The sequence below is a fragment of the Microbacterium oleivorans genome, from assembly GCF_023715745.1.
Classification (GTDB): Bacteria; Actinomycetota; Actinomycetes; order Actinomycetales; family Microbacteriaceae; genus Microbacterium; species Microbacterium oleivorans_D.
Window position 1 is genome coordinate 1 of sequence record NZ_JAMBOV010000006.1, and the last position, 57,671, is coordinate 57,671.

47 protein-coding genes and 1 rRNA gene (1 of these 48 running past the window's edge) are annotated in these 57,671 nt (G+C 70.1%); 39 read left to right on the forward strand and 9 right to left on the reverse strand.

Going from position 1 to position 57,671, the window contains the following annotated elements:
• Positions 1–7: 7 nt before the first annotated feature.
• From rrf to M3190_RS13680, 7 genes are all read left to right on the forward strand, one after another.
• Positions 8–124: ribosomal RNA gene (rrf, locus tag M3190_RS13650) — 5S ribosomal RNA — on the forward strand.
• 126 nt (positions 125–250) lie between these two features.
• Positions 251–1,939: an ABC-F family ATP-binding cassette domain-containing protein gene (locus tag M3190_RS13655; protein WP_251582753.1), complete on the forward strand. Its 1,689-nt coding sequence runs from the start codon at positions 251–253 to the stop codon at positions 1,937–1,939.
• A gap of 48 nt (positions 1,940–1,987) precedes the next feature.
• Positions 1,988–3,109, forward strand: coding sequence for a GuaB3 family IMP dehydrogenase-related protein (locus M3190_RS13660; protein WP_251583230.1), 1,122 nt, complete (start codon positions 1,988–1,990; stop codon positions 3,107–3,109).
• Positions 3,109–3,966: an SURF1 family protein gene (locus M3190_RS13665; protein ID WP_251582755.1), complete on the forward strand. Its 858-nt coding sequence runs from the start codon at positions 3,109–3,111 to the stop codon at positions 3,964–3,966. Before M3190_RS13660 ends, M3190_RS13665 begins: the two co-directional genes overlap by 1 nt.
• A gap of 10 nt (positions 3,967–3,976) precedes the next feature.
• Positions 3,977–4,495 carry a DUF3817 domain-containing protein gene (locus M3190_RS13670; protein WP_251582757.1) on the forward strand — a complete coding sequence of 173 codons (519 nt, stop codon included), beginning with the start codon at positions 3,977–3,979 and terminating at the stop codon, positions 4,493–4,495.
• A complete protein-coding gene (guaA, locus tag M3190_RS13675) occupies positions 4,492–6,072 on the forward strand; it encodes a glutamine-hydrolyzing GMP synthase (RefSeq protein ID WP_251582766.1) in 1,581 nt (526 codons plus the stop codon). The genes M3190_RS13670 and guaA overlap by 4 nt, the downstream gene beginning before the upstream one ends.
• Positions 6,073–6,196: 124 nt before the next feature.
• The gene (locus M3190_RS13680; protein WP_251582768.1) at positions 6,197–7,789 is read left to right on the forward strand and encodes a sensor histidine kinase; all 1,593 of its coding nucleotides are present in this window, start codon (positions 6,197–6,199) and stop codon (positions 7,787–7,789) included.
• A gap of 64 nt (positions 7,790–7,853) precedes the next feature.
• On the opposite strand, the gene M3190_RS13685 is transcribed toward M3190_RS13680, so the two are convergent.
• Complete coding sequence (locus M3190_RS13685; RefSeq protein WP_251583232.1) at positions 7,854–8,762, reverse strand: Bax inhibitor-1/YccA family protein; 909 nt, start codon at positions 8,760–8,762, stop codon at positions 7,854–7,856.
• 151 nt (positions 8,763–8,913) lie between these two features.
• Between M3190_RS13685 and M3190_RS13690 the strand changes: the two genes are divergently transcribed.
• From M3190_RS13690 to M3190_RS13710, 5 genes are all read left to right on the forward strand, one after another.
• Entirely contained in the window at positions 8,914–9,906 is a 993-nt protein-coding gene (locus tag M3190_RS13690) for a glycerophosphodiester phosphodiesterase family protein (RefSeq protein ID WP_251582770.1), read from the forward strand.
• A gap of 93 nt (positions 9,907–9,999) precedes the next feature.
• Positions 10,000–11,271: an MFS transporter gene (locus tag M3190_RS13695; RefSeq protein WP_251582772.1), complete on the forward strand. Its 1,272-nt coding sequence runs from the start codon at positions 10,000–10,002 to the stop codon at positions 11,269–11,271.
• Positions 11,272–11,281: 10 nt separating this feature from the next.
• Entirely contained in the window at positions 11,282–12,214 is a 933-nt protein-coding gene (locus M3190_RS13700) for an ABC transporter ATP-binding protein (RefSeq protein ID WP_251582774.1), read from the forward strand.
• On the forward strand, positions 12,211–13,284 hold the full coding sequence (locus M3190_RS13705) for an ABC transporter permease (protein ID WP_251582776.1): 1,074 nt from the start codon (positions 12,211–12,213) through the stop codon (positions 13,282–13,284). Before M3190_RS13700 ends, M3190_RS13705 begins: the two co-directional genes overlap by 4 nt.
• Positions 13,285–13,436: 152 nt before the next feature.
• Entirely contained in the window at positions 13,437–16,550 is a 3,114-nt protein-coding gene (locus M3190_RS13710) for a S8 family peptidase (RefSeq protein WP_251582778.1), read from the forward strand.
• Between the two features lie 91 nt (positions 16,551–16,641).
• Here M3190_RS13710 and M3190_RS13715 read toward each other — a convergent pair whose 3' ends face one another.
• Positions 16,642–16,857 (reverse strand): hypothetical protein, encoded by a 216-nt coding sequence (locus M3190_RS13715; protein ID WP_251582780.1) that lies wholly within the window; start codon positions 16,855–16,857, stop codon positions 16,642–16,644.
• A gap of 277 nt (positions 16,858–17,134) precedes the next feature.
• Between M3190_RS13715 and M3190_RS13720 the strand changes: the two genes are divergently transcribed.
• Complete coding sequence (locus M3190_RS13720) at positions 17,135–17,764, forward strand: DUF1684 domain-containing protein (protein WP_251582783.1); 630 nt, start codon at positions 17,135–17,137, stop codon at positions 17,762–17,764.
• Positions 17,765–17,913: 149 nt separating this feature from the next.
• Complete coding sequence (locus M3190_RS13725; protein WP_308222258.1) at positions 17,914–18,864, forward strand: aldo/keto reductase; 951 nt, start codon at positions 17,914–17,916, stop codon at positions 18,862–18,864.
• Between the two features lie 169 nt (positions 18,865–19,033).
• Here M3190_RS13725 and M3190_RS13730 read toward each other — a convergent pair whose 3' ends face one another.
• Positions 19,034–20,545: a serine/threonine-protein kinase gene (locus M3190_RS13730; RefSeq protein WP_251582792.1), complete on the reverse strand. Its 1,512-nt coding sequence runs from the start codon at positions 20,543–20,545 to the stop codon at positions 19,034–19,036.
• Positions 20,546–21,031: 486 nt separating this feature from the next.
• Here M3190_RS13730 and M3190_RS13735 point away from each other — a divergent pair, with 486 nt between their 5' ends.
• From M3190_RS13735 to ligD, 9 genes are all read left to right on the forward strand, one after another.
• On the forward strand, positions 21,032–22,573 hold the full coding sequence (locus M3190_RS13735; protein ID WP_251582793.1) for a glycosyltransferase family 2 protein: 1,542 nt from the start codon (positions 21,032–21,034) through the stop codon (positions 22,571–22,573).
• A gap of 71 nt (positions 22,574–22,644) precedes the next feature.
• Positions 22,645–23,748 (forward strand): FUSC family protein, encoded by a 1,104-nt coding sequence (locus tag M3190_RS13740; protein ID WP_251582794.1) that lies wholly within the window; start codon positions 22,645–22,647, stop codon positions 23,746–23,748.
• Between the two features lie 42 nt (positions 23,749–23,790).
• Positions 23,791–24,966, forward strand: coding sequence for a PP2C family protein-serine/threonine phosphatase (locus M3190_RS13745; RefSeq protein ID WP_251582795.1), 1,176 nt, complete (start codon positions 23,791–23,793; stop codon positions 24,964–24,966).
• Positions 24,963–26,960 carry a glycosyltransferase family 2 protein gene (locus M3190_RS13750; protein WP_251582796.1) on the forward strand — a complete coding sequence of 666 codons (1,998 nt, stop codon included), beginning with the start codon at positions 24,963–24,965 and terminating at the stop codon, positions 26,958–26,960. The genes M3190_RS13745 and M3190_RS13750 overlap by 4 nt, the downstream gene beginning before the upstream one ends.
• On the forward strand, positions 26,945–27,277 hold the full coding sequence (locus tag M3190_RS13755) for an STAS domain-containing protein (RefSeq protein ID WP_251582798.1): 333 nt from the start codon (positions 26,945–26,947) through the stop codon (positions 27,275–27,277). The genes M3190_RS13750 and M3190_RS13755 overlap by 16 nt, the downstream gene beginning before the upstream one ends.
• Positions 27,267–27,692, forward strand: a complete 426-nt coding sequence (locus M3190_RS13760) for an ATP-binding protein (RefSeq protein ID WP_251582800.1) — start codon at positions 27,267–27,269, stop codon at positions 27,690–27,692. Before M3190_RS13755 ends, M3190_RS13760 begins: the two co-directional genes overlap by 11 nt.
• 41 nt (positions 27,693–27,733) lie before the next feature.
• Positions 27,734–30,178, forward strand: a complete 2,445-nt coding sequence (locus M3190_RS13765; RefSeq protein WP_251582802.1) for an ATP-dependent helicase — start codon at positions 27,734–27,736, stop codon at positions 30,176–30,178.
• A gap of 40 nt (positions 30,179–30,218) precedes the next feature.
• Complete coding sequence (locus tag M3190_RS13770) at positions 30,219–31,295, forward strand: SseB family protein (RefSeq protein WP_251582804.1); 1,077 nt, start codon at positions 30,219–30,221, stop codon at positions 31,293–31,295.
• Positions 31,296–31,338: 43 nt separating this feature from the next.
• The gene (ligD, locus tag M3190_RS13775; protein WP_251582806.1) at positions 31,339–32,352 is read left to right on the forward strand and encodes a non-homologous end-joining DNA ligase; all 1,014 of its coding nucleotides are present in this window, start codon (positions 31,339–31,341) and stop codon (positions 32,350–32,352) included.
• A 3-nt stretch (positions 32,353–32,355) separates the two neighbouring features.
• On the opposite strand, the gene M3190_RS13780 is transcribed toward ligD, so the two are convergent.
• The 4 genes from M3190_RS13780 to M3190_RS13795 all read right to left on the reverse strand — a co-directional run bounded on the left by M3190_RS13780 (position 32,356) and on the right by M3190_RS13795 (position 36,634).
• Positions 32,356–33,552 carry an AI-2E family transporter gene (locus M3190_RS13780; RefSeq protein ID WP_251582808.1) on the reverse strand — a complete coding sequence of 399 codons (1,197 nt, stop codon included), beginning with the start codon at positions 33,550–33,552 and terminating at the stop codon, positions 32,356–32,358.
• 44 nt (positions 33,553–33,596) lie between these two features.
• On the reverse strand, positions 33,597–34,637 hold the full coding sequence (locus M3190_RS13785) for an ATP-dependent DNA ligase (RefSeq protein WP_251582816.1): 1,041 nt from the start codon (positions 34,635–34,637) through the stop codon (positions 33,597–33,599).
• Positions 34,638–34,676: 39 nt separating this feature from the next.
• Complete coding sequence (locus M3190_RS13790; RefSeq protein WP_251582826.1) at positions 34,677–35,903, reverse strand: acyl-CoA dehydrogenase family protein; 1,227 nt, start codon at positions 35,901–35,903, stop codon at positions 34,677–34,679.
• Positions 35,904–35,971: 68 nt separating this feature from the next.
• Positions 35,972–36,634, reverse strand: a complete 663-nt coding sequence (locus M3190_RS13795) for a TetR/AcrR family transcriptional regulator (RefSeq protein ID WP_251582828.1) — start codon at positions 36,632–36,634, stop codon at positions 35,972–35,974.
• 73 nt (positions 36,635–36,707) lie between these two features.
• On the opposite strand from M3190_RS13795, the gene M3190_RS13800 reads away from it, so the two are divergent.
• Entirely contained in the window at positions 36,708–38,222 is a 1,515-nt protein-coding gene (locus M3190_RS13800; protein WP_251582830.1) for an FAD-dependent oxidoreductase, read from the forward strand.
• A 1-nt stretch (position 38,223) separates the two neighbouring features.
• On the opposite strand, the gene M3190_RS13805 is transcribed toward M3190_RS13800, so the two are convergent.
• Positions 38,224–38,724: a small multidrug efflux protein gene (locus M3190_RS13805; protein ID WP_251582832.1), complete on the reverse strand. Its 501-nt coding sequence runs from the start codon at positions 38,722–38,724 to the stop codon at positions 38,224–38,226.
• Positions 38,725–38,876: 152 nt separating this feature from the next.
• Here M3190_RS13805 and M3190_RS15555 point away from each other — a divergent pair, with 152 nt between their 5' ends.
• The 5 genes from M3190_RS15555 (at position 38,877) to sucD (ending at position 43,668) form a co-directional block, all read left to right on the forward strand.
• Positions 38,877–40,073, forward strand: a complete 1,197-nt coding sequence (locus M3190_RS15555; protein ID WP_251582834.1) for a sensor histidine kinase — start codon at positions 38,877–38,879, stop codon at positions 40,071–40,073.
• A complete protein-coding gene (locus tag M3190_RS13815) occupies positions 40,070–40,672 on the forward strand; it encodes a response regulator transcription factor (RefSeq protein WP_217531577.1) in 603 nt (200 codons plus the stop codon). The genes M3190_RS15555 and M3190_RS13815 overlap by 4 nt, the downstream gene beginning before the upstream one ends.
• Positions 40,673–40,675: 3 nt before the next feature.
• Entirely contained in the window at positions 40,676–41,428 is a 753-nt protein-coding gene (locus tag M3190_RS13820; protein WP_251582836.1) for a phosphotransferase, read from the forward strand.
• Between the two features lie 133 nt (positions 41,429–41,561).
• Positions 41,562–42,728 carry an ADP-forming succinate--CoA ligase subunit beta gene (gene sucC, locus M3190_RS13825; RefSeq protein ID WP_251582838.1) on the forward strand — a complete coding sequence of 389 codons (1,167 nt, stop codon included), beginning with the start codon at positions 41,562–41,564 and terminating at the stop codon, positions 42,726–42,728.
• A gap of 37 nt (positions 42,729–42,765) precedes the next feature.
• Entirely contained in the window at positions 42,766–43,668 is a 903-nt protein-coding gene (gene sucD / locus M3190_RS13830; protein ID WP_251582840.1) for a succinate--CoA ligase subunit alpha, read from the forward strand.
• A 54-nt stretch (positions 43,669–43,722) separates the two neighbouring features.
• On the opposite strand, the gene M3190_RS13835 is transcribed toward sucD, so the two are convergent.
• Entirely contained in the window at positions 43,723–45,138 is a 1,416-nt protein-coding gene (locus M3190_RS13835; protein WP_251582842.1) for an NCS2 family permease, read from the reverse strand.
• Between the two features lie 100 nt (positions 45,139–45,238).
• Here M3190_RS13835 and M3190_RS13840 point away from each other — a divergent pair, with 100 nt between their 5' ends.
• The 10 genes from M3190_RS13840 to M3190_RS13885 form a co-directional block, all read left to right on the forward strand.
• A complete protein-coding gene (locus tag M3190_RS13840; protein WP_251582878.1) occupies positions 45,239–46,564 on the forward strand; it encodes a cell division protein PerM in 1,326 nt (441 codons plus the stop codon).
• Positions 46,565–46,568: 4 nt separating this feature from the next.
• Positions 46,569–47,150, forward strand: coding sequence for a phosphoribosylglycinamide formyltransferase (purN, locus tag M3190_RS13845; protein ID WP_251582888.1), 582 nt, complete (start codon positions 46,569–46,571; stop codon positions 47,148–47,150).
• A gap of 37 nt (positions 47,151–47,187) precedes the next feature.
• Positions 47,188–48,795, forward strand: a complete 1,608-nt coding sequence (gene purH, locus M3190_RS13850; protein ID WP_251582896.1) for a bifunctional phosphoribosylaminoimidazolecarboxamide formyltransferase/IMP cyclohydrolase — start codon at positions 47,188–47,190, stop codon at positions 48,793–48,795.
• A gap of 129 nt (positions 48,796–48,924) precedes the next feature.
• Positions 48,925–50,244, forward strand: coding sequence for an RDD family protein (locus tag M3190_RS15560; RefSeq protein WP_251582898.1), 1,320 nt, complete (start codon positions 48,925–48,927; stop codon positions 50,242–50,244).
• A 24-nt stretch (positions 50,245–50,268) separates the two neighbouring features.
• Positions 50,269–54,798: an FtsK/SpoIIIE domain-containing protein gene (locus M3190_RS13860; protein ID WP_251582906.1), complete on the forward strand. Its 4,530-nt coding sequence runs from the start codon at positions 50,269–50,271 to the stop codon at positions 54,796–54,798.
• A gap of 128 nt (positions 54,799–54,926) precedes the next feature.
• Complete coding sequence (locus tag M3190_RS13865; protein ID WP_251582908.1) at positions 54,927–55,214, forward strand: WXG100 family type VII secretion target; 288 nt, start codon at positions 54,927–54,929, stop codon at positions 55,212–55,214.
• 83 nt (positions 55,215–55,297) lie between these two features.
• Positions 55,298–55,606, forward strand: a complete 309-nt coding sequence (locus tag M3190_RS13870) for a hypothetical protein (RefSeq protein ID WP_251582910.1) — start codon at positions 55,298–55,300, stop codon at positions 55,604–55,606.
• 2 nt (positions 55,607–55,608) lie between these two features.
• Positions 55,609–56,835 carry a hypothetical protein gene (locus tag M3190_RS13875; RefSeq protein WP_251582925.1) on the forward strand — a complete coding sequence of 409 codons (1,227 nt, stop codon included), beginning with the start codon at positions 55,609–55,611 and terminating at the stop codon, positions 56,833–56,835.
• A 28-nt stretch (positions 56,836–56,863) separates the two neighbouring features.
• Entirely contained in the window at positions 56,864–57,481 is a 618-nt protein-coding gene (locus M3190_RS13880) for a hypothetical protein (RefSeq protein ID WP_251582927.1), read from the forward strand.
• A gap of 5 nt (positions 57,482–57,486) precedes the next feature.
• A protein-coding gene (locus tag M3190_RS13885; RefSeq protein WP_251582929.1) for a hypothetical protein crosses the window boundary here: on the forward strand, positions 57,487–57,671 show its 5' end (the start). Its footprint extends 421 nt past the window's final position; 185 of the gene's 606 nt are visible here — the first part of the coding sequence; its start codon is at positions 57,487–57,489; the stop codon falls past the right edge of the window.

Here is a 57,671-nt window from a genome sequence, read left to right on the forward strand (position 1 = left end):
ATAGTGTTTCGGCGGCCATAGCGTGAGGGAAACGCCCGGTCACATTCCGAACCCGGAAGCTAAGCCTCACAGCGCCGATGGTACTGCAGGGGGGACCCTGTGGGAGAGTAGGACACCGCCGGACTTCCTTCGATCGAAAGCCCCGACCAATGCTGGTCGGGGCTTTCGTGGTTTATGCGCGCGATCGTCGATCCCGGCCTTCTCCGATAGACTGGTCGGCTCCGCTCTCGGAGCGGAAGGACCGGTCATCGTGGCCCACCCCGACGTGCAGAGCGTCTCTTTCACGCTCCCTGACGGGAGCCCCCTTCTCGACGAGGTCGGGTTCCGTGTCTTATCGGGATCGACGACCGCACTCATCGGGCAGAACGGCGCCGGCAAGACGACCCTGCTCCGCATCATTCGCAGCGAGTTGCGCCCGCGCAGCGGGGCGGTGACGATCGACGGGTCGCTCGGTGTGATGGATCAGTTCGTCGGGCACGGTGAGCCGGGCCGGACCGTGCACGACCTCCTCATCAGCGTCGCACCGCGGCGAATCAGCGGCGCAGCACGAGAGCTCGAGGATGCCGAGAACGCCCTCATCGAGGCGGATGACCTCGATGCTCAGATGCGGTACACGTCGGCGATCGCTGATTACGCGGATGCCGGCGGCTACGAATACGAGACCGTGTGGGACACCTGCACGGTCCAGGCCCTCGGCATCCCCTTCGAACGTGCTCGATACCGGGAGCTGATCACCCTGTCCGGCGGTGAGCAGAAGCGGCTCGCCCTCGAAGCGCTGCTGCGCGGGACGGACGACGTCCTGCTGCTCGACGAGCCCGACAACTATCTCGACGTCCCCGGAAAGCGATGGCTCGAGGCGCGACTGCAAGAGACTGCGAAGACCGTGCTGCTCATCTCGCACGATCGCGAGCTTCTGGCACGCGCAGCCGATCGCATCGTGACCCTCGAGGCCGGCGCCGCCGGCAGCACCGCGTGGGTCCATGGCGGCGGGTTCGCGACCTATCACCGAGCGCGCGAAGACCGGATGTCCCGCCTGGACGAGCTCCGCCGACGGTGGGACGAGGAGCACGTGAAGCTGAAGAAGTTCGTCGCCGACATGAAGGCGAAGGCGGCGGCCAGCGACGAGTTCGCGTCGCGATACCGCGCCGCGCAAACCCGACTCCGTCGGTTCGAGGAAGCGGGTCCGCCGGAGGAGCGTCCCGCCGAACAGAAGCTCGACCTGCGGTTGCGGGGCACGCGAACCGGAAAGCGGGCCGTCGTCGCCGACGCACTCGAGCTGGCGGGGCTCATGCGGCCCTTCGACCTCGAGGTCTGGTTCGGTGACCGCGTCGCCGTCCTCGGTTCGAACGGCTCGGGCAAGTCGCACTTCCTGCGCCTGCTCGCTGCGGGCGGTTCGGATCCTGACGCGCTTCTCGGTCACGTGACCTCCGCAGGTGCGGCGCTCGAGCATGTCGCGCACGCCGGCGTCGTCACTCTCGGGGCGCGCGTGGTGCCCGGGTGGTTCGCGCAGACCCATCAGCACCCGGAGTTCGCCGGACGCTCACTGCTCGACATCCTGCACCGTGGTGATGACAGGCGTCACGGGATGCCGCGGGATGCCGCCAGTTCGGCGCTCGACCGCTACGGACTCGTCGGCCAGGCCGAGCAGGACTTCGGGAGTCTTTCCGGAGGTCAGCAGGCCCGGTTCCAGATCCTGCTGCTGGAGCTCTCGGGCGCCACCCTGTTGCTGCTCGACGAGCCGACCGACAACCTCGACCTCGTCTCGGCGGAGGCACTCGAGAGGGCACTGGCAGCGTTCTCCGGGACGGTCCTCGCCGTCACGCACGATCGTTGGTTCGCGCGATCTCTCGACCGCTTCCTCGTGTTCGGCGAGGACGGGAACGTTCACGAGTCCGATGACCCCGTGTGGGATGAGCAGCGTGTCGTCCGCACCCGGTGAGCAGGCGGGGCAGTGATCAGGCCCCGACGGTAGGCTGGGACGGTGACCATGGAAATCGAGCTCGGCCGCGCCAAGCGCGCACGCCGGGCGTACGCCTTCGACGACATCGCCGTCGTGCCCTCGCGGCGCACGCGCAACCCGGAGGACGTCTCGACCGCCTGGTCAATCGATGCCTACAGCTTCGGCATCCCCGTCCTCGGCGCGCCGATGGACTCCGTCATGAGCCCGCGCACGGCGATCATGCTCGGCCAGCTGGGCGGCCTCGGCGTCCTCGACCTCGAAGGCCTGTGGACCCGCTACGACGACCCCGAGCCGCTACTCGCCGAGATCGCCGCGCTCCCCTCCGACGGGGCCACGCGTCGCATGCAGGAGCTGTACTCCGCGCCCATCAAGCCCGAGCTCGTGCGCGATCGGCTCGCCGAGATCCGCGCGGCGGGTGTCACCGTTGCCGGAGCCCTCACGCCGCAGCGCACGCAGGACCTGTACGAGACCGTCGTCGCCGCCGGCGTCGACCTGTTCGTCATCCGCGGCACGACCGTCTCGGCCGAGCACGTGTCGAGCGTCGACGAGCCGCTGAACCTCAAGAAGTTCATCTACGACCTCGATGTCCCCGTCATCGTCGGGGGCGCGGCGACCTACACGGCCGCCCTCCACCTCATGCGCACGGGGGCTGCCGGCGTCCTCGTCGGTTTCGGCGGGGGTGCAGCCTCCACCACCCGTGCCACGCTCGGTCTCCACGCACCGATGGCGACCGCCGTCGCCGACGTCGCCGGCGCCCGCCGCGACTACCTCGACGAGTCGGGCGGCCGCTACGTCCACGTCATCGCCGACGGCGGCGTCGGCACGTCGGGCGACATCGTCAAGGCGCTCGCGATGGGTGCCGACGCCGTCATGCTCGGCGTCGCGCTCGCCCGGGCGACCGACGCCCCCGGGCGAGGCTTCCACTGGGGTCCCGAGGCGCACCACGCCAAGCTGCCGCGCGGCACCCGCGTCGAGGTGGGCCAGGTCTCGCCGCTCGAGGAGATCCTCTACGGTCCCGCGCCTGTCGCCGACGGTACAGCGAACCTCATCGGCGCGCTGCGCAAGTCCATGGCTACCACCGGGTACTCGGATCTCAAGGAGTTCCAGCGCGTCGAGGTCGTCGTCGCGCCCTACGCCTCGTCGCACTGATGACCTCCACCCCCGCCGTCGACGACCTCCCCGACGTCTTCCCGCCGACGCTGCGGGAGGTCATGACGCGCCCCTTCTGGATCGGGATGCTGGGCCTCGCCCTGCTGGTGGCGGGGGTCTTCGCCTGGCTCGGCCAGTGGCAGCTGGGAAACGCGATCGACACCGACCCGCCGCCCGCCGGGATGACGGAAGAGGTGCGCCCGCTGGGTGATGTCGTGGCACCGGGCGCCTATCTCGCCGAACCGCTCGTCGGCCAGCGCGTCGACGTGAGCGGCTCCTTCGTGGCGGGGGACTTCCGTGTCGTCACCTCCCGCTACGACGACGGCACCCCCGGATACTGGGTCGCCGGGCAGTTCCGCGTCGACCCGACGACCACCGGGGTCGACGGCCCGACCTCGCTCGCGGTGGCCGTCGGGTTCACGCCGGATCGGGATGCGGCGGATGCCGCGGCATCCGCGCTGAGCGACGCACCACCCGAGGATGTGACGCTCACCGGTCGCCTCATCTCCGACGAGGGTGCGAAGGAACCGCCCCGCGATGCCGACCCGTTCGAGATCGCCGCCATGTCGCCCGCGGCGCTCCTCTCGCAGTGGAGCGACATCGAGGGGCTCGACGTCTACCGCTCGTACCTCGTCTCCGCCGACCCGTTCGGCGGCCTGCAGCGGATCCACGCACCCGCGCCCACCGAGCTCTCCTCGGTCAACTGGCTCAACATCTTCTACGCCATCGAGTGGGCGGTGTTCGCGGGCTTCGCCTTCTACATGTGGTACCGACTCGCGCGGGACGCGTGGGAGAAGGAAGTCGAGGCCCTCACCGAGGACCCCGACGGCGCAGAACAGCCCCCGGCGCGCCCGTAGACTGGAAGCCATGCCCGTTCAGCCCAAACTCGCCTCTTTCCCGGCGATCCGCGGCGCCCTGCGGTTCTACCAGATCGCGTCGATCATCACGGGTGTCGGCCTGCTCCTGCTGGTCGCCGAGATGGTCCTGAAGTACACGCCCCTCCACGTCGAGCTCTTCGCCGGTGGGTCCGGCGGGCTGCTCTGGTTCGCGACCGCGATCCCGAGCCCCGACTGCCAGTGGTATTCGCTGTTCGTTCCGATGACCAACGAGTGCGACATCGTGTCGACCGGCGACGGCGTCAACATCTCACTGGCGATCCTCGTCGTGCACGGCTGGTTCTACGTCGTGTACCTCTTCGCATGCTTCCGCGTCTGGAGCCTCATGCGCTGGCGCTTCCCGCGTTTCATCGTGCTGGCCCTCGGCGGCATCGTGCCCCTCCTGTCCTTCTTCATGGAGGCGAAGGTCGCTCACGAGGTCAGGCAGTACCTGGCCGCGCGAGAGGCCGCCGCATCCGCCCCCCTCGAAACCCCCTCGGAGACCCGGTGACAGAGCAGACCGAAACCTCCCAGCGCCCTGTGCTGGTCGTCGACTTCGGCGCCCAGTACGCGCAGCTGATCGCCCGCCGCGTCCGCGAGGCCGGCGTCTACAGCGAGCTGGTGCCGCACACCGCCACCGCCGCGGAGATCGCCGAGAAGAACCCGGTGGGGATCATCCTCTCCGGCGGGCCGTCCTCGGTCTACGAGGAGGGCGCCCCGCAGCTGGACTCCGCCGTCTTCGACCTCGGGGTCCCGACCCTCGGCATCTGCTACGGCTTCCAGGTCATGGCGAAGACCCTCGGCGGCGAGGTCGCGAACACCGGCCTCCGGGAGTACGGCGCAACGGATGCCACGATCGTCACCGAGAACGTCCTGCTCGACGGGCAGCCCGTCGATCAGAACGTCTGGATGAGCCACGGCGACCAGGTCAGCGCCGCTCCCGATGGCTTCGAGGTCCTCGCCCGCACCGCGGCGACCCCTGTCGCGGCCTTCGCGAACGACGCACGCAAGCTGTACGGCGTGCAATGGCACCCCGAGGTGAAGCACTCCGACCACGGCCAGCGCGTGCTGGAGAACTTCCTCCACAAGGCGGCAGGGCTGCCCGCGGACTGGAACAGCGACAACGTCATCGCCGAGCAGGTCGAGAAGATCCGGGCGCAGGTGGGTTCCGGTCGCGTCATCTCCGCGCTCTCCGGCGGGGTCGACTCCGCCGTCTCCACGGCCCTCGTCCACAAGGCGGTCGGTGACCAGCTGACCGCCGTCTTCATCGATCACGGACTGCTCCGCAAGGGCGAGCGCGAGCAGGTCGAGAACGACTACGTCGCGTCGACCGGCGTGCGCCTGATCACCGTGGACGCGCGCGAGACCTTCCTCGACGCCCTCGCCGGTGTCAGCGACCCCGAGCAGAAGCGCAAGATCATCGGCCGCGAGTTCATCCGCGCCTTCGAGAAGGTGCAGTCGGATCTCATCGCCGAGGCAGCGGCCGACGGCGACCCGATCGGGTTCCTCGTGCAGGGGACGCTGTACCCCGACGTCGTCGAGTCCGGCGGTGGTGCCGGCACGGCGAACATCAAGAGCCACCACAACGTCGGAGGACTCCCCGAAGACCTGCAGTTCGAACTCGTCGAGCCGCTGCGCACCCTGTTCAAAGACGAGGTCCGCGCGATCGGCCGTGAGCTCGGGCTCCCGGAAGCCATCGTCGGACGGCAGCCCTTTCCGGGGCCCGGCCTCGGCATCCGCATCGTGGGTGAGGTCACCGCTGATCGCCTCGAGATCCTGCGTGACGCCGACGCCATCGCCCGCGCGGAGCTGACGAAGGCGGGGCTCGACGGCGAGATCTGGCAGTGCCCCGTCGTGCTCCTCGCTGATGTCCGCTCGGTCGGCGTCCAGGGAGACGGGCGCACCTACGGGCACCCGATCGTCCTCCGGCCCGTCTCGAGCGAGGACGCCATGACGGCGGACTGGACCCGTCTGCCGTACGACGTGCTCTCGAAGATCAGCAACCGCATCACGAACGAGGTGCGCGAGGTCAACCGGGTGGTGCTCGACGTCACGTCGAAGCCCCCGGGGACCATCGAATGGGAGTGAGTCACGGGGGACTTCCCCGTGACCGGGTGCGGAGCCAGCTCTTGACACGGCGGCTCCGCCGCGTCCAGAGTGAGGCCGGGCCTCTGCCCCTTACTGCACCGCCGTTTGAAGAGGGGGTGAGGCGTTGATCGAGCGTCCGCGTACACAGCCGTACGCGCAGTTCGTGCTGGCCGTCTCGGCCCTGATCGTCGTGCTCATCCTGGGCACGATCGACAGCAGCCGCATCACGCCCCTTCTCCTCACCGGCTTCGGGGTGATCGTCCTCAGCACCGCAGCGATGACGGCGGTCTGGCTCGTTCAGCCGACGCGCCACACCGCGTGGCTGGCCGCCATCCCTCTTGCCCAGATCCTCGCCTGCGTCCCGCTGCGCGACGCCGGCGTGGAGACCCTCCCCGCGGCGGGCCTCCTGGTGATCTTCCCCCTCGGCTGGCTCGCGTTCGCGTTCCCGCCGGCGACGGTCGTCGCCGGCGTCGTCCTGACCGCTCTCGGGCCACTGATACAGGTGATCAGGGACGGTGGATTCCGGGACGCGGCCGACATCGTGTCGGTGATCGCGCTCCCGATCATCGCGGGGCTCATCGCCGCGACCGTCAGCTTCATCGCGCGCGACCTCGCGAGGATGCGAGCGCACACGGATGCCGTGTCGGATGAACTCGACCACGCGCTGCGCCTGTCGGGCCGCGACACCGCCATGCTCCGCGCCACCCTCGACGCCACCGACAACGCCGTCGCGGTCTTCGGTCCCGACGGGCGTCCGATCCTGCTGAACGCCGTCGCCGCCGAGATCAGCGGGCGCTCCGGCATCGAGGAGGTCGATCGCGACGGCTTCCTCTCGGTCATCTGGCGCGCCGATGCATCGATGCCCGCCGAAGCCACCTCGGCCGATTTCGTCGAGCGCGTCCGCTCGGGGGATTTCGCCGCCCCGCGGACCGTCGAGTTCGGCGGTGATCCCCGCCGCGTCCTGCAGGTCATCGTGCGCCCGGTCGTGGCGGGTGGTGAGGAAGTCGGCATCGTCATCGTCGGTCAGGACGTCACCGAGCTCGTGAACGCGGTCGAGGTCCGCGATCGGTTCCTCAGCACCGTCGGTCACGAGTTCCGCACCCCGCTCACGGTGATCCTCGGCCATACCGATATCGCCCTCATGAACGGATCGGCGGAGACGGAACGCTGGGAGGCGGTTGAGCGGTCCGCCGAGCGCTTGTTGCGGCTCGTCGAACGCCTCATCGCCGCCGGTCAGACGACGCGCGATGTGGAGGCGCGTTCCGGGGCCTCGCACGTCGGCCCGGTCGTCAAACACGCGATCTCGGAGGTCGCCGCCCGTGCGCGTGACCGCCGCATCCACATCCAGCTCGGCCCGATGCCGGAGCGCGCGGCGCGCATCGCCGTCCGCGACCTCGCCTCGATTCTGGAGGAGCTGCTGCGCAACGCAGTCGAGTTCACCCCTACGGGCGGTGGCGCTGTCGTCGTCTCCGCCTACGAAGAGGGGCGCGAGATCGTCGTGACGATCGCGGACGAGGGGGTAGGGATGACGGAGCAGGAGCGCGCACACGCGTTCGATCGCTTCTACCGGGCGCCCTACGCGCACGACGCGGCGATCCCCGGGACCGGCATCGGACTGTCCAACGCCGCATCGCTGGCGGAGGCCTACGGTGCCACTGTCTCCCTCGAGGCTCACGCTCCACGCGGCACGGTCGCCGTCCTCCGCCTGCCGTCCTAACGCTCCGCCGCCACAACGACGAAGGCCGCCCGGTCTCCCGGACGGCCTTCGTGTCGCGTGCGTGTCAGTCGTTGCCGCGCAGGATCGCGATGATGCGCAGGATCTCGACGTAGAGCCAGACGACGGTGACCATGATGCCGAAGGCGCCGATCCAGCCGAACTCGCGGGGGGCACCGTTGCGGGCGCCCTGCTGCACGAGGTCGAAGTCCTGCACCAGCGAGTACGACGCCATGAGCACGACCAGCAGGCCGATGATGAGGCCGAGGGGGATGCCGAAGATCTCCTGGCTGTAGAGACCGAAAGTCCCCTGCGTGACGCCCGTCCACATCAGGACGAGGTTGACCAGGCCGAACACCAGGTAGCTGACCATCGCGATCATGAAGATCTTGTTGGCCTTCTTGCTCACGCGGACCTTGCCGCTCGCGAAAAGTGCGAGGGTCACACCGACGACGACGAGGGTCGCGATGGTCGCCTGCAGGACGACACCCGGCCAGATGAACTCGAAGTAGGCGGAGATGCCACCCACGAACAGACCCTCGGCGGCCGCGTACGCCCAGATGAGGGCCGGGCGGACCTTCTTCCGGGACGTGAAGGTGATGACCATGGCCAACACGAACCCGACCAGTGCGCCGATGATCCACGGCATGATCGTGAGGTCGGCGGGTTCCACCTGGGTGGGCATGAGCGAACCGCCGAGGGTCCAGAACCAGCCCATCAGAGCGGTGACGAGGAGGATGCCGAAGAGACCGGCCGTCTTGACGACGGTGTCCTCGACCGTCATCCGGCCGGTGTCGGCGGACGAGGCGGTGGGAGCCGCGTACATGCCCTCGAGCTGAGCGCTCGCGGCAAGGTCGGCAGCCTGGTGCGAGGCGGCCGAGTAGTTCGTCGGGGCGGCAGGGGGAGTCAGGCCGGGACGGCGCTGATCCTCCTGGAACACCGGATTGTTGAAGGCGAAATTGCCGGACGCTGCCATTGTGTGTCTCACTCCAAAAGTCGACTCACAGCGCTGTGCTGTCGATCCAGCGTATCGGACCGTGTTTCCGCGGGTGCGGGCATCCGCTGTGAGAGGGCTATGAGCGGCTCATCCGGCCGATCGCGTCACGCTCGCTGGGTACCCTGACCCCATGCGCTCGAACCGTCCGCTCGTCATCGGTCACCGCGGAGCGCCGGGACACTTCCCCGAGCACTCTCGTGCGTCCTACGAGTTCGCGCTCGCTGCCGGTGTCGACGCCGTCGAACCCGACGTGGTGTTCACCGCCGACCGCATCGCGGTGATCCGGCACGAGAACGAGATCGGGTCGACCACCGACGTGGCCGACCATCCCGAATTCAGGAAACGTCGCACCACGAAGCTCGTCGACGGCACCCCTCTGGCCGGGTGGTTCACCGAAGATTTCACCTGGGCGGAACTCGCGACGCTGCGGTGTCGTGAGCGGCTGCCGGCGCTCCGGCCGGCGAGCGCGGAGCACGACGATGCGCAGCCGATCCTGCGTCTGAGGGACCTTCTCGACCTCGTCGCCACCTCCGAGTCGAGCCGGGCGGGCATCGTCCTCGAAGTGAAGCACGCGACGTACTTCGCGTCCATCGGCTACGACGTGGCCGACCTCCTGACTGCTGAGCTGAAAAGCGCGGGATGGGATGCGGGTGCGCGGCCGCTCGTCGTCGAGTCCTTCGAGCAGCGCATCCTGCAGGATCTGCGGGAGCGCGGCATCCGGGCCCGATACGTCTATCTGCTCGAGGCGGAGGGCAGCCCCTTCGACCTGGCCGCCCTCGACGGTGAGAACGCGCTCACCTACGCGGAACAGCTCCGTCCCGCTGGGCTCGACAGACTCGCACGTGAGGTCGCCGGGATCAGCCTGGACAAGCGGATCGTCCTCGACGATCCGGCGGTCGTCGCAGAAGCCCACCGGAGAGGGCTCGAGGTCTACGTCTGGACCTGCCGGCCGGAGAATCTGTTCCTCGACCCGGCGTTCCGCGGCGCGGGCGAGGACGCCGCCTTCGGCGATTGGGCGGGGGAGTGGCGGCGGATCGCGGACACCGGAGTCGACGGCGTCTTCGTCGACCACCCCGACCTCGGCGTGCCCTTCTTCTCCCGGCTCCCAGATGCCCCGCGGTAGAATGGATGCCGGTGCGTCAGCACCCCGTGTAACTACCTGATCCGTGGAGAGTCAAGGCGGCACGACGCCTCGTCTGCACGGAGGTCCTCACACATGCCCCTCACCGACTCGACGCCGGTGCGACCGGCTACGTCCGACAGCCCGATCCGCACCCTCGCGGCCACCGTCGGCATCGGCTACTTCGCGATCGCCCTGATCGCCCGACTGCCGTACGCGATGATCGTGGTCGGCGTCCTCACGATGGTCGTCGATGCCCGGGGATCCCTCGCCGTCGGAGGCCTCACCTCGGCCATGGTGGGTCTGGGGACGATCGCGACGGGCCCGCTCATCGGGGCGGCCGCAGACCGGTACGGTCAGCGACCCGTCCTCCTGCTCGCGACGCTCGTTCAGAGCGCCGTGCTCATCTCCCTCGTCGCGGTCGCGTACGGCGGCACCGCCGACGGCGTGCTGCTCGCGGTCTCGGCGCTCGCCGGCGCGACCGCGCCGCAGGTCTCACCCATGTCGCGCGCCCGCCTGGTCGGGGCGATCGATCGGATGCGGCTCGAGGCGGGTGCTCGCGGCCGCCTCCAGGAATCGACGATGGGGTACGAGTCGGCCGTCGACGAGACCGTCTTCGTCTTCGGCCCGGTCCTCGTCGGCGTCATCGCCATCGCCGCGACCCCCGCCGCACCCGTCCTCGCCGCAGCCGGACTGACTCTCGTGTTCGTGACCGCATTCGCGTTGCACCCCACGGCGCGCACGGCCGGTCTCGCCGGCCACGTCGCCGAGCGGGAGCCCGCGCGGGCCGTCGCGCGGCCGGGCATCCTCGTCGCCGCGGCGGGTACGTTCGCGACGGGGCTGTTCTTCGGAGCAATGCTCACCTCGCTCACCGCCTTCGCGGAGGAGAGCGGGTTCCCGGAGCAGACCGGCATCCTCTACGGGATCATGGGCATCGGGTCGGCGCTCCTCGCGCTGGGGGTGGGCCTGCTGCCGCGACGATTCGCCCTGCCCTGGCGCTGGATCGGATTCACCACCGTGGTCCTGGCCGGCGCGATCCTCGCCGTGGGCGCGACGGGGGCGGTGTCGATGGGCTGGGCCCTTGCGCTCGCGGGCTGCGGTATCGGTCCGACGCTCGCGACGATCTACGCCCTCGCTGCCGCGCGGTCGCCTCGCGGCCGGGAGGCCACGGTCATGGCGGTGCTGGGCTCAGCCGTCGTCGTCGGTCAGGCGTTGGCGAGCATGGTGGTCGGTGCGCTCGCCGAGTCCGCCGGTGCCGCCGTGGCGTTGTGGGCGCCGGTCGCGGCCGTCGTGCTCCTGCTGACCTTCGGCCTGCTCAACGTCCGGGTCGGTCGACGGGTTCCTCGGGAGGACACCTCGGCCCCCTAGGGTGAGCGGTATGACTGATGCCGGCATCGTCGCCGAGGGGGTGCGACGGTCCTTCGGGGACGTCCACGCTGTCCGCGGCGTCACCTTCCGCGCGCCCGAGGGTGCGGTCACGGGTCTCGTGGGGCCCAACGGCGCAGGCAAGACGACGCTGCTGCTGATGCTCGCCTCTCTCCTGGCGCCCGACGCCGGCACCATCCGGATCGCCGGGATCGACCCCGTGGTCGACCCCGGCGCGGCGCGCGCCAAGCTGGGGTGGATGCCCGACAGTCTCGGAGCGTGGCCGTCGCTGTCGGCCCGCGAGACGATCACGGTCACCGGCCGGCTCTCCGGTCTCGACCGGGCAGCCGCCGCCACGCGGGCATCGGAACTGCTCACCACGGTCGGTCTCGAGACTCTCGGCGACGCCCCCGCGAGGGTGCTCTCACGCGGGCAGAAGCAACGGCTCGGGCTCGCCCGAGCCCTGGTGCACGACCCCTCGGTGCTCCTGCTCGACGAGCCGGCCTCCGGTCTCGACCCGCAGGCCCGCATCGACCTGCGTCTGCTCCTGCGCTCGCTCGCCTCCGAAGGCCGCACCGTGCTCGTCTCGAGTCACATCCTCTCGGAGCTGGAGGAGGTGGTCGACGACGCCGTCTTCATGATGCGGGGCGAGACGGTCAGCTCCGAACGTGTCGCCGCGGCCGCCGGTCGCGCCAGGACGTGGCGCGTACGCCTCGCGGATCGGGATGCGACCTCCGCTGCGCTGCCCGTCGCACAGGCCCTCGGGCTCGACGTCGCGACACTCCCGATAGACCGACGCGACCTCCTCGTGAGCTTCGCCGGCGATGCGGCGGCGGCCGAGGGGCTCGCAGCGCTCGTGTCCGCCGGCCTTCCGGTCGCGGAGTTCTCGGCGGCCAGCGGCATCCTGGAACACACCTTCCTCGACCTCGAAGGAGGTGCGCGGTGAGCCTCTCGCGCTTGTGGACCATCGCCCGCCTCGACCTGACCCAGCGGGTACGGACGATCTCCTGGTACGTCCTCCTCGGCGTCTTCGCGCTCCTCCTGGTCGGGACGACGGCGCTCGCCTTCCTCTCGTTCTCGGGTCAGGAGGATTCCGGCCCGGGCGTCTACTCGGTCGTCGTCTTCGTGACACTCCTCCTGGTCGTCCTCGTGTCACCGACCCTCAGCGGCAACTCCATCAACGGTGATCGGGATGCCGCGACCCTCGCCCCGTTGCAGGTCACCCAGGCGACGACCCGGGAGATCGTCCTCGGCAAGTTCCTCGCCGCATGGCTCACGGGACTCGCCTTCGCGGTCGTGGCCGTCCCCTTCCTCGTCATCGCGACCTTCGGCGGCGGCATCAACCCCCTCGCCGTCCTCGTCTCCGCCGCCGTACTCGTCGTGGAGGCGGGGGTCGTGGCGGCCCTCGGCACCGCGTTCAGCGGCATCCTCGCCCGGCCGCTCTTCTCCGTCGCGACGACCTATCTCGTGGTTGCTGCGCTGACGATCGGGACCCTCATCGCCTTCGGACTGCTCGGGTCCAGCGTCCGAACGGAGCGGGAGGACCGTTACCAGTCGGCTCAGTACGACGAGACCGGAGCGCCTCTCTGCGAGGACGGGTCCTCGACCTGCGCGAACGACCCCGAGGAGTGGGTCTGCGGCGATTGGGAGTCCACCTTCTCCGAGCAGCCGCGCTTCGACTACTTCTGGTGGATCCTGGCGGCGAACCCCTTCGTCATCCTCGCCGACGCGACGCCGACGACCTTCGATCGCTATGGAAACCCGGACGACCTCTTCGGGTGGACGAAGTACTCGGTCCGCCAGGCGCAGATGACCCCCGAGCCCGTCAGCTCCTACAGTGACTGCGTCGTGCAGGACGACACCCCGAATCCCGAGGAGATCATCGCATCGACCGTGCCGAGCTGGTTCGTGGGGCTCGGTGTTCAAGTTCTCGCCGCAGGCCTCCTGCTGTGGTGGGGCGGCGTCCGGACCCGTACACCGGCCCGCCGGCTTCCCGCGGGAACCCGGGTCGCCTGAGCCGCCGCAGGTGAGGATCCTCTCATCTGCGCATCTTCCTCTTGGGGAACCGTCAGGGGGTGCATAGCCTCCTATCAGCCTCGGCTGCGGCATCCGATCGGGTTCCGCCCAAGCCAGCCGAGCGCTCTTCCCAGAAGGAAAGGCGGTCCCCCTTGCACCGACGCATCCTGGCGGTTGCGGGCGTCCTCGCGCTCTCGCTGCCCACGACCGCGGCTCTCGCCGCCACGCCGGACGGCGACCCTGCTGCGCGATTCGAGCGCAGCACGTCGACCGGCGCTCTCGACAGCGCCATCTCGGCGGCGTCGATCGACCCCGACCGGCAGGTCTCGGTCGTCATCGAGATGGAGGGCGACCCCGTCGCCGTCGTCGAGGCCGAGGAAGGACGTTCGCTCAGCAAGTCCGAACGAACCGGGGTCAAGAAGGACCTGAAGGCGGCACAGGACGCGATCCGCGGCGGCATCACCCAGCGCGGCGGAAAGATCCGCGCGCAGATGCAGTCCGCCTACAACGGCATCCAGGCCACGGTGCCGGCCGGGCAGCTCGACGACGTCGCGGCCCTCCCGGGCGTCGTCGCAGTCCACCCCGTGGTGACCCACGAGCTCGACAACGCCGTCTCGGTGCCCTTCCTCGGCGTGCCGTCGGTGTGGCAGAGCACCGGGTACACCGGCGAGAACGTCAAGGTCGCGATCATCGACACGGGTATCGACTACACCCACGCCGGCTTCGGCGGCCCCGGAACGGTCGAGGCCTACGAGAAGGCGGCGGCGACATCCGCTCAGCCCGCCGACCCGAAGCTCTTCGGGCCGAACGCTCCGCGCGTCAAGGGCGGCATCGACCTCGTCGGTGACGCGTACGACGCGGGCGGCACCGGCGATGCGCTGATCCCGAAGCCCGATGCGAACCCCCTCGACTGCGAGGGTCACGGATCCCACGTCGCCGGTACGACCGGCGGGTCGGGTGTGACCGCGGACGGCAAGACGTACACCGGGCCGTACGACGAGACGACGCCGTCCGCCGACTTCCGCGTCGGACCGGGTGTCGCCCCGGAGGCGGACCTGTACGCCGTGCGCGTGTTCGGCTGCGACGGCTCGACGGACGTGACCATCCAGGCCATCGACTGGGCCGTGGACAACGGCATGGACGTCATCAACATGTCGCTCGGCTCCTCGTTCGGTCGCGGTGACGACCCGAGCGCCGTCGCCGCGGCCAACGCCGTCGGCGCGGGCGTCGTCGTCGTGGCGTCGGCCGGCAACTCCGGGCCGAGCCCCTACCTGACCGGCTCGCCGGGCAGCGGTGACGGGGTGATCGCGGTCTCGGCCGTCGACAGCACCGCGTCCTTCCCCGGCGCCAACCTCACGGTCGGGGGCAAGAAGGTCGAAGCGATCAACGCCAACGGCGCCGCCCTCGACGACGTCGGCGAGCTGACCGCCGTACGGCTGACCGACGACCCCGCCACGACCGCCAACGAGGCGCTTGGATGCGCGGCATCCGACTACACCCGCGTCGGCATCACCGAGGGCGGCGGGCAGATCGCCGTCGTCCAGCGCGGCACGTGCGCGCGGGCGGCGAAGCCGATCTTCGGCCAGCAGGCCGGCGCCGCGGCGGTCGTCATGGTGAACTCCACGAACGACCTGCCCCCGTACGAGGGCGTCATCACGGAGAACCCCGATGACGGCACGCCGTTCGAGGTGACCATCCCGTTCTTCGGGGTCCGCCTCTCGGACGACGCAGCCTTCACGAACGGCGCGACCGTCACCGTGCAGGCAGCCGAGATCGCCAACCCCGCGTTCCGCGATTACGCCTCGTTCAGCTCGTCGGGTCCGCGCAGCGGCGACAGCTCGATCAGCCCCGACGTCGCGGCGCCGGGCGTGTCCATCTCGTCGGTCGCGGTCGGTACCGGCAGTGACTCGTCGGTGCTCTCGGGAACCTCGATGGCCGCTCCGCACGTCGCCGGCGTGGCCGCGCTGACCGTGCAGGCGCACCCCACCTGGGACACCGAGAGGATCGCCGCGGCGATCGTGTCCACCGCCGATCCGGACGGTCTCGCCGACGTCGACCCGACCCGTGGCGGTGTGGGACTCGTCGACACCGCACAGGCGGTGAACACGACGGTGACCGCCACCGGCGACAGCTTCCGCACCGACAGCGGTCGCGTGCGTGAAGCGGCGCTGAGCTTCGGATTCGACGAGTCGACGAAATCCCTCGGCGGCAAGAAGAAGGTCACGGTCCGCAACGACGGCAAGAAGAGCGTCACCTTCACGGTTTCCACGCAGGCGTCGTCGCAGTCGCTGAAGGCGAAGGTGACGACGGACACGAAGAAGGTGACGGTCCGCCCGGGTCGCACCGCGAGTGTCTGGGTCTCGGTCTCGGCTCCCGCGTCGTCGGTACCGGGTTCGCTCAGCGCGGACGACCAGTTCTCGTTCTCCGAGATCTCGGGTGATGTCGTCTTCACCGCGCCCGGGTCGACGCTGCGGGTGCCGTACCTGCTCGTCCCGCGCTCCAACAGCGACGTCACTGCGAAGGGCAAGCTCACCACGCGTGGCCGTGTCGTCGACGCCGAGCACACGCTGGAGCTGCGCAACCGGAAGGGCGCTCTGGACGCCGCGGCCGATGTGTACACCTGGGGGCTGACGGACAAGAAGGATGCCCCCAAGGCCATCGCCGACACCGGGTACGACCTGCGTGCTGCGGGTGTGCAGTCGTTCGCGACCGCGAATGGCGGCAAGCTGGCGGTCTTCGCCGTCAACACGCACTCCCGGTGGTCCAACGCCGCCAGCAACGAGTTCGACGTCGTCATCGACTCGAACCGTGACGGCACGCCGGACTGGGTGGTGTTCTCGTATGACTCCGGCGCCATCAGGACCGGCTCGGTCGACGGTGTCGCCGAGGTGTTCGTGCAGAACGTGAAGACCGGCGCGCTCGCGCCGAGCGGGTACCTCGCGCAGGCTCCCACCGACAGCAGCACCATCCTGCTGCCGGTGAACCTCGCCGATCTGAAGATCACCGGGCCGTTCGACTACACGGTGCAGTCGTTCAGCCTCACGACCGACGGCAGCGACGCGTTCACGGGGACGGCGACGTACAACCCGAACGATCCTGCGATCACCAACGGGCAGTACGAGATCGTGCCCAAGGGCGGTGACGCCTCCGTGACCGTCCGGACCGATGCCTCCGCGTACGCATCTCAGGAGCCGCTGGGTGCGATGGTGGTGGTCGTCGACAACGAGTCGGGCGCCGACGAGGCGCTGCTCGTCCCTGTGAAGTAGAACGAGTCAGGGAAGTAAAACCGGGGAATGAGAACCGGTCAGGCGAAGGGGCGGTGCGTCAGCGGACGCGCCGCCCCCTCGGCATCCGCCGTCAGCGTTCGCAGAGGCGGGGTTCGTCGCCCGTCCCGAAGCGGTAATCGAAGGTTCGGCCGTCAGCCCGGACGATGACGCGGTAGCCGTCGACGACCGCCTGCGTGTAGGACATGCCCGGTGCGGGACAGCCCAAGGATCCGTCGGAGAACTCGACCCGCTCCGACGACACGAGGGTCGGGTCCCCGTCGACGCCGCGACCGGTCAGATCGGCCATGATCGCCGCCCACTTCGCGGGTGGGAGCTCGGCGGGAGAACCGGTCGGGCCGAGTGGTGCGGGACTCGCCGTCCGGAAGGGGGGACGAAGGGACGATGTGCTGTCTCCCGGGGACGCGGGCATGGACGTTCCTTCCGTCGCGCAGGCTGTGAGCGTGAGCGCCGCGAGCAGTGTCGCAGCGACGAGAACGGGGCGTGGTGCGCGCATGAGGCCTCCCGCCCGCGACGTTACGCCGATCGAGGGCCCCGGGGGAGGCCCGGACGCATAGCCTGAAGCCATGAGCGTCACCCCTGGCCGCACCGCCCTGGAGGTCGCCGACTGGCGCCGCCGGGTCTTCGCCCTCTACGCCGCTGTTCGTGCCGACGAGGATCCTCGGCATGCCCATGCGCAGTGGCGAGCGGCGCGCGACGACCTCTTCGCGCGGCATGCCGCCAGTCCGTTGCTGCCCGAGGATCGCGACGCCTTCGCGGGGTTGCCCGTCGCGCCGTACGACCCGGACTGGCGCTTCGAGGTGCCGCTCCGAGAGGCCGAGCCGGGCGGCTTCGAATTCCCGACGGGAACGGACGGCGTCGTTCCCTTCGAGCGCATCGCGGTCGTCGACCTGCCGGATGTCGGCACCCTCGACGTCTGGCGGCTCACGACCTACGGCGGGGGAGTCTTCATCCCGCTCCGTGACGCGCTCGCCGGCTCGCCCGGGGGGACCTACGGGGGCGGTCGCTATCTGATCGACACGATCAAGGGCGCCGATCTCGGGACGGATGCCGCGGCAGGCACGATCGTGCTCGATCTCAACTTCGCCTACAACCCGTCGTGCGCGTACGACCCCGCGTGGGCATGCCCGCTCGCGCAGCCGGGGAATGTGCTCGCCGTCGAGGTCCCCGTCGGCGAGCGTTACACGGGTGGGTGACTGCGCTCGTCCGCAGCAAACGCCGGTGAGGTTCTCCGATACGTTGGGGGAGCCGGCTGCACGCCGCCCCGCCCCCTCCCATGGAAGAACCGGTGACGCCGATGACCGCCTCTGAACTCGCCACCGCATCCATTCGAGGCGCAGTCACCGTGAGCGATGTCGGCTTCGGCGCGGCTCAGCTGGGCAATCTCAACCGCACGACGACGGACGAGGAGTCGACCTCCGCGGTCCGTGCCGCGTTGGCGGCAGGGGTGTCGTATTTCGACACCGCCCCGCACTACGGGCTCGGGCTCTCCGAACGGCGACTGGGACGAGCACTGACGGGCGTCACGCGGGACGACATCGTGCTGTCGACGAAGGTCGGTCGCCTGCTCGTCGACAGCCCTGAGACGGCGGGTCGTCAGGATGACCAGGGCTTCATCGTGCCGGCATCCGTTCGCCGCGAGTGGGACTTCTCGGCCGACGGCGTGAAGCGTTCCATCGAGGAAAGCCTCAACCGTCTGGGCACCGACCGTATCGACATCGTCTATCTGCACGATCCCGACGATCACGAGGACCAGGCCATCCGCGAGGCGCTCCCCGCCCTCATCGACCTGCGCGAGCAGGGCGTGGTGCGCGCGATCGGCGCGGGGATGAACCAGTCGGCCATGCCGGCCCGCTTCATCGACGCGCACGACCTCGACGTCGTGATGCTCGCGGGTCGTCTGACCCTGTTGGATCAGACGGGACTGGTCGACCTGCTCCCGGTCGCGCTCGAACGCGGCGTCGCCATCGTGGCCGCGGGCGTCTACAACTCCGGGCTCCTCAGCTCGTCGGAGATCCGGGCCGACGCCCACTTCGACTACGCGCCGGCGTCGGCGGGCATCCTCGCCCGCGCGCAGCGACTCGCTGAGATCTGCCGTGGCCGCGGCGTCGACCTGCCCGCTGCCGCGGTCCAGTATCCCCTGCGGCATCCCGCTGTCGTCTCCGCCGTCATCGGCATGCGCAGCGTCGCCCACGTGGACAGCAGCATCGAACGGCGGACGGCGGAGATCCCGGACGACTTCTGGGCAGAGCTCGACGCGGAGGGCATCGCTCCGGACCTCGTCCGGGCAGGCTGATTCATCGAGCGTCTCGACGCGACGGCGGGAGTCGAACCCGCTGCACATCCGGTATGACCCGGTGCCCGGGACCACCCGGACCGCCGCGATGCGCCCACGCTAACCCGGAGTTCCGACCTTCCGTCGACCGATGACCCGGGATGACGACCTGTGTCATCCTGTGACGCGCTCAGCCCTTGGCGGTCTTGTCCTTTCCGCTCTTGGCCGAGTTGCCGTTGCTGTTGCCCTTGCCGGACTTCTTCTTCTCGCCGGAGACGGCGGAGTTGTCGGGGGCATGCCCCTTGGCGTTCTGATTCGCGTTCGATCGGGCCTTCTGACCGGGGTCGTCATCGCTCGCGGACGTGTCGCCTGCGCTGTCGTCGGATGCGGGTGCCGCGGGTTCCGCGGGTTCCGCGGGTTCCGCTGGAGCATCGACATCGACAGAGGTGTCCGCGTCAGACGTGCCCTCTGCCGGCTGATCGACCGTCACGACGGCAGGGGCGGTGTCCTCATCGGCGACGAGGTCCGCGGGAGCGGGCGTCGTGGGGCCGGTCAACGTCTCCGCCGGCGCCGGGCCGGTGCCGGGTGCGCCGCCGGCCCACAGCGCGCCCACGAGGATGAGGCCGGCGGCGACCACGCTCGCCGCGCCGGTCAGGATCCACACCCGCGCGCGCCGCAGGCGCCGCCCCGAGCGCAACCCCCTGCGCGACCGGACGAGATCATGCTGCCGGACCGTCATGTCGGTGTCGGTGTCGGCGTCAGGGACGGATGAGATCGGCTCGATCGGGGCAGCGGCGGGGACGTCGAGCGCCTGCGTCTCCTGATCGAGGGTTGCGGCGGCGGGCCGTTCGGGACGGACGATGTCGCGCGGGAGCGACCGCGCGCGTGCTGCCACCTCCGCCGCGGTGGGGCGATCAGCGGGGTCGCGCGCGATCATCGACGAGAGGAGCTCCGACCAATCGGGACCGAGCCACGCCGGGATCTCGGGCGTCTCCACGAGCCGGGCCATGACGCGACCGATTCCCGACGCCTCAGGGAAGGCGCGCTCGCCCGTGATCGTCTCGAGCAGCAGCAGACCGAGCGCGTAGACATCCGCGGCAGGCCCCGCGGGCTCGCCTCGCACCTGCTCGGGAGCGAGGTAGGCGGCCGTACCGATGACCGTGCCCGGGCTCGTGTGCCTCGTGCTGTCGGCCAGGTAGGCGACGCCGAAGTCCGCGAGCTTGGGCCAGTACCGGCGTCCCGGCGTCGTGGCGGCGGCCAGAAGCACGTTCGACGGTTTCACGTCGCGGTGGACGATACCGGCGCGGTGGACGGTGTCGAGTCCCGCAGCGAGTTCGATCGCGATGCCGGCCGTCTCGGCGGCATCCAATGGTCCGTCGTACAGCGCAACGGCCAGGGACTGCCCCTCGACGAACTCCATGACGAGGTACTCCGGCTGGCCCGGCACGATCTTCGCGTCGAACAGCGTCACGAGCGACGGGTGATTCAGGGAGGCCAGCAGCGACATCTCCGTGCGCGCGCGGGGCGGGATGGCGGGGTGCTCCGCTTCGGTACGCATGATCTTGATCGCCACCGTGCGTCCCAGGATGACGTCGTCCGCACGGTAGACCCGCGCCATGCCGCCCTGACCGACGCACGCACCGAGAACGTAACGCCCGTCGAGCATGCCCGTGGTGACCGGTTCGACGGGCGGTTCGGTCACGGCCACTCCTGCGGGATGCTTCGGGCTGCGGCGGGCCCGTCGGGATGTCGCCTGCGGTGCGACAGTCCGACCGTAAGACCTCGAACGAATCAGGTCTGGCGGCTTGACTCCGGTGCTGATTGGTGCATGCGGCGCGCTGAGCGATTACGACCACGCCGCCCCGAGCGCAAGGGGTGCGTTCGGTCAGCGTGGGCGCGGTTACGGTGCCGCCATGCCATCCTTCGCGCCGCTGCGCCCCGCGGCCCAGGCCTCGCCCCGTCTCCGCCGTGCGAGCGGGGACGTCTCCAGGGCACGACGGCTGATCCGCGCGTCCCGCCGTCGGCGCGGCGGCCGGGTGGCTCGTGAGTGTGCACCCGACCGTGGCCGAAGACGCGGTGGCCTGGATCTCGGTCTCGACGGCCGGGCCGGCATCTCGTCGGATCTGCGTAAGGTGCAGTCGTCGTCTCGGCTCGTGCTGACGGCGAGGGCGTCCGAGCGGCGTCTCTCGTGAGTTTCCGGACGGCACATGCCTCGACGGTGCTCGTGGTCGCCTTGTGGGCCGCCCTCGTCGTCCCGCTCATCACCTGGGCCGCTGCGCTCGGATCACCGCTCGCGGTCGCGTTCGCCGCGGCGAACGCGCTCACGTGGGTTGCGGGCGGGAGGGCGCTTGCGCTGTGGTTGCGCGCCTCGGCGCCGCAGCGGGTTGCGCCGGTCGGACACGGCGCGCAGCCCCACCGCATCGCGCTACTGGTCTGCGTCTGCGACGACCTGGACACCTCGGCAGTGGTCCACAGCGCCCAGCAGGACATCCCGGTCGATGTCGTGCTGCTCGACGACTCCCGCGACCCGGATAGGGCGGCTCGGGTCGACGCGCTGGCAGCTGCGCGAGGGTGGGTCGTCCTCCGGCGGGCCGAACGATCCGGCTTCAAGGCGGGCAACCTGAACGCGGGGATCGCGGCGTTGCGCGGACGCTACGACGCGTACCTCATCTGCGACAGCGACGTCGTCCTGGAGGCGAGTGTTGCGCGGGTGTGCAGCGCGGCGTTGGCGGACCCGGCAGTGGCCGTCGCGCAGGCCTCGCCGGCGGCATCCCCCGGAAGCAGTCCATTCGCCCGCTATTTCGGTCCGCTGCTCGCCACGCATCTCGGCGTCACACGTCGCGGACGCGGTGCGCACGGGGTGACCGCTTTCCTCGGCCGCGGTGCGCTCGTACGAGCCGCCGCGATCGCCGACGTGGGCGGCTTCCCCGAGGCTGTCGCTGAGGATCTTGCGATGACCGTCCAGCTTCGTCGTCGGGGCTGGCGCATCGTCGACGCCGATGTCGCCTTCGCGGAGGACTACCCGATCGACTATGCGGCGTTCCGTGTGCAGCTGCGGAAGACGGCCGAAGGTGCCGTCGAGTTCCTGCGGCATCCCGAACGGATGCGAGGGCTTCGACTGCGGGAGGCCATCGACCTGTCACTCGAGACAGCGCTCGTTCCGGTGACCGCGCTGGCCGGCGCGGTGATACTGCTCACCGGTGCGGCTCTCGTCGGGCTCGACACGCCTCCGCCGGTGTGGGGGATCTTCGTTTCCGCCGTCGCCGCCGCGATGCCTCTGCTGCCCGAGGCGCTGCGTCGCGCGCGCACCCAGCGCATCGCGGCCGGAGCGGTCTTCGGTCTCGCCGCCGGTCTGCTCTACGCCTCGACGACGTTCGTCGTGCTCGCCGCCGTGATCCGGACGGGCCTCGGACGGCGGGCGACCTTCTGGGTGACGCCCAAAACACCGTCGCGCCGAGGAGTGAGCACGGTCCTGCGAGATGAGCTCGTGCTCGTCCCGCTTCTGGTCATGGGCGCCGTAGCTGCCTCCGGTTCGGCCCTGTCGGCGGCGGGGCCGGTCATGCCCGCGGTCGTGGCCGCGGTGTTCGCTTCGGGGATGATGAGCGGCCGGGTGCGCGCCCGCATCGAGGCGCCCCTCGCTCCGCGCCGTCGCCGAGGGCGGGGCGACGCGCGGCGGCGCAGCACCGACGCCGCAGCCACCATCGGTCCTCCGCGGACGCTCACGCGATAGACGGATACGACGACGCGCACGCGGGCGCAAGGGGGGCATCGCAGCGGCGCCCGCGCGGTTACGGTGCCCGCATGCCCTTGTCCCTCCCTCGTCGGACCGCGGCCCAGATCGCGCTCCGCGTGCGTCGCGCCGGCGGTGACGTCTTCACGGCGCGACGGCTGATCCTGGCGCTCAAGACTGCCGTCGCGGCGGCGGTCGCCTGGTTCTTCGCGCCGCTCGTCCCGTTCGCCGACGCGGACTACTCCTATTACGCGCCCCTCGGCGTCCTCGTCAGCATGTATCCGACCGTCGCCGACTCGGCGCGAGCCGGCATCCAGTCGCTCATCGGTCTGGCGTGCGGCATCGCGGTGGGCTTCGGCGGTCTTGCGATCGTGGCCTCGGGGGCGCCGGGAATCGTCGCCGTCGGGGTTGTGGTGCTCGCCGGTGTGGCGGTCGGCGGTATCCGCGCCCTCGGGATGGGGCGCGACTGGGTCGCTTTGGCGGGGCTGTTCGTGCTGCTGCTGAGCAAGAACGACCCCGACGGGTTCTCGTCGTCCTATCTGGCGACGATGGCGTTCGGCGTCCTGGTGGGTGTCGTCGCGAACTACGTCCTCGTGCCGCCGCTGTACCTCCAATCCGCGCGGGACCGGCTGTCGGAGCTCCGGGCCGCGGTGGTCACGGCCCTCGATCGGGCGGCGGATGCGGTGGCGAAGGGTGAGCCCGACAGAGGCGCCCTGGTCGAGGACGGCGAGGCGCTCGCCGAACTGTCCATAGCGGTGTCCGCCGATGTCGACGAGGCGTCGCGTTCCGAGCGGGCGAACATCCGCGCGCGTGGCGTCGGCGGCGTGCACGACGAGAACGCCCATCGATGGTGGGGACTCGAACGAGCGACGTATCTCGCCCGCGACATGCTCGACGTCCTCGGGCAGCAGGACTGCCTCGACGAGCGGCACGGCGACCCGGAGCTGCTCGCCGCGGCGATGAGGTCCGTCGCCGAGCAGCTCGCGACACCCCCGGGCGATCCCGAGACCACGGCGAGGACGGATGCCGCTTGGCGCGCCATCGATGAGTACGCGGCGTCTCTTCCCGCAGCGGACGAGGCCGCCGACGAGCACGATCAGCCGGGATTGTGGCTCGCGGCCACGCTCGGACGCATGACCGACGTCTCGCGGCGGGTCTCGGCCGCGCTGGTCTGAGCGAGGTTGCGATGCACAGGGGACTCATATGAGAGTGGGGGCATGACCATGGTGGAGGGGGACGCGGCCGCGCGCGAGGCGGCGCGACAGCGTGCGCTCGAGGAACTCGACATCCTCGACCAGCCGACGGACGAGCGGGTCGATCGGGTGACCAGGCTCGCCCGCGAGGTGTTCGGTGTGCCGATGGTCAGTGTCACCCTCCTGGACGACGACCGGCAGTGGCGCCTGTCGGAGCAGGGCTTCGGCGGCGAGCGCGAGGCGCCCCGAGAGGGGTCCTTCTGCGGTGCGACCGTCGAGCGCGGATCGCTGCTCGTCGTCGAGGATGCGGCATCCGACGAGTCCTTCCGGACCAACCCGTTCGTCGTCGGTGATCCCCACCTGCGCTTCTACGCAGGGCAGCCGCTGGAAGCCCCGGGCGGCGAGCACATCGGAACTCTGTGCATCCTCGACACGAAGCCGCGCACACTCACTGAGCCGCAACGCGAGCTGCTGCGCGAGATGGCGCTGTGGGTGCAGTCCGAGATCGCGCGGGAGCACGAGTTCGATCGGGCGGGTGAGGTCCAGCGCGCACTCCTGCCCAAGCGGACCCCCGAGCTGGCAGGATTCACCCTCGCGGCTGACGCCGTCGCGTCGGGCTCGGTGATGGGCGACCTCTACGACTGGTACCTGCACCAGGGCCGTCTGCGCCTCACGCTGGCCGACGTGATGGGCAAGGGGATCGGTGCCGGCCTGATCGCCGCGGGTGTGCGCGCGTCCTTGCGCACGGCGCGCGACCGGCCGCTCGTCAGTGCGGTCGAAGACCTCGACCGCCAGGTCTCGGAGGACCTCGCGGACCTCCACATGTTCGTGACCGCGGTGGTGGCCGACGTCGACGGTGAGACCGGTGACGTCGAGCTCGTCGACGCCGGGCACTCGCTGTCGTTCGTCGTCCGCGCCGACGACACGTGGGAGCCGGTGCGGTCGACGGGGCTGCCGCTGGGTATGGGCATCGATGACTCCCGCGCGTCCGCTCGGCTGCGGCTGGAGCCAGGGGATGCGCTGCTGTGCTGCAGCGACGGCGTCCTCGACATCCTCGACGTCGACGACCCCTTCGGTCAGGTGCTGCGCGCCCTCCGTGAGCGCGGTCCGGCGGGCGCCGTTGCGGAGGGGATCGCCCTGGCTCGGGAGCGGAAAGCGCCGGACGATGTGACCCTGATGGTCGTACGGAGGGATGCGTGAGCGGACGCTTCCTCGCCATCCGCATCCTGGCGCTGCTCTCGGTCCTGCTCGGACTCAACTACGTCGTCTGGCGGTGGCTGGCCTCCGTCAACTGGGACGCGTGGTGGATCGCCGTGCCACTGGTCGTCGCGGAGACCTACAGTCTCGTCGACACGGTTCTGTTCGCCGCGACCATGTGGCGGGCGAAGGAGCGCCCGCGACCCAGCTCGCCGCCGCAGGGGACGGTCGACGTCTTCATCACGACCTACAACGAGCCGATAGAGATGGTGATGGCCACGGCCCTCGCCGCGAAGCGCATCACCTACCCGCACCACACCTGGATCCTCGACGACGGCGCGCGCGACGAGCTTGCTCGCGCCGCGGAGGCGGCCGGCATCGGGTACCTCACCCGATCGGCGGACTGGGCGGACAAGCCCCGGCACGCGAAGGCCGGCAACCTGAACAATGCCCTCCTGCAGACCGACGGCGAGTTCCTCCTCATCCTCGATGCGGACCAGGTCCCGGATCCGCTCATCCTCGGCAACACCCTCGGATATTTCGCCGACGATCCGCAGGTCGCCCTCGTGCAGACCCCGCAGTGGTTCGTCAACGTCGGCGAGGCCGACCCGCTCGGAAGTCAGGCGCCCCTGTTCTACGGGCCCATCCAGCAGGGGAAGGACGGCTGGAACGCGGCCTTCTTCTGCGGTTCCAACGCGATCCTCCGACGCGATGCGCTCATGCAGCTCGGCATCGTCGGCTACGTGCGTGACCTCGAGGACTCGGTCTCGACGGCGCTGAAGACCTCCCAGCGGATGCTGCGACGCGCCGCATCCGATCGGTCGCTCACCCCCGACGTCGCCGCCGAGGTCGGCCGCCTGGGCGAGGCGGTGCAGCGGGCGCGCGCCGAGCTCGCGCTCGGTGCTCCCATCGCGGAGATCACCGCGGCGGTGCACGGGGAGATACAGGAGGCATCCGGTCGCCTCGTCGAGACGGATCTCGCCGGCATCCGGGCCGATGTCGCAGAACTGGCCTCCCTCGCCGTGCAGCGCGACGCCGAGCTCGACGCGTTCGTCGTGGACGACCGTGCCCTCGAGTCGCTGTCGGTGCGGGAGCTCTCTCCGCTCGCGACGATCGCCGCCGTCGACGCGCTCGTCGAAGCGGTCCGGGTGGACCGGCCGGGCGAGGCGCAACCCATCCAGCCGCTCGCGACGATCTCGGTCACGGAGGACATGGCCACGGCGATGCAGCTTCACGCGCTGGGGTGGAAGAGCGTCTACCACCACGAGATCCTCGCGCACGGCCTCGCACCCGAGGATCTGCGCACGATGCTGAAGCAGCGACTGCGGTGGGCGCAGGGCACGATGCAGGTCCTGCTGCGCGACAACCCCCTGCGCAAGAAAGGCCTCTCGGTCGGCCAGAGGCTCATGTACTTCGGCACGATGTGGAGCTACCTGAGCGGGTTCGCCGCGGTCATCTACCTCGCCGCGCCCATCATCTACCTGCTGCTGGGGGTCCTGCCCGTGACGGCATGGTCCGTCGACTTCTTCGCGCGCTTCCTGCCCTACTTCATCGTCAACCAGATCCTCTTCGTGGTGGTCGCCAAGGGGATCAGGACGTGGCGCGGTCAGCAGTACTCGCTCGCGCTGTTCCCCGTGTGGATCGCGGCATGCGTCACGGCGTTCGCCAATGTCGTCCTCGGCAAATCGCTCGACTTCGTCGTCACGCGCAAAGACGGGCGCGCCGCGGGCGGACCTCCCTGGCGCCAGATCTGGCCGCAGCTGACGGCCATGGTGCTGCTCGCCATCGCCGTCGTGGTCGGGATCGGCCGCGTCATCGTCGGCACCGCGGACGGCACCGGCACCCTCGTCAACACACTCTGGGTCGGGTACGACCTCGTCGTGCTCAGCGTCATCATCCAGGCCGCGCGCTATCGGGGGTTCCAGGAGCACGACCCGCCCCTCGCCGCATCCACCCCATCCGCCGATCAGAAGGAGCCCCCGTGGACCTCACCGTGACACCTGCGACCGGATACGCGGTCGTCGCCGTCGCCGGACGACTCACCGCCCCGGGCGTCGCGCGCTTCCGCGCCGCCGTGGATGACGCGATCGCCGCCGCCGGCGCGCGCGTCGTCGTCGACCTCTCCGGCACCGCGTTCATCGACTCGTCGGGGATCGGCGCGCTGATCGGCGGGTTGAAGGCGGCGCGGCTCGCGGACGGGGACCTGCGCATCGCGGCGGTCCCCGAGGCGGTCGCGCGCGTCCTGACCCTCACGAATCTCGACCGCGTCCTGCGGGCGTACCCGGACGCGGAGGCCGCGTTCGATGGGCGCTGAGACGGTCGTCCGCGAGGTGTCCGGGCCCGCCGACCTGTCGCTCGTCGATGCCGTGCACGAGGCGCTCGACGACATGTGGGAAGCGGTGCCCGACGTCTCGGACGAGGATCGGATGCTGTTCGCTCTCGCCGTCAGCGAGATCGCCACGAACGTCGTCGAGCACGCGACCGGCGAGCAGGAGGCGACCGTCTCGATCCGGCTCTCCGTTGCTGCGGACGAACTCGTCGCCGTCATGTCCGACGACGCCGACCCCGCGCTGATCCGGCTCGACCGGGTGAGCATGCCGGACGCGGACGCCGAGTCCGGACGGGGGCTGGCGCTCGCGCTCGCCGCGCTCGACGAGCTGCGCCACGAGGCCGACGACGGCAACGTCTGGGTCCTCCGGCGGGAGAGGCGCTCGCCCGGCGCCGACTGAGCGGGATGGATGTCCGTGGGCGAACGTAGACTCGAAGGGACATGAGCGACTCCATCAAGCCCGTGATCGTCGGCGCCGGAGCGTCCCGTCCCGCCGGCGATTCCCGTCCCGACGAAGACCTGCTGGCGGGTCTCAACCCGCCGCAGCGCGAGGCCGTCACCCATCGGGGCTCCGCCCTGCTGATCATCGCCGGCGCGGGTTCGGGCAAGACGAGTGTGCTCACCCGGCGCATCGCCTCGCTGCTGCGTACCCGTGAGGCGTACCCGAGTCAGATCCTCGCCATCACCTTCACGAACAAGGCTGCGGGCGAGATGCGCGAGCGGGTGCGGCAGCTCGTCGGAGAGAGCGCGCAGGGCATGTGGATCTCGACCTTCCACTCGGCCTGCGTGCGCATCCTGCGGCGCGAGGCCGACCAGTTCGGCTTCACCAAGAGCTTCACGATCTATGACTCCGGCGACTCGCGGGCTCTCATCAAGCGCCTCGTCAAGGAGCACGAGGGCGACTCGTTCGGGTTCACCCCGGCCGCCGTCCAGGGGCGCATCTCGAAGCTCAAGAACGAACTGGCGGATGCCGAGTCCTACGCCCGCCAGGCGAACATGAGCGATCCCGCCGAACGGGTCTTCGTCGACATCTTCGCCGACTACCAGCGGTCGCTGCAGCGGGCGAACGCGTTCGACTTCGACGACCTCATCGCGCAGACCGTCTACCTGTTCCGTGCGTTCCCGCACGTCGCCGACGTCTATCGCAAGCGGTTCCGCCACATCCTGGTGGACGAGTACCAGGACACCAACCACGCCCAGTACGCGCTCATCCACGAGCTGACCCGGCCCGTCGTCGGCAAGGCCGGTGACGCGTTCTCCAGCGGCGGCATGATGATCTTCGAGCCCGACGAGGCGCCCGAGATCGAGGGTGCATCGCTCACCGTCGTCGGCGACTCCGACCAGTCGATCTACGCCTTCCGCGGCGCAGACATCCGCAACATCAGCGAGTTCGAGCGCGACTTCCCGGGCGCGAAGGTCGTGCTGCTCGAGCAGAACTACCGGTCGACGCAGAACATCCTGTCGGCGGCCAACGCGGTCATCGGCCACAACTTCGACCGCAAGGACAAGAAGCTGTGGACCGACGTCGGCGACGGCGATCCCATCGTCGGCTTCACCGGGTACTCGCAGCACGACGAGGCGCAGTTCGTCGCGGACGAGATCGAGGCCCTCCACCGCAAGGGCGTCGACTACGCGCAGATGGCGGTCTTCTACCGCACCAACTCGCAGTCCCGTGCGCTCGAGGAGATCTTCATCCGCTCGGCCGTGCCCTACAAGATCATGGGCGGCACCAAGTTCTACGAGCGCGCGGAGATCAAGGACGCCCTCGCCTACCTCGTTTCGGTCGCGAACCCCGCCGACGAGATGGCGGTGCGCCGCATCCTGAACAAACCCCGCCGCGGCATCGGCGACGTCACCGAGACCGCGATCGCCCGCTATGCGGCATCGGAGGGGATCACCTTCCGCGACGCGCTCGCGAACTCTTCAGCTCTCGGCGTCGGCGCCAAGGTGCAGAAGGCCATCGCCGAGCTCGACGCCGCGCTGGCCGAGGCGTCCGAGATCATGCTGCCGAGCTCGGGAGAGATCGCGCCGTCCACCTCGGTGACCGAGGGCTTGCGCGTCCTGCTGAACAGGTCGGGGTACTACGACGCGCTCCGCATGTCGAAGGACCCGCAGGACGAGGCGCGCGTCGAGAACCTCGACGAGCTCGTCGCGGTCACGCGGGAGTTCGCCCGCAACAACCCCGACGGCACGCTCCTGGACTTCCTCACCGAGGTGACGCTGGTGTCGGATGCCGACGACCTCGACGACGCGAGCGGTTCTGTCTCGCTCATGACGATGCACACCGCGAAGGGCCTCGAGTTCGACGCCGTGTTCGTCACCGGTGTCGAGGAGGACCTCATCCCGCACCGCATCTCGGCGGGGGAGCCGGGCGGACCGCAGGAGGAGCGGCGGCTCTTCTATGTCGCGCTCACCCGCGCCCGCAAACGGCTGCACCTGTCGCTCGCGATGACCCGTGCCCAGTTCGGCGAGGTGTCCGCAGCGATGCCGAGCCGTTTCCTGCAGGAGATCCCGCACGAGCTCATCGACTGGCGACAGTCGCCGGGTGACGTCAACTCCCGCGGTGGCACGCAGTCGCGCGCCCTCAACGGTCGCTCCGGCTCGCGATTCGGCGGCTCGAACCGCTACGGCGACGACCTCGTACCGCTGCCGCCCCGCGAGAAGTCGGACTCGCTCGCGAAGTTCGCGAACCGCATCCCGGCGAAGATCCGCGACAACGGCGACATGGAGCTCTCGGCGGGCGACCGCATCCGTCACGATGACTTCGGCGAGGGAAAAGTCGACATGGTGACCGGCGACGGAGCGAAGCGCGTCGCACACGTGCGGTTCGACAGCGCCGGTCCGAAGAAGCTCCTCATCAAGGTCGCGCCCATCACCAAGCTGTGAGGGGCGACCCGCGACCCTGCATCCCGCGTACCCTGAAGCAATGGCTCTGTTCTCCCGCCGCCCGAAGAAGGACTCCGACCCCCAGGGGGAGGTTCCCGTCGACGCGCAGGCCGACGTCGACGAGGTCCAGCAGGACGTGAGTGCGGCGGTTGCTGCCGAGCAGGCCGATGAGGCGGATGCCGAGCCCGTACCGCACGTGCCCATCTCGGTCTCGACCTACGGGAAGCCGGTTCCGCGACCCGCCCCCGAGCCTCAGCCTCTGCCGAAGACCCCCGAGACGGCGCCCGCTGCGAGCGAGAGCCGTCCGGGCATGCCCGACAACACGCTGCTCGCCGCTGCGCTGTCGGAGGTCCCCGAGGAGGTCGACAACGCCGCGATCCTCTCCGTCATGCGGCAGGCCCTGCAGGGCACCCTGTACCTGCGCATCCTCGGCGACGCCCGCGCGCAGGCGGCCGCCGGCGAGCCGCTGCGACTGGCGATCTCCATCGTGGGTGACAAGAAGTTCCTCCTCGCCTACACCGGTGCGGCCGCGCTGCAGGCCGGTCTCGGCGATGAGGCCCAGAACACCTCGATCCTGGGCCAGCCCGCACAGCGTGTGCTGCGCAACGTCATCGACGCGGGCTACGACGGCATCGTCTTCGACCACGCAGGACCCGGTCGCCGCATCGTCCTGCCGACGGGCCTCATCCAGCGCAGCCTCGACCAGGGCGACCCGGAGTTCACGATCAAGAACCTGCTCGCCGGACCGCGGACCGCGGACACCGCCCGGGCCGTCGTCGACGCGCTGGTCGCGCGGGGCGCCTGGATCGCGGCAGGACCCAGGCCGGACGGTCAGGGCATGGGCGTCGCCGAGGCGCGCTCGGCCGAGGGCGGGCGCTACCTGCAGGTCTTCTCGCACCCGCTCGAAGTGCTGACGCTGCGTCGTGAGGACCAGCCCATGCCGCTCACGGCGGCGCAGCTGGGTGCCGCGCTCAAGAGCGAGTCCGGCCTCGACGGCTTCCTCATCGATCCCGCGGGCCCGTGGATCCGGATCGAACGCTCCGAGCTCGACGCGCTCATCACGATCGCCGACGCGGCCGAGACCGTCGACGCCGCGGCCGACACCGACCAGGACTAGCAAGCCCCTGTCCCCACCCGGAGTCCGCGCCTAGGGTGGGCGCATGGCGTCGGAGCGGATCACCCTGCAGCTGCCCGGAGGCAAAGAGCTCTCGCTCTCCAGCCCGAACCGGATCGTCTTCCCCGAACCGGGGATCACGAAGCACGAGCTGGCCGAGTACGTCCTGGCTGTCGAGGCGCCGTTCCTGCGCGCGAACGGGCACCGCCCGGTCTCGCTGGAGCGGTTCCCCGACACCGTCGACGGCGACAGCTTCTTCTCGAAGAACCCGCCCAAGGGCACGCCCGACTACGTCGATCAGGTGATGTGCACCTACAACAGCGGGCGTCGGCATCCGCAGGTCGTTCTCGGCGAGATCGCCGCGGCCGTCTGGGCGGTGCAGATGAACACGGTCGTCTTCCATCCCTGGGCCTCGCTCGCCGCCGACACGGACAATCCCGTCGAGCTGCGCATCGACCTCGACCCGCAGCCGGGAACGGACTTCTCGGATGCCGCGGCGGTCGCGCCGGTGCTGCGCGAGGTGCTTCGCGAGGCCGGGCTCGAGCCGTGGCTCAAGACGAGCGGCAACCGCGGCATCCACGTCTTCTGCCCCATCGAACCGACGCACGAGTTCCTCGACGTGCGCCATGCGGTGATCGCAGCGGGGCGCGAACTCGAACGGCGGATGCCGGATCGTGTCACGACCAACTGGTGGAAGGAGGAGCGCGGAGAGCGCATCTTCGTCGACTTCAACCAAGCGAACCGCGATCGCACGATGGCGGGGGCGTACAGCCCGCGCGCCCTGCCGGGGGCGACCGTGGCGACACCGATCACGTGGGAGGAGCTCGCCGACGGTGTGGATCCCGCGGCGTTCACCGTCCGGACCGTGCCCGACCGTCTGGCCGCGACCGGTGACCCCTGGGAGGGGTTGCAGGACGCGCCCGGCCGGATCGACGCGCTGCTCGAATGGTGGCAGCGCGATCTCGAGGCGGGTCTCGGCGAACTGCCCTTCCCGCCCGAGTTCCCCAAGATGCCGGGGGAGCCGCCGCGCGTGCAGCCGTCCCGCGCGAAGAAGGACTGACGCTCAGTCTGCGGTGCGCGGCGTGCCCGCCGTGACCGTGTCAGCCTTCTCCTCTATGGGCTGCTTCCGTCGCGCCCACCGGGCGGGCGTGTTCGGCCCGTCCCAGACCTGGATGATGCCCCACGCGGCAGCGGTGAGCGGAACCGCGAGGATCGCGCCGACGATGCCGCCGAGCACGGTGCCGATGGTGAGGGCGATCAGGACCGCGAAAGCGTGGAGCTTCATCGATCGGCCCATGAGGAACGGCTGCAGGAAGTTGCCTTCAAGCTGGTTCACCGCCACGACGATGACGACGACCCAGATCGCTGCGACGAGGCCGTTCGTCACGAGGGCGACCAGCGCCGCCAGGATCCCGGCGACCGTCGCTCCCACGATGGGAATGAACGCGAGGACGAACACGAGTGCGCCGAGCGGGAGGGCGAGCGGGATCTGCAGGACCAGGAGACCAATCGTGATGCCGACCGCGTCCACCGCCGCAACGGCCGCCGTTCCCCGGAGGTAGGCGCCGAAGGTCTGCACGGCCTTGTGGCCGACTCGTACGGCGCGCTCGTAGTCCGATCCGCGGAAGGGGCGGATGAGGAACTCCCAGAGCTGCGGGCCGTCCTTCAGGAAGAAGAACAGCGTCACGATCATCAGGACGAGCCCGGTGAGGAAGTTGGCGACCGCGCTGACGCCGGCGAGAGCACCGGAGCCGAACTGCGCGCTCGTGAGGAAGTCGGTGGCCGTGCCGACCCATTCGTCGATCTGCTTCTGGTCGATGTCGAACGGCAGCGTCTCGGCCCAGGCAAGGACGCTCTGGAATCCGTCCTGCGCTTTGCTCGACAGATCATCGAACTGGTGGCGGACGGCATCGACGACGAGCCAGCCGATTCCTCCGAGCACGACGACGAACGCCAGCAGCGTCAGGATGGTCGCGAACACCGAGGGGATGCCGTGCCGTCGCAGCCACCCCATGAGGGGCGCGGCTGCCGAGGCGATAATCAGTGCCAGGAGCACCGGGATGACCACGACGGTGAGCTGCAGCATCCCGAGGATGAGCGCCGTCGCGATCACGCCGACGATGATCACCTGCAGCGACCGGGTAGCGAGGGTGCCGAAGCCGTCGGACCACATGCTGCCGGGCTTGCCGGCTGAGGTCACCAGCAACGGCTTGTTCTCATCGGGTCGCACCGTGCGGGAGGAGGAGAAGAACGGGCCCATGCAGCGACCCTATCGACCCGCTGTCTCCGGTGAGGGCCCTTGACTCAGCTGAGGACGTCGGCCAGGTCGTACGCGGTCACGGTCTCGAGCTGGTCGAACGTGCACGAGCGGGCGTCGCGGTCGGGACGCCACCGCTGGAACTGCACGGTGTGGCGGAAGCGGTCGCCCTCGAGCTGGTCGTAGGCCACTTCGAGCACCCGCTCGGGTCGCAGACGCACGAACGAGGTGTCCTTCGAGGCGGTGAAGCGGGATCGGTCGGACTGGCCGGTCACCGCGTCACCGTCCTCGTCGCGGACGACCAGCGGTGCGAGCTCGTCGATCAGTTCGAGCCGGCGGGCGTTGCTCCACGCCGCCACGCCACCCACCTGATGCAGGTGCCCGTCGCCGTCGTAGAGCCCGACGAGCAGCGAGCCCACTCCCTGACCGCTCTTGTGGATGCGGTAGCCCACCGCGACGACGTCGGCCGTCCGGGCGTGCTTGATCTTGAACATCGTGCGCTTGCCGGGTGCGTAGGGAAGGGCGAGAGGTTTCGCGACGACGCCGTCGAGACCCGCGCCCTCGAACTCGGCGAGCCAGCGTTCGGCGAGCGACGCGTCGGTGGTCGTCCGGGTGAGGTGGATCGGATGCGGCACACCGCCCAGCAGGTCTTCGAGCTGTGCGCGGCGCTCGGAGAACGGTGCGTCCCGCAGGTCGCGGTCGCCGCGGGCGAGCAGGTCGAACGCGACGAACATGGCGGGGGTGGTCTCGCTGAGCATCGCGACGCGGGAGGCGGCGGGGTGGATGCGCTGCGACAGCTGCTCCCACTGCAGTCGCTGCGAACCCGGCTCGCCGTCGGCGACGACGATCTCGCCGTCGAGCAGGCATGGCTCCGGCACGAGACGCGAGACGGCGTCGACCAGCTCGGGGAAGTAGCGCGTCAGCGGCTTCGACCCGCGCGAGCCGATCTCGACCTCGGACCCGTCCCAGCCGATGAGGGCCCGGAACCCGTCCCACTTCGGCTCGTAGAGCAGGCCCCCGGCGGTCTTCGCCGGGTCGGGGATGCCGGGGACGGACTTCGCGAGCATCGGCGCGGGGATCTCGTACATCCCCTCATCCTGCCCGCCCTCCTGGCTGGGGGGAACGGATCAGGCGAACGCGCTCACGCCGGTGACGTCACGACCCAGCAGGAGCGCCTGCACCGACTCGGTGCCCTCGTACGTGTGGATCGCCTCGATGTCGGCCATGTGCTGCATCACGCCGTTCTCGAGCAGGATGCCGTTGCCGCCCAGCAGGTCCCGGGCGGTCGCGGCGACCCGGCGTGCGGCGCGCGTGTTGTGGAACTTCGCGAGGGACGCCTGCGTGGGTCGGAGGCCGCCCGCGGTCTCGAGTTCCGCGAGGCGTCGACAGTAGAGCTGCATCGCCGTGAGGTCTTCCAGCATGTGGGTGAGGCGCTCCTGCACCATCTGGAAGCGGGCGAGCGGCTTGCCGAACTGGACACGCTGCTGGGCGTACTGCAGTGCAATCTCGTAGCAGGCAGTGGCGTGGCCGAGAGCCGACCAGGCGACGCCCGAGCGGGTCGCGTACAGGACCGTCGACGCATCTTTGAAGGTCCGCGTCCCGGGAAGGACCGCGTCGACGGGCACCCGCACGTCATCGAGAGCGATGAGGGCCTGGTGGATGCCGCGCAGCGACGCTTTGCCGGGAATGACGGTGCCGGTGTAGCCGACGCGGTCCTGCTCGACGAGGAAGCAACGGACGGCCCCGTGGTGCTCGTCGCCCTCGGCGTCGACGCGGGCCCAGACGAAGGTGACCCCGCCCGACGCGCCGTTGCCGATCCACTTCTTCGCGCCGCGGATCACCCACTCGTCGCCCTCCCGCCGCGCTGTCGTCTCGAGCGACACCGAATCGGATCCGTGATCGGGTTCGGTGAGGGCGAAGGCGGCGGGCACCTCGAAACGCGCGATCGCCGTCAGCCAGCGCTCCTGCTGGGCCTCGCTGCCGAAGAGGGCCAGCGTCCGAAGGGCGAGTCCACCCTGCACGGCGAGCACGGTGCCCAGCGATCCGTCGCCGCGCGAGACCTCCATGTTCACGAGCCCCGCGGCCAGTGGCGAGAAGCGCGCGAGCCGAGGGTGGTCGATGCCGTCGTTGAGCAGATCGAGCTCACCGAAGCGCCGGGCGATGTCGAGCGGGTACTCGGCGGTGTCCCAGGCCTCCCGCATCCGGTCGCCGATCTCGTCGACGAAGCGCTGCGCCCGCTGCCAGACCTCACGGTCGCCGGCCGGGATGTCGGCGAAGACGGCGTAGTAGTCCGTGTCGAGACGGCCGAGCACGTCGTACCGGCCGGAGGCGCCGCCGGGCAGGGGAGTGGTCATCGCGCCAGGATACGCCCGGTTGAGATTCAGTTCCACTTGAAGTGGAACGGCGTTTCAGTGGCGGGGAGTCAGCGCAGAGACCCCAGCCGTCTGGCCACCTCGGCAGGGGGCATCCGTCGGGGGAACGTCGCCACGACGATGTCGTCGCCGGACGGCGGTTCGGGGTCCGGGTGGACGCCGAACCGGCGCAGCAGCTCGTCGTACGCGGACTCGAGGACCGCGGCGGGCACGTGCGTCGAGCCGCGGAGCAAGCGCCGCAGGACGTGGTTGTGCACCGCCGTCACCGCAGCGGCGAACGCCACCGCATCGACGGGGTCGAGCCCGGGGACGGACCGCCGCAGGTAATCGTCGAAGAGCCGCTCGTAGCGGAACACGGTGACGATCTCGCGATCGCGGAGCGAGGGGACCTGGCGGACGACGGCGTAGCGACGGCGCGCGACCTCGGGGTCGTCGGCGAAGTGGCGGAACACCTGCACGGACGCCTCGCACACAGCCGCCCACGGATTCTGATGGGGATCAGCGAGATAGGTCCGCAGCTTCTCGAGCAGGACCTCGTGGTCGGCGAAGACGACGTCGTCCTTGCCACCGAACTGGCGGAAGAAGGTCGACCGCGAGACGCCGGCCGACTGGGCGATCTGCTCGACCGAGGTCTGCTCGTAGCCGTGCTCGGCGAACAGGGCGAGCGCGGCGGCCACCACTGTGCTGCCCGTGGGACGGAGGTCGTCGGCCATGGACGGAAGCCTAGTGCGACGGACTTCTGTCAAGGCCTGTGCCCTCGGCGGTGCGACACCGTTGACTCGGCGCATGTCGTCCCTGTGGAAGCAGCATCCGTCCGAGTCCTCCGGCACACCCTTCGCCCCCGGCAGCCGGCACGAGGTCGTCGTCGTCGGGGCCGGGCTCACCGGTCTCGCGACCGCCTACGAGCTCGCGCAGTCGGGTGTCGACGTCGCCCTCGTCGAGCGCGGCGGGATCGGCGAACTCGCCTCGGGGTCGAACACCGGCAAGGTGTCCTTGCTGCAGGGCACGACGCTGTCGTCGCTGCGTTCCGGGCACCCGGCATCCCTCGTCCGCGCCTACGTCGACGCGAACCGCGACGGTCTTGCGTGGATGACGGGCACCGCCGAGCAGCTCGGAGTGCCGCTCACGTCGCGCACCGCCTATACCTACGCCCAAGGGGACGAGGGACGACGCGCGGTCGTGAAGGAGTACGACGCCGCTCGAGAGGCGGGTCTCCCCGTCCGGCTCGCGGACGACGCCGAGCTCCGCGAGGCCGCCGTCCCGATGGTGGCGGCCGTCGCGCTCGACGACCAGCGGGCGATCGATCCGATGCAGATGCTCGCGGCTCTCGCGGACGCGTTCGTCGCGGCGGGCGGCACCCTGCACCTCGGCGTCCACGTCCGCGGGGTCAAGGTCTTCCCCGAGCCGCGGGTGGAGACCGACCTGGGTCCGCTCTTCGCCTCGCGGGTCGTGGTGGCCACCGGCATCCCGATCCTCGATCGCGGTCTGTACTGGGCGAAGGTCAGCGGAATGCGGTCGGCGTGCGTCTCGTTCACCCTCACCGCACCCCTGCCGGACGGCATGTACCTCTCCGCCGACGAACCGACTCGCTCCGTGCGGACGATCCTGCCCGGCGACGGACCGTCGGAGGTCGCGCAGATCGTGGTCGGCGGCGCCGGTCACCCCGTCGGGCGCGCCGATTCGGAGCGGGCGATGCTCGACGAACTGTCGCTGTGGGCGCAGCGGACGCTGCCGGTGGGGGAGGAGACCCATCGGTGGTCGGCGCAGGACTACACCTCGCACAACCGGATCCCGTTCATCGGTGCGATGCCCCGGTCGCTCGGCCGTGTGCGCTTCGCGACCGGCTACGCGAAGTGGGGGCTGACGAACGCGCCCGCCGCGGCACTGCGCATCGTGAGCGAGCTGCGTGGCGAGAGCCCGCGCGAGCGGCCGCGGTGGATGACGCAGATCGGCACGCGTCTGACCATGCCCGCCGACCTCGCTCAGGGCGCGATCGAGAACGCGAAGGTGGGGCTCGCAGCGGCGAAGGGGTGGGCCGGCGCCGAGGCCGAGGCTGTTCCGGTGCCGCAGCCGGCCGAGGGGGAGGGCGTCGTGGCGCAGCGCGCCGGTCACCCGGTCGGGATCTCGACCACCGGCGGACAGACCCGTGCGGTGAGCGCGGTGTGCCCGCACCTCGGCGGTGTCCTCGAGTGGAACGACCTCGAGTGCACCTGGGACTGCCCGCTGCACGCCTCGCGGTTCACGGCCGAGGGCGAACGCATCGAAGGCCCCGCATCGCGAGGCCTCCGACGGGTCGACTGACTCAGCCGGCCGCGGCGATCACCCCGGTGATGATCAGGGTGACGAGGGTGGTCCACAGCACGATGGCCGTGCCCTGCCAGAACAGGACGGTGCGGGTCGGGACGCCGGTGCCCTTCAGCGCTGCGGCGGTGAACTGTGTCGGCAGGATGAGGGGCCCGAGAAGGCTCACCCCGGGCGTCCCGTAGCGGTGGTAAGCCTTCTGGAACTTCTCGGATCGCGCCGACGCGGGCTTCTCGGCGCCGCCCCCGCGCGTGGTGACGGCGGTGCGCACCCGGGCGGTGACGAGCACGACGATCGCGACGCAGAGGAAGTTGCCGGCGGCGCCGGCGACCGCGGCCGCGACCGGGTGGATGCCGCCGATGATGCCGATCGCGGCTGCGCCCTCGCCCTCGATGAAGGGGACGGCTCCCGCGAGCGCCACGATGAGCGGCTGAACGAGGTCGGGCACCTGCGCAACGAGGTCCTGGAAACCGGCGACGAGGTCGGAGACGGGGTTCGACATGATGTCCTCTCGGATGCGGCGACCGGATCTCGTATCGCCGTGATCCCATCCCATCGAGGAACCCGCGGCCACGGCAGTGCCGCGGCGTCACCTCTCACCGGGAGGTCCGATGACCCGAGGGGTGACATTCGTCATGGTCGTACTGTGGCGGTGTGACAAGCCCCGACCCGACCCCGACGCGCACCGCCGTCTCGCTCGCCCGTGGGGTGACGGCCACCGGGTGGTACATCGCATCGTCGATGGTGTTCTTCCTCATCGGCGCGCTGATGGTCTGGGGTGTCGTCGTGCTGGTCGCCCGTGGGGGCTGGCGCGACCCCGTCACGCTCCTCCTCTTCGTCGGTCTGTCGATGGTCGTGGTGGTGACGACGACCGTGCTGCTCGCCCGTTACCGCCGCGACGGCGACCTCGATGACCGCGACCGCCCGTCGGCACGTCGCCGGTTCCTCTCGGTGCCGGCGGTCGCGGGGGTTCTCGCCTCGGCAGGTGTCGGCGTCGCCTCGGCATCGGCGTTGCTGGGGGCGGCGCTCGCCGGCACCGTCCTCTGCCTCGTCCGGTGGGGCCCGGGCATCCGGTGGCGGGGCGTCGTCCTCCTCGAGGTCGCCCTCGTCGTGCTGTGGATCGTGGAGTTCAGCCGCCCGATCGGGGCGAGCGACGCGTTCCTCCCCGCCTTCTTCGCACTCAGCCTGCCGGCGATGCAGGCCCTCTCGCTCTGGTCGTGGGACGTCGTCCTGGAACTCGACCGAGCGAGGCGGACCGAGGCGCGCCTGGCCGCCGTGCAGGAACGCCTGCGTCTCGCGGGCGAGCTGCACGACCTGCAGGGTCATCATCTGCAGGTGATCGCGCTGCAGCTCGAGCTGGCCGAGCGGATGATCGGACGCGATCCGGATGCCGCCGCCCACCAGATCGCGCTGGCGCGGGCCTCCGTGGACGAGGCGCGCGAGGGCACCCGCTCGCTCGCGGGACGGTTCCGCGGGGTACCGCTGCCCGACGAGCTCGCCAACGCGGCGGACCTGCTGCGGGCCGCGGGGCTGGAGGTCGCGCTCGACGTCGCGGCGGATGCGGCATCCGCCCCCGCCGACCTTCTCGGGCCGGTCGTCCGCGAATGCACGACCAACGTGCTCAAACACGGTGGCGGCCGCTGGGCGCGGCTCGGCCTCGAGCGCGCGGGAGATCTGTGGCGACTCACCGCCGCGAACGACCCCGGGCCGGCTTCGACGATCGGCGCGGGTGCGGGACTCGAGGGCATCACCCATCGCGTCGGCGTGGTCGGCGGAGACGTCGTCACTCACCGGGCGGAGGACCGCTTCGAGCTCGTCGTGACCGTTCCCGCCGCAGGAGGTACCGCATGATCCGTGTGCTCATCGCCGACGACGAGGACATGATCCGCACGGCGCTCGCCGCCCTGCTCGCCCTCGAGGACGACCTCGAGGTGGTCGCGGAGTGCGCCGACGGCGAGAGCGCCGTCGCCCGCGCGCTCGAGCTGCGGCCCGATGTGTGCCTGCTCGATCTCGAGATGCCCGGCATCGACGGCGTCGAGGCGGCGGCCCGCATCCGTCAGCGCATCCCCGCCCGGTGCGTCGTCGTCACCCGCCACGCGCGTCCCGGGGTGCTGCGACGCGCGCTCGGCGCCGGCGTCGACGGCTTCGTGCCCAAGTCGCGGCCCGCGGGGGACGTCGCCGCGGTGATCCGCGAGGTCGCTGCAGGTCGCCGGTACGTCGACCCCGAGATCGCCGCCGACGCGCTCAGCGATGAGCGCTCGCCGCTGACCGACCGCGAGCTCGACGTGCTGCGCGCCGGTGCCCGCGGCGAGACGATCGCCGACATCGCGGCATCCCTCCACCTGTCGGCCGGCACCGTCCGCAACCACGTGTCATCCATCCTCGGCAAGCTCGGCCTCGCCACCCGTCAGCAGGCCGCGATCACGGCCCGCGAACGCGGCTGGATCTGACGGATGCCGCACGAGGAACCCCTCGCCGGCGGTAACGCGAGCGGCACCGTCGTCCGCATCGGCGACACCGTGCGGAAGCCGTGGGCCGCGTCGACGTCGAGCGTCGTCTCTTTCGTCCACGCCCTGCGCGCCGCCGGCGTCGATCTGCCCGAGCCCCTCGGGCGCGACGAGTCGGGGCGGCACGTCCTCGAGTACGTGCCCGGGGAGCTCGCGATCGAGCGCGGTCGAATGGCGGCGAGCGAGCTGCGACGGGTCGGCGCGATGGTGAGGGCGATCCACGATGCGAGTGCGGCGTACACCGCGCCCTCGGATGCGGTGTGGGAGACGGCGATCGCCGCACCCGGGGCGGAGCTCGTCTGCCACAACGATCTGGCCCCGTGGAACCTCGTCATCGGCGACGACCGGTGGGTGTTCATCGACTGGGATGCCGCCGCGCCCAGCACGCGTCTGTGGGACCTCGCCTACGCCGCCCAGGCCTTCACGCTCAACGACACCTCGGTCGCCCCGCACGTCGCGGCGGCATCCCTCGCGGCGCTCGTCGACGGATACGGCGCCGACGTCGAGCTTCGGCGCGCACTGCCGGAGGCGATGGTGCAGCGCACCGCCGCGATGCACGACCTCCTCCGGAGATCGCACGACATCGGCGTCGAGCCGTGGTCGTCGATGTTCGTGCACGGACACGGCGAGCACTGGCGGCACGTCGAGGTCTACGTCGAGCAGCACCGACGGGTCTGGACCGCCGCGCTCGAGGGCTGATCACCCCCGCCGATCGGGGGGATCCCGCGCGGGGCACTCAGGCGCAAGTAGTAGGCTCTTCGACCGGGCGATCTCTCGACATCGAGATAGTTCCGCGCCCGTCACCCCCGCCGTCGCCCAGCGAAGGATTGCAGTGGACCTTTACGAGTACCAGGCACGAGACCTGTTCGAGAAGTACGAGGTGCCGGTGCTCGCCGGCATCATCGCCGACACCCCTGAGGAGGCGAAGGCGGCTGCCGAGAAGATCGGCGGTGTGGTCGTCGTCAAGGCTCAGGTCAAGACCGGAGGTCGCGGCAAGGCCGGCGGCGTCAAGGTCGCCAAGACGCCCGATGAGGCCTACGCGGCCGCCGAGGCCATCCTCGGGCTCGACATCAAGGGCCACGTCGTCCAGCGCGTCATGGTCGCGCAGGGCGCCGACATCGCGGAGGAGTTCTACTTCTCCGTGCTGCTCGACCGCTCGAACCGCTCGTACCTGAGCCTCTGCTCGGTCGAGGGCGGCATGGAGATCGAGGAGCTCGCCGTCGAGCGCCCCGAGGCGCTCGCGCGCATCGAGGTCGACCCGCTGCAGGGCATCGACAAGGCGAAGGCCGTCGAGATCGCGAAGGCCGCGAACTTCCCCGAGGACCTCGTCGAGAAGGTCTCGGACGTGTTCGTCAAGCTTTACGACGTCTACAAGGGCGAGGGTGCCACCCTCGTCGAGGTCAACCCGCTCGTCCGTACGGGCGCCGGCGACATCGTCGCCCTCGACGGCAAGGTGTCGCTCGACGACAACGCCAGCGAGGTGCGTCACCCCGAGCACGAAGAGCTCGAGGACAAGGGTGCCGCCGACCCGCTCGAGGCGAAGGCGAAGGCATCCGGCCTCAACTACGTCAAGCTCGACGGTCAGGTCGGCATCATCGGCAACGGCGCGGGCCTGGTCATGTCGACCCTCGACGTCGTCGCCTACGCCGGTGAGAACCACGGCGGCGTGAAGCCCGCCAACTTCCTCGACATCGGCGGCGGCGCGAACGCCCAGGTCATGGCCTCGGGCCTCGACGTGATCCTCGGTGACGAGCAGGTCAAGAGCGTCTTCGTCAACGTCTTCGGCGGCATCACCTCCTGCGTCGCCGTCGCGGAGGGCATCGTGAAGGCCCTCGAGATCCTCGGTGACGCGGCCACGAAGCCGCTCGTCGTCCGCCTCGACGGCAACCAGGTCGATGAGGGTCGCGCGATCCTCGCCGAGGCGAACCACCCGCTCGTGACGCTCGCCGCCGGTATGGACGAGGGCGCCGACAAGGCCGCCGAGCTGGCGAACGCCTGAGACGCGCCGAGACTACTGAGATACAGGGACCACAGACATGTCTATCTATCTGAACAAGGACTCCAAGGTCATCGTCCAGGGCATCACCGGCGGTGAGGGCACCAAGCACACCGCCCTCATGCTGAAGGCCGGGACGAACGTCGTCGGCGGCGTCAACGCCCGCAAGGCCGGCACGACCGTCACGCACGAGAAGCCGCACGAGGGCGAGGTCGACCTCCCCGTGTTCGGCTCCGTGGCCGAAGCCATCGAGAAGACCGGCGCCGACGTCTCCATCGCGTTCGTGCCGCCGGCCTTCACGAAGGATGCGATGATCGAGGCGATCGACGCCGAGATCCCGCTGCTCGTCGTCATCACCGAGGGTGTGCCCGTCGGCGACACCGCCGAGGCCTGGGCCTACGCGAAGAGCAAGGGCAACAAGACCCGCATCATCGGGCCGAACTGCCCCGGCATCATCACCCCCGGGGAGGCGCTCGTCGGCATCACCCCCGCGAACATCACCGGCAAGGGCCCGATCGGCCTCGTCTCGAAGTCGGGCACGCTGACCTACCAGATGATGTTCGAGCTCCGCGACCTCGGCTTCTCGACCGCCATCGGCATCGGCGGCGACCCGGTCATCGGCACGACGCACATCGACGCCCTCGAGGCGTTCGAGGCCGACCCCGAGACCAAGGCCATCGTCATGATCGGCGAGATCGGCGGCGACGCCGAGGAGCGCGCGGCCGACTACATCAAGGCGAACGTGACGAAGCCGGTCGTTGGCTACGTCGCCGGCTTCACCGCTCCCGAGGGCAAGACCATGGGCCACGCCGGCGCCATCGTCTCGGGCTCGGCGGGCACCGCGCAGGCCAAGAAGGAGGCTCTCGAGGCCGCCGGCGTCAAGGTCGGGAAGACCCCGTCCGAGACCGCCGACCTGATGCGCGCCATCATCGAGTCGCTCTGATCTGACGACGAAGGGGCGGATGCTGCGGCATCCGCCCCTTCGTCGTTCCCGGGGTCAGACCCCGAAGGCCGCCTCGATGGGGCCGCGGGCGAAGTACAGGACGAAGCCGGCGGCGACGATCCAGAGCAGCCAGTGGACCTGCTTCGCCTTGCCCGAGAAGGTGTTCAGCACGACCCAGCTGATGAAGCCGGCGCCGATGCCGTTGGCGATCGAGTAGGTCAGCGGCATGACCGTCGCGGTGAGGAACACCGGCAGCAGGACGTTGAAGTCCGACAGGTCGATGTTCTTGATCTGCGTCAGCATCAGCGCACCGACGAGGACGAGGGCCGCGGCGGCCACGAAGCCGGGAACGAGGCCCGTCACGGGGGTGACGAACATCGCGAACAGGAAGAGCACACCGGTGACGACGTTCGCGAGGCCCGTCCGGGCCCCCTCGCCGATGCCCGAGCCGGACTCCACGAAGACGGTCGCCGACGACGACGACGTGCCACCGCCGACGACGGCGCCGACGCCCTCGACGATCAGTGCCGACTTGATGCGCGGGAAGTTGCCTCGCTCGTCGGCCAGCCCCGCCTCACGGGCGAGGCCCGTCATCGTGCCCATCGCGTCGAAGAAGTTCGTGAAGACGAGGGTGAACACGAACATGATGAGGGCGACGAACCCGACGCGGCCCCAGTCGAAGCCGAAGTCGATGGCGCCCACGAGGCTGAGATTCGGCGCGGCGACGATGCTGCCGGACAGGCCGAAGTCCGCGACCGGCGTGAAGATGTTCACGATCGCGGCGAGGATCGTGCCCGCGACGAGGGCGATGAGGATCGCGCCCTTCACGCGCAGGGCCATGAGGATGCCGCCGATCAGCAGAGTCGCGATGAACAGCAGGGTCGCGGGCGAGGTGATCGAGCCGCCGACGCCGAGCTCGAGCGGCGTTCCCTCGGCGGGGTTGACGAAACCGGCGTTGACGAAGCCGATGAAGGCGATGAAGAGGCCGATGCCCACGGTGATCGCGAGCTTCAGCTGCACCGGCACCGCATCGAAGATGAGCTTCCGCAGACCCGTCGCCGCGAGCAGCACGATGATCAGACCGTTGATGACGACCAGCGCCATCGCCTCGCCCCACGACACCTGGCCGACGACCGAGAAGGCGACGAACGCGTTGATGCCGAGACCGGCGGCGAAGGCGAACGGGAGCCGCGTGACGAGACCGAACAGGATCGTCATGACACCCGCGGTGAGGGCGGTGGAAGCGGCGACGGCGGACGGCTCGAGGGTGAGGCCCTCGACGTCGGGCGTCGACAGAATGGCCGGGTTCAGGATGACGATGTAGGCCATCGTCACGAAGGTCACGAGTCCGCCGCGGATCTCGGTTCCGATCGTGGAGCCTCGTCGGCTGATCTCGAAGTAGCGATCGAGGAACGATGCGGATGCCGGGGCTGCGGCACCGCGGGACGTGCGGGGGGTGGTGCTGTTCACCCTCCGAGGGTAGTCGGTCACGGACCGCGGGCAGAGGAGCCGTGCGCGCCCGGTGCGGGAGCCGGGCGGGAGGCGTCGCCGCGGGTAGGGTCGGTCTGTTGTGAATCGCCTGCTCGTCTCCCTCCTCGCCGCCGTCGACGCCCTCCTGGCCGTCGCGGTCGGCGTCGGCGTCGTGCTCGCGCCCGTCACCCTCGTCTGGATCTTCGGGGTCGGCGGCGACGCGGACTGGTCCGCTCTCTGGCCCGCTGCCGCGACGATCTGGCAGCTCGGGCACTTCGCGCCGGTCGCGGTCTCGCTCCCGGCCGAGCTCGTCGTCCTCGGCGGCCTGCCTTCGAACGGCGCGCAGTTCGCGCTGTCGCTCGCGCCCACTGCGCTGGCACTGTTCACCGCGGTCTCGGCATGGCGGTCGGGGTCGCGCGCCGCGCGCGCCGGTGCCTGGGTGACCGGTGTCGTCGGCGGCACTGTCACTGTCGCCGTCGTCTCGGCCGTGATCGCCCTGACCGGGCGCGCCTCGGTCGCATCGGTCGACCTGCTGGCAGCCGTCGCCGGCCCCACACTCGTCTTCGCCGTCCCGGCGCTCGTGGGCGCCGTCGTCCGCGCCTGGAACGATGGCGACGACGGCATCATCGACGCCCTCTCCGAACGCCTTCCCGACGACGTCCAGGAGGCGGTGGATGCGGGCGCCCGCGCCGTCGCGATCTGCGTCGCCGGCATCGTGGCTGTCGGAGCCGTCATCCTCGCCGTCCTCTTCTTCGTCCGAGGGGGCGAGGTCATCGCCTTGACGCAGGCGGCGCAGGCCGACCTGCTGGGGGTCGTCGTCCTCGCACTCGGCAGCATCCTCTATCTGCCGACCCTCGTGATGTGGTTCGCCGGCTTCGCGGTCGGGCCGGGCTTCGCGGTCGGCACCGGCACCGCCGTGTCGCCGGCGGCGACGAGCCTGGGGGTGGTCCCCGGCATCCCCGTCTTCGGTGTCATCCCCGATTCGACATCGGGCTGGCTCCTGCTGCTCGGCCTCATCGTGATCGGCTTCGGTGCGCTGGCGGGCGCCTCGACGCGCGGCGCTCTGCTGGTGGGTTCGAAGACGGATGCTGAACCGCTCCGCCCGCGCCTCGTCTCCCTCGCGGTCCTCACCGCCGGGACCGGGGTGGTCGTCGCCGTCCTCTCGTGGGCCGCGCAGGGGTCGATCGGCCCGGGCCGACTCACGCAGGTGGGCCCGGAACCGTGGCTGGTCGCCCTCGTGGCGGCGGCGGAGGTCGCCGTGGGTGCGGCCATCGTCCTGCTCTCCCCGCGCGGCGAGGACGACCCGTCCCGCCCGCAGCCGCCGCTCGTGCGGGAGGCGGCCGCGCCGGCGCCGAACGTCGAGCCCGCCCGAGCGACCCCGCCCGCCGCCTCGCCTGATGAGTTCCCGACCGCCCCGCTAGACTGATCCGGTGCTCACGGTCGCCGTCCTCATCTCGGGCACGGGATCCAATCTGCGTGCGCTCCTCGACGCCGCGAGCGAGCCGGAGTTCCCGGCCCGGATCATCGTCGTGGGGGCGGACCGGCAGGCCGACGGATTCGCTCACGCCGAGGCGTACGGCATCCCGACCTTCATGGTCCCGTACCAGGAGTTCGACAGCCGCGAGGCCTGGGGCGACGAGCTCCTCGCGCAGCTCGACGTCTGGAGCCCCGATCTCGTCGTGCTGAGCGGGCTCATGCGCCTGCTGCCGGCGGCGGTCGTCGCCGCGTGGGCGCCGCGCCTCATCAACACTCATCCCGCCTATCTGCCCGAGTTCCCCGGAGCGCACGGTGTCCGTGACGCGCTGGCGGCCGGCGTCACGCAGACCGGCGCGAGCGTCATCGTCGTCGATGACGGCGTCGACACCGGCCCGATCCTCGCGCAGGAACGCATTCCCGTGCTTCCCGGTGACACGGAGCACTCCCTCCACGAGCGCATCAAGCCGGTCGAGCGCCGGCTGCTCATCGATGTCGTCCGCCGCATCGCGACGGGCGAGCTCGACCTGACCACCTGAATCGCCCCCGAACGCCCCCGACCCGAGGAGTTCCCGCATGGCCGGACCGCAGATCGATCCCTCCCTCTACCGCGACCGCGACGTCGTGCCGGTGCGCCGGGCGCTCGTCTCGGTGAGCGAGAAGACCGGCCTCCTCGAGCTCGCGCACGCGCTCGTCGCGGCCGACGTCGAGATCGTCTCGACCGGCGGCTCCGCCGCCCTCCTGCGTGACAACGGCATCGCGGTGAAGGACGTGTCCGAGATCACCGGCTTCCCCGAGTCGCTCGGCGGGCGCGTGAAGACGTTGCATCCGAGCGTCCACGCCGGCCTCCTCGCTGACCTGCGCCTCGAGGACCACGAGGTGCAGCTGAGCGAGCTCGGCATCCTGCCCTTCGAGCTCGTCGTCGTGAACCTCTACCCGTTCGTCGAGACCGTCGCCTCAGGCGCACAGGGCGATGCCGTCGTGGAGCAGATCGACATCGGGGGACCTGCGATGGTCCGCGCGTCCGCGAAGAACTTCGCCAACGTCGCGATCGCCGTCTCGCCGGAGTCGTATCCCGCCATCGTCGACGCGCTCCGTCAGGGCGGCACGACCCTCGCGCAGCGCCGTGAGCTCGCCGCGCGCGCGTTCGCGCACACCGCTGCGTACGACCGAGCCGTCGCTACGTGGTTCGCGGAGGAGACGCTCGAGGGCGAGGGCGACCTGCCGCAGCACCTCACCATCAAGGCGGAGCGTCTCGCCACCCTGCGCTACGGCGAGAACTCGCACCAGCGCGCAGCGATCTACACCCGTGTCGGCGGCCACGGCATCGCGCAGGCGACGCAGCTGCAGGGCAAGGAGATGTCGTACAACAACTACGTCGATGCGGATGCCGCCCTCCGGGCCGCGTTCGACCTCGTCAAGCCGGCGGTCGCGATCATCAAGCACGCGAACCCCTGCGGGATCGCGATCGGCGCTCCGCAGGCTCTGGACCCGATCGCCTCGGCGCACCTGCGCGCGCACGAGTGCGACCCCGTGTCGGCCTTCGGTGGCGTCATCGCCGCGAACCGGACGGTGACGCTCAAGATGGCCGAGAACCTGCGCGACATCTTCACCGAGGTGATCGTCGCCCCCGACTTCGAACCCGAGGCCCTCGAGGTCTTCAAGCTGAAGAAGAACCTGCGGGTTCTCCAGCTGCCCGCCGACTGGCGGCAGGAGTCCATGGACGTGCGCCTCGTATCGGGCGGCCTGCTGCTGCAGGACGCCGACCGGTTCCCGAACGAGATCGAGTCGCTCGTCGATTCGTGGCAGCTCGTGTCGGGGGAGCGGCCCGCCGACGACCAGCTCGAGAACCTCTCGTTCGCGTGGAAGAGCTGCCGCGCGGTGAAGTCGAACGCGATCGTCCTGGCGAAGAACTCCGCGACGGTCGGGATCGGCATGGGTCAGGTCAACCGCGTGGACTCGTGCCGCCTGGCCGTCGAGCGCGCCGGCGACCGCGCTGCCGGTTCGGTCGCGGCATCCGATGCGTTCTTCCCCTTCGCGGACGGACCGCAGGTCCTGCTGGATGCCGGCATCACGACGATCATCCAGCCTGGCGGGTCCGTGCGAGACCAGGAGGTCATCGATGCCGCGCAGGCCGCAGGCGTCACGATGTACTTCACGGGGGAGCGCCACTTCTTCCACTGAGCGGTGCGAGCGGCGAGGGGCGATCAGTCTCCACCGGCGCGCGCGGGGCGGTCAAGGGGGAGTTCTCTCCTCGGCGGCATCCGTGACACCGGCTAGGGTCGTTGCGGGGAATCCGAGGAGGTTCAGGCAGTGATCTGGGAGATCGAGGACGGCCCGCGCGTCATCGAAGGTCTCGACCACAGAGGTCGGCCACGCCCGGAGTACGCCGCGGCACTCGGACTCGTCCCCGCGCCGATCGGGCGGCGGATGCTCGCGACCGTGATCGAGGCGCTGGCGGTGGGTCTCCTGCAGCTGCCGATGCTGATCTTCGGCCTGCCCGCCATCCTGTCCGCCGTGGGACAGCCCGACCCGGTCGCTGCGTTCCTCGCCCGTCCCGGCGTCGGCTGGGTGATCGCCTCGCTGGTCGTCCCGTACGCGGCGACCACGGTCTTCCTCCTCGTGCAGCTCATCCTGCTGGGACGACGGGGTGTGACCCTCGGCAAGGCCTTCGTCGGCATCCGCATGGTCAACGTCAAGACCCTCGAGCGCCCGACGTTCTGGCGGGGTGCCGTCGTCCGGTATCTCATCCAGGTCGCAAGCTTCGCGCTCCCGCTCCTGGGACCCCTCCTCGTGATCGCCCTGTCGCCGCTGTTCGATTCGCAGAGGCGTCGGCGGGGCTGGCCGGATCGCGCCGCGGCGACCTACCTGGTCGACATCCGCCGGGGACTCAACCCCTACGACGCGAAGCGGATGCGCATCGCGCGGAAGACCGTCGCGACGGACCTCCGCGACGAGAAGACGTCGCTGCCGTCGCTCGCGACGCCGGCCAGCGGACCGGCGACCGATGTCTACATCCCTGTCGCCCGCAAGAGCGGGGGAGTCGTGGGTGCCCCCAAGGACCGGCGTCCGGCGGGCGCGGCCGATGCCGCGGACGACCATCGTGCCGCCCCCATCCAGGGTGCGCCCTTCGCGGTCGAGTCGCCTGCCGAGGCGCCTGCGCCATCACGGGAGCCCGTCGTCGTGGCCGACGCGGCATCCCCCCGCCCGTCGGCGATGCCGAGCGCGCCCGCTTCCGCGGAGACGCTGCTCCCCGCCGCCCAGGGCGCGTGGTCGCCGCCCGAGCTCATGACGGCGGCGGAACGGTCGGGATCGCTGCAGCTCGATTCCGGCGATGAACTGACTATCCCGGCGGGCGGGGCCGTCCTCGGTCGTGCCCCGTCGACCACCGGAGCCGACGCCGGCGCCCTCGCGGTGCCGATCGTCGATCCGACGAAGTCGATCTCGAAGACGCACCTCGCCCTCCGCTGGGTCGAGGGCGCGTTGGCGGCCGTCGACCTCGGCTCGACGAACGGGAGCGCGATCATCCGCGACGGCCGCGAGATCGATCTCGCCCCCGGCTCGCCGGCTGAGCTCCGCTCCGGCGACACCCTCCGCTTCGGCGACCGGCACGCGTCGGTCCGCCTCCCCTGATGCCCGGATGACGAGGACCTCGCGATGAGACTGAAACTCACCCTGCAGCGGCGTGACGCCCGCACCCTCGACATCGTGGTCACGGCCGACACGACGGCGACGGTGCAGGACGTCGCGCGGCGGATCGTCGACACAGACCCCGCACGCGAGATGCTCGCCGGACCCGACGACGTGCTGACGCTGGCGGTCGCGCCGCCCACATCGGACGATCACGCGCTCCTCGATCCCTCCCTGCTCATCAGCGATGCCCCCGTGGGGTCGGGCTTCATCGCCTCCGTCGTCAACCTCGGGCCCGACTACGTCGCCAACCGTGGTGGGGGTGGGCCGGCGGCCGCCGTCCTGCAGGTCGTCGGCGGACCGCTCGCCGGCCGCGAGATCCCGTTACCCCGGGGTCACTTCACGATCGGTCGCTCGGCGGCGGCCGACATCGTGCTCGACGAGCCACTCGTCTCGAAGCGCCATGCCCGGATCGAGGTGGGCGCGGGCGGGGTCGAGCTCGTCGACCTGAACTCCGCCAACGGGATCGTCGTCGACGGCGGGATGGTCCCCCGGCTGCACGTCATCCCGGGGCAGCGCTTCACCCTCGGCGACACCGACATCGTGGTGCACCTGGTGCCGGACTTCGCGCCCGTCGAGAAGGATCCGGTCCTCGAGCGCGGCGGGGCACTGCTCTTCAACCGCAGCCCCCGCGTCGAGCCGCGGTACGTCGGCGAGGAACTGCCCGAACCGCGGATGCCGAAGGAACCGGTCACGCGGCTGTTCCCGTGGCCGATGCTGGTCGCACCGATCCTGCTGGGGTTGACGATGTACTTCGCCTTCAACCAGCCGCGGGCTCTGATCATCATCGCGATGACGCCGTTGATGCTCCTCGGCAACTTCGTCTCGCAGCGGACGCAGGTCGGCCAACGGTCGAAGAAGGAGGGAGAGGTCTTCGAGCGCTCCTTCGAGGAGCTCGAGGAGACACTGTTCCGCGAGCGGCCGCGCGAACGCGAGGTCCGCAACGCCGAGGTGCCGCCGGTCGCGGTCGTGTTCGAGGAGGCGATGAGCCTCGGGCGGATGCTGTGGACCCGCCGACCCGAGCACTGGAACTTCCTCGCGGTCCGCCTCGGGACGTGCGAGGCACCCTCGCGTACGAGCATCAAGCGGTCGGACGTTCCGGAGGCACTCCCCGAGTACGTCGAGCGCGTCGATCGGCTTCGCGAGCGGTACCGCATGATCGACGGCGTCCCGGTCCTCGAGTCGCTGCAGAGCGTGGGCGTGATCGGTGTCGCGGGCCCCGAGCGTGAAGCGGCGGACGCCCTCCGCGGCATCTGCACGCAGCTGTTCGGGCTGCACTCGCCGAACGAGCTCGTCGCGGTGGCGCTGACCGAGCCCGAGTGGGCGAAGCAGCTCGACTGGCTGACGTGGCTCCCGCACACCTCGAGCGAGCGCAGCCCGTTCCGGGACATGCCGCTGTCGGACTCCGCGTCGACGGGCAACGCGCTGCTGTCGGGTCTGGAGGAGCTCGTCATGCGCCGGTCGCGCGCGTCGAGCGCGCCGCGGCTCCCGTACGACGACGACTGGGACCCGATGCGTTTCGGGACCGACGTGCGACGCGCGGCCGAGGATGCGACGTTCCCCGGCCAGACCGCCGTCGTGGTCATCGTCACCGCGGATGCGCCCGTGGACCGGGCACGCCTCACGCAGGTCCTCGAGCGGGGCGCAGACGTCGGCGTCTACGGACTGTTCGTCGCGCCCGTCGTCGAAGCGCTCCCCGCCGTCTGCCGTAGCTTCGTCGATGTCTCACGCGGGCTCGACGACGCCCACGTCGGGGTGGTCCGCAGCGGCGAAGACTACACGCCGGCGCAGGTCGAGGGAGTCTCGAACGAGCTCATGACCGTGTTCGCCAAGCGGCTCGCCCCGGTCGTCGACTCGAGCACCGTGATCGAGGACTCCTCCGACATCCCGAACTCGGTCATGTTCCTGTCCCTCGTCGGGAGTGAGACCGCGTCCGACCCCGGCTTCGCCATCGAACGCTGGCGCGAGAACAACACCATCATCGACCGATCGGGTGCGACGCTCCCGCGTCTGAAGAAGGCCGGCAATCTGCGCGCGATCGTCGGCCAGGGGGCGGCGGACGCGATGACGCTGGACCTGCGCACCCAGGGTCCGCACGCCCTCGTCGGCGGCACCACCGGTGCCGGCAAGTCCGAGTTCCTGCAGGCGTGGGTGCTCGGGATGGCGGCGGCCCACAGCCCCGACCGCGTCACCTTCCTCTTCGTCGACTACAAGGGCGGCTCCGCCTTCGCCGACTGCGTGGAGCTGCCGCACTGCGTAGGCCTGGTCACCGACCTCAGTCCGCATCTCGTGCGGCGCGCGCTCACCAGCCTCCGGGCGGAGCTGCACTACCGCGAGCACCTGTTCAACCGCAAGAAGGCCAAGGACCTGCTCGAGCTCGAGAAGCGCCGCGACCCCGACACGCCGCCCGCTCTGGTCCTCGTCATCGACGAGTTCGCCGCGCTGGCCGGCGAGGTTCCCGAGTTCGTGGACGGCGTCGTCGACATCGCCCAGCGAGGGCGTTCGCTCGGCATCCACCTCATCATGGCCACCCAACGACCCGCCGGCGTGATCAAGGACAACCTCCGGGCGAACACGAACCTCCGTGTCGCGCTGCGCATGGCGGACGAGTCGGACTCGAAGGACGTGGTGGACGATCCGATCGCGGCATCCTTCCCGCCCTCGATCCCGGGCCGGGGGATCGCGAAGACCGGCCCCGGCCGCCTCATCCCGTTCCAATCGGCCTATGCGGGCGGCTGGAGCAGCGACGAGGTGGTCGCGGCCGACATCTCGATCGCGGAGCTGCGATTCGGTTCGATCCGCAAGTGGGAGCTCGACGACGCCGCCGAGAGCGATGCGCACGACGCCGATCCCGGCCCCAACGACCAGAAGCGTGTCGTCTCGACCCTCATCGCGGCGGCCGAGCAGGCACGGATCCCCGCGCCGCGCCGCCCGTGGCTCGACGATCTCCCCCTCACGGTGGACATCCGCGAGCTCGCCGGCGGCAAGCGGGGGGCGATCCTGCTCGGCAAGGCCGACATCCCCGAGCGTCAGCTGCAGGAGCCGGTCTACTTCGAGCCGGACCGCGACGGGTCGCTGCTCGTCTACGGCACGAGCGGATCGGGCAAGTCGACCGTCCTGCGCACGATCGCGATCGCGGCCGCGATGGGACGGCGGACCGAGAACGTCGAGGTGTACGGCCTCGACTTCGGGTCGGGCTCGCTCAAGAGCTTGGAAGCTCTGCCTCACGTCGGTTCCGTCATCCCGGGTGACGACAGTGAGCGCGTGCAGCGGATCATGCGTTCCCTGGGCTCCGTGCTCGATGAGCGCGGCAAGAAGTTCAGCGCAGCGAACGCGTCGAGCATCGAGGAGTATCGCGAGATCACCGGTCGTGACGAGGCGCGGATCATCCTCCTCCTCGACGGTCTGCCGCAGTTCCGCGCGGACTGGGAGTCGACCACGGCGAGGATGCCGTTCTACCAGGCGTTCATGCGCATCCTGGGCGAAGGTCGCCCGCTCGGCGTGCACGCGGTCGCCACGGCGGACCGGTCCGGTTCCGTCCCCACCGCGGTGAGTTCGAACGTGTCGCGTCGCGTCGTGCTCCGCCTCTCCGATGCGAATGCGTACGCCCTGCTGAATGCGCCCAAGGACGTGCTCGATGAACGCTCGGCTCCCGGCCGCGCCATCGTGGACGGGCTCGAGACGCAGATCGCGGTTCTCGGGGGTACGCCGAACGTCGCCGAACAGACGAAGCTGCTCGAGCAGCTCGCCGCCGAGCTGCGATCCCGCGGGGCGCGGGACGTGCCCGAGATCGGTTCGCTCCCGACGCGGTTGGACGCCGCCGAGATGCCGGATCGCCTCGGCGAGTTCCCCGTCATCGGTGTCGCCGAGGACACCCTCGCCCCGCGCGAGTTCGACCCGGTGGGCACGTTCGTGGTGGCGGGGCCGCCGCAATCCGGAAAGACGACGACGATGAAGGCGCTCGTCCTGTCGATGACGCGTCTGGATCCGTCGGTGAAGTTGTTCCACTTCGGCGGCCGCCGATCGCAGCTCAAGGAGTTCGCACCCTGGATGCGCAGCGCCACGACACCGGACGATGCCAAGGAGCTCGCCACCGAGCTCGCGGAGCTCGTCGTGGACGAGTCGCTCACGCAGCGGCTGATGATCGTCATCGAGGACCTGCCGCAGTTCGCCGACTCGCCGGCAGAGCGGCCGCTGAAGGCGCTCCTGCAGGCCGTCAACCGCAGCGATCACCTGCTGATCGGCGACGCCGACGTCAACCAGGTGACGAGCGGCTTCGGTCTCATCGGTGACTTCAAGGGCGGTCGCAAGGGCATCATCCTCAAGCCCGACGCGTTCGACGGGGACTCGATCTTCAAGGTGCCGTTCCCGAAGATCAAGCGCTCCGACTTCCCGGCCGGACGCGGAATGTTCGTCCAGGCGGGTCGTGCGGTCGTGGTGCAGATGCCGTTCGTCGAGACGGCGTCGCTGCCTGCGGGCGAGCCAGCCCGCGCCTGATCTGACGGGATGGCGGGTGGGGTTGTCAAGAGGGGAGTCCTCCCCATTGGCCTATCCGTTGGGCTTTGGTTGACTCTTCTCGTCGGCCCGGTCGGGTCGGTTTCCGGATTCTTGTGGAGGTGTGGACGATGGCCGATTTCGGTGCGTCTTATGCGGAGATGGAGCAGGTGGCGTCGTCGCTGTCGCAGGCTCGTGATGACATCCAGGGTCAGCTGGACTCGCTGAAGTCCCAGGTGGACAACCTGCTGGGTGAGGACTTCAAGACGCAGCACGCGTCGGGCAAGTTCGGTGAGGGGTACGGGGAGCTGACGGCCGGTCTGAAGAACGCGGTCGACGGTATCAATGACATGTCCGAGGCTCTGCTCGGCATGATGCGCGCGATCCAGGACCTCGACCAGCAGCTCGCCGGCGGCTGAATCCGCTCTTCTGACACGTGGGGAGCCGATCGCTCCCCACGTGTCGTCGTTCTCCTTCCGCCGTCCCGATAGGAATGACCGTCATGTCCGTGAAGATCTCGTATGACGAGCTCGGTGCTCTCTACACGAACCTCCTGGCGACGCAGACCGAGTTCGAGTCCGCCTCGCAGCGCCGCAGCGACCTCAGCAGCGACATCGGCACGCCCTATGGGCGAGGTGAGCTCCGTGAGAGGACGGAGAACTTCGAATCGCGATGGGATGACCGTCGCAACAAGCTCAACGAGGGACTCAAAGCCGTGACCGAGCAGGCCAAGGCCGTGCTGGAGGGCTTCGGCGACTTCGACACCGAGATGGCTGCGGAGATGGCCGCTCAGATGCAGGAGGTGGACTGACCGTGGCGACGCATGACTCCCCGAAGGGCCGGCCGGTCGAGATCGTCTCGGGAAACGGCGACGACGTTCGCGATCGCGGGCAGCAGATCATCAACCTCGGCGCGGCGATGGGTGACGCCGAATCACTCCTGACGCGTCTGGTCGACGACGGTGCCGAGATGGAGGGGCAGGCTGTCGACAAGCTCCGCGAGGTGAGCGGGGAGGTGAACGTCGAGCTCCGCAAGGCAGCAGAGCTGTACCAGGCGGTCGGCCCGTACGTCCGCTCCTACGGCTCCACCCTCGCGTCGGTGAAGTCGCGCATGAACACGATCGTTCCCGACGCGGACTCCCACTGGCTCAGCTATCAGCACGCGCTGTCGGAGTGGCAGAGCGCGCGCATGGCGCCGGTGCCGGAGACGAGCGGCGACGATGACGGCGACGCGCAGGCGGCCCAGACCGCTCACGAGGACGCCGTCTCGACTGCCGAGGGCGACAAGGATGCCGCGTACGCACTGTGGAAGGACGCGGCGGACGACTTCGACCACCAGTACGACCTCTGGGAGACGGCGTTCGATGAGGCGGTCGCCGGTATCCGCTCGTCGACCGCCGACGCGATCGAGGACGACTGGCGCGACAACCTCGACGGCTTCGTCGACTTCGCGCTCGACGTCCTCGCCGTCGCAGGCATCGTCCTGGCCGTCCTGGCGATGGTCGTGGGCGGCCCGATCGTGGGCCTCCTGGCGCTCGCGGTGGGTGTCCTGACCCTCGCCGGCACCCTGTGGCAGTACAGCCGCGGAGATGCGAACGGATGGGACGTCGCCCTCGCGGTCCTGGGCGTGATCCCCTTCGGTGCGATCGGGGAGTTCGCCAGCGGCGGCTTCGGCGCGGGCATGAGGGCCTGGGCGGGCTTCCCCCGCGGCGGCCTCTCGCTCGGCGACGACTTCACGCGATGGGGTCTCAACCTCACGGCGCGCAACCCCGCGCAGTGGGTGTCGGACATGCGCGGCCTCGCACCCGAGGCCGGATACGTGGCCAACTCCTTCGACGACATCATCAGCACCGCGGTGTCGGGCCAGGACCCGTTCATGTGGGAGGTCATCGGCGAGCTGGGCACGATGCCGCAGCAGTTCGTCTATGCGATGGGTTCTGCCGGCACCAACCTGAACAACTGGGCCACGATCGCGGGTGGGATCCAGGGCAGCTGGGAGTTCGGCACCGGCCTCGACCGAATCGTCTACCCCACGTGGTGAGCCGACGGACTGTGGAAGGCTGGTGCTCATGAACTCTCTGCGGGCGGAACTGGGGGCCACGCTGCCCGGGGTTCCCGAGTTCCGGATGGCTCTGCCCGAAGGCTGGACGATGCTGGACACCTCGGCCGCGACGGAGTCCGAGCTGTTGGCGAACGCGAAGGCGAAGCTGCGCGAGGCGCACCGGCCCGACGTGTACGCCTCGCTCGAGGCGCATGTCACGGGAGCGGTGAAGGCGGCGAGGAACCGCGGAGCGTTCTTCATGATCATCCCCGGCGAGAACGCTCCGCAATGGTCCACCGTGCCGGTCAGCATCCTCGGTTCCCTCACCGAGGGCGCGCCCGGATCGTCGCTCGATGTGATGGTGGCTGACGCGGTCGAACGCCGCGGTGCGCGCGCGCTCGAGGGCAGCAAGCAGTTCCTGCGGTGGGTCGACCGGAGGAGCGTGGAGCTCTCGGGCGAGAAGGTGGGCGCGTACACCGTCGTCTACCTGACGCCTGTCCCCGGCTCGCGTCGATCGAAGGCTCTGCAGCTGACGGCGACCCTCCTCCATCCCACGGATGTCGACCCGGAGGCCGACGAGGCGATGAGCCGGTGGCTCACCCTCCTCGACGCGCAGGTGCTGACCTTCGCCTGGACCGGACGATGAGCCGGGTGGCGTTCGACTACGACGAGGCCACGGCGATCCCCCTGCCGGGGCCGGCGCTGGCCTCCGACGTCGCCGAGGAGTGGGCCGACGGAGCCGCCGCACGCATGGCCGCGCTCAACGATCTCGACGACACTTCCACCCGGACGCTCGCCCGCGCGCTGGCTCGCGCCCAGCGCTCGGCGGCGAGCGA

What these genes read in the sequence shown, in the direction of transcription:
- M3190_RS13695 (WP_251582772.1), top strand. Translation starts at nt 10,000, where the DNA reads ATGCCCCTCACCGACTCGACGCCGGTGCGACCGGCTACGTCCGACAGC.
- M3190_RS13685 (WP_251583232.1), bottom strand. Translation starts at nt 8,762, where the DNA reads ATGGCAGCGTCCGGCAATTTCGCCTTCAACAATCCGGTGTTCCAGGAG.
- M3190_RS13805 (WP_251582832.1), bottom strand. Translation starts at nt 38,724, where the DNA reads ATGTCGAACCCCGTCTCCGACCTCGTCGCCGGTTTCCAGGACCTCGTT.
- purH (WP_251582896.1), top strand. Translation starts at nt 47,188, where the DNA reads ATGGCCGGACCGCAGATCGATCCCTCCCTCTACCGCGACCGCGACGTC.
- M3190_RS13760 (WP_251582800.1), top strand. Translation starts at nt 27,267, where the DNA reads ATGGGCGCTGAGACGGTCGTCCGCGAGGTGTCCGGGCCCGCCGACCTG.
- sucD (WP_251582840.1), top strand. Translation starts at nt 42,766, where the DNA reads ATGTCTATCTATCTGAACAAGGACTCCAAGGTCATCGTCCAGGGCATC.
- M3190_RS13790 (WP_251582826.1), bottom strand. Translation starts at nt 35,903, where the DNA reads ATGACCACTCCCCTGCCCGGCGGCGCCTCCGGCCGGTACGACGTGCTC.
- M3190_RS13800 (WP_251582830.1), top strand. Translation starts at nt 36,708, where the DNA reads ATGTCGTCCCTGTGGAAGCAGCATCCGTCCGAGTCCTCCGGCACACCC.
- M3190_RS13795 (WP_251582828.1), bottom strand. Translation starts at nt 36,634, where the DNA reads ATGGCCGACGACCTCCGTCCCACGGGCAGCACAGTGGTGGCCGCCGCG.
- M3190_RS13715 (WP_251582780.1), bottom strand. Translation starts at nt 16,857, where the DNA reads ATGGCCGATCTGACCGGTCGCGGCGTCGACGGGGACCCGACCCTCGTG.
- M3190_RS13880 (WP_251582927.1), top strand. Translation starts at nt 56,864, where the DNA reads ATGAACTCTCTGCGGGCGGAACTGGGGGCCACGCTGCCCGGGGTTCCC.
- ligD (WP_251582806.1), top strand. Translation starts at nt 31,339, where the DNA reads ATGGCGTCGGAGCGGATCACCCTGCAGCTGCCCGGAGGCAAAGAGCTC.
- M3190_RS13670 (WP_251582757.1), top strand. Translation starts at nt 3,977, where the DNA reads ATGCCCGTTCAGCCCAAACTCGCCTCTTTCCCGGCGATCCGCGGCGCC.
- M3190_RS13785 (WP_251582816.1), bottom strand. Translation starts at nt 34,637, where the DNA reads ATGTACGAGATCCCCGCGCCGATGCTCGCGAAGTCCGTCCCCGGCATC.
- M3190_RS13815 (WP_217531577.1), top strand. Translation starts at nt 40,070, where the DNA reads ATGATCCGTGTGCTCATCGCCGACGACGAGGACATGATCCGCACGGCG.
- M3190_RS13860 (WP_251582906.1), top strand. Translation starts at nt 50,269, where the DNA reads ATGAGACTGAAACTCACCCTGCAGCGGCGTGACGCCCGCACCCTCGAC.
- M3190_RS13820 (WP_251582836.1), top strand. Translation starts at nt 40,676, where the DNA reads ATGCCGCACGAGGAACCCCTCGCCGGCGGTAACGCGAGCGGCACCGTC.
- M3190_RS13660 (WP_251583230.1), top strand. Translation starts at nt 1,988, where the DNA reads ATGGAAATCGAGCTCGGCCGCGCCAAGCGCGCACGCCGGGCGTACGCC.
- M3190_RS13870 (WP_251582910.1), top strand. Translation starts at nt 55,298, where the DNA reads ATGTCCGTGAAGATCTCGTATGACGAGCTCGGTGCTCTCTACACGAAC.
- M3190_RS13665 (WP_251582755.1), top strand. Translation starts at nt 3,109, where the DNA reads ATGACCTCCACCCCCGCCGTCGACGACCTCCCCGACGTCTTCCCGCCG.
- M3190_RS13745 (WP_251582795.1), top strand. Translation starts at nt 23,791, where the DNA reads ATGACCATGGTGGAGGGGGACGCGGCCGCGCGCGAGGCGGCGCGACAG.
- M3190_RS13765 (WP_251582802.1), top strand. Translation starts at nt 27,734, where the DNA reads ATGAGCGACTCCATCAAGCCCGTGATCGTCGGCGCCGGAGCGTCCCGT.
- M3190_RS13720 (WP_251582783.1), top strand. Translation starts at nt 17,135, where the DNA reads ATGAGCGTCACCCCTGGCCGCACCGCCCTGGAGGTCGCCGACTGGCGC.
- M3190_RS13690 (WP_251582770.1), top strand. Translation starts at nt 8,914, where the DNA reads ATGCGCTCGAACCGTCCGCTCGTCATCGGTCACCGCGGAGCGCCGGGA.
- M3190_RS13740 (WP_251582794.1), top strand. Translation starts at nt 22,645, where the DNA reads ATGCCCTTGTCCCTCCCTCGTCGGACCGCGGCCCAGATCGCGCTCCGC.
- M3190_RS13865 (WP_251582908.1), top strand. Translation starts at nt 54,927, where the DNA reads ATGGCCGATTTCGGTGCGTCTTATGCGGAGATGGAGCAGGTGGCGTCG.
- M3190_RS13780 (WP_251582808.1), bottom strand. Translation starts at nt 33,552, where the DNA reads ATGGGCCCGTTCTTCTCCTCCTCCCGCACGGTGCGACCCGATGAGAAC.
- M3190_RS13700 (WP_251582774.1), top strand. Translation starts at nt 11,282, where the DNA reads ATGACTGATGCCGGCATCGTCGCCGAGGGGGTGCGACGGTCCTTCGGG.
- M3190_RS13770 (WP_251582804.1), top strand. Translation starts at nt 30,219, where the DNA reads ATGGCTCTGTTCTCCCGCCGCCCGAAGAAGGACTCCGACCCCCAGGGG.